49 protein-coding genes (1 of these 49 running past the window's edge) are annotated in these 57671 nt (G+C 37.3%); 32 read left to right on the forward strand and 17 right to left on the reverse strand.

Annotated features, from left to right (window positions below; all coding sequences use genetic code 11):
* Nucleotides 1–565 precede the first annotated feature (565 nt).
* The 6 genes from hemC to MT390_RS14060 all read left to right on the forward strand — a co-directional run bounded on the left by hemC (nt 566) and on the right by MT390_RS14060 (nt 7495).
* On the forward strand, nt 566–1495 hold the full coding sequence (gene hemC / locus MT390_RS14035; protein ID WP_499441767.1) for a hydroxymethylbilane synthase: 930 nt from the start codon (nt 566–568) through the stop codon (nt 1493–1495).
* Nucleotides 1492–2250: a uroporphyrinogen-III synthase gene (locus MT390_RS14040; RefSeq protein ID WP_499441768.1), complete on the forward strand. Its 759-nt coding sequence runs from the start codon at nt 1492–1494 to the stop codon at nt 2248–2250. Before hemC ends, MT390_RS14040 begins: the two co-directional genes overlap by 4 nt.
* 18 nt (nt 2251–2268) lie before the next feature.
* Entirely contained in the window at nt 2269–3396 is a 1128-nt protein-coding gene (locus MT390_RS14045) for a uroporphyrinogen-III C-methyltransferase (RefSeq protein WP_499441770.1), read from the forward strand.
* Between the two features lie 5 nt (nt 3397–3401).
* Nucleotides 3402–4616 carry a heme biosynthesis HemY N-terminal domain-containing protein gene (locus MT390_RS14050; RefSeq protein ID WP_499441771.1) on the forward strand — a complete coding sequence of 405 codons (1215 nt, stop codon included), beginning with the start codon at nt 3402–3404 and terminating at the stop codon, nt 4614–4616.
* Between the two features lie 131 nt (nt 4617–4747).
* A complete protein-coding gene (locus tag MT390_RS14055) occupies nt 4748–5260 on the forward strand; it encodes a phosphatase domain-containing putative toxin (RefSeq protein WP_499441773.1) in 513 nt (170 codons plus the stop codon).
* An 81-nt stretch (nt 5261–5341) separates the two neighbouring features.
* Nucleotides 5342–7495, forward strand: a complete 2154-nt coding sequence (locus MT390_RS14060; RefSeq protein ID WP_499441775.1) for a permease — start codon at nt 5342–5344, stop codon at nt 7493–7495.
* Between the two features lie 144 nt (nt 7496–7639).
* Here the strand turns inward: MT390_RS14060 and MT390_RS14065 are convergent, their stop codons facing one another.
* Nucleotides 7640–7996 (reverse strand): glutathione S-transferase N-terminal domain-containing protein, encoded by a 357-nt coding sequence (locus tag MT390_RS14065; RefSeq protein WP_166372827.1) that lies wholly within the window; start codon nt 7994–7996, stop codon nt 7640–7642.
* 102 nt (nt 7997–8098) lie between these two features.
* Here MT390_RS14065 and MT390_RS14070 point away from each other — a divergent pair, with 102 nt between their 5' ends.
* The 5 genes from MT390_RS14070 (at nt 8099) to MT390_RS14090 (ending at nt 13217) form a co-directional block, all read left to right on the forward strand.
* Nucleotides 8099–8269, forward strand: coding sequence for a DUF1289 domain-containing protein (locus MT390_RS14070; protein ID WP_166372828.1), 171 nt, complete (start codon nt 8099–8101; stop codon nt 8267–8269).
* A gap of 46 nt (nt 8270–8315) precedes the next feature.
* A complete protein-coding gene (locus MT390_RS14075; protein WP_499441777.1) occupies nt 8316–9101 on the forward strand; it encodes a Rossmann-fold NAD(P)-binding domain-containing protein in 786 nt (261 codons plus the stop codon).
* A gap of 257 nt (nt 9102–9358) precedes the next feature.
* Nucleotides 9359–11905, forward strand: coding sequence for a nitrite reductase large subunit NirB (nirB, locus tag MT390_RS14080; RefSeq protein WP_499441778.1), 2547 nt, complete (start codon nt 9359–9361; stop codon nt 11903–11905).
* Nucleotides 11905–12231, forward strand: a complete 327-nt coding sequence (gene nirD / locus MT390_RS14085; protein WP_166372831.1) for a nitrite reductase small subunit NirD — start codon at nt 11905–11907, stop codon at nt 12229–12231. Before nirB ends, nirD begins: the two co-directional genes overlap by 1 nt.
* 119 nt (nt 12232–12350) lie before the next feature.
* Nucleotides 12351–13217 carry a formate/nitrite transporter family protein gene (locus MT390_RS14090; RefSeq protein ID WP_499441780.1) on the forward strand — a complete coding sequence of 289 codons (867 nt, stop codon included), beginning with the start codon at nt 12351–12353 and terminating at the stop codon, nt 13215–13217.
* A gap of 621 nt (nt 13218–13838) precedes the next feature.
* Here the strand turns inward: MT390_RS14090 and MT390_RS14095 are convergent.
* From MT390_RS14095 to MT390_RS14125, 7 genes are all read right to left on the reverse strand, one after another.
* Nucleotides 13839–14828: a calcium/sodium antiporter gene (locus MT390_RS14095; RefSeq protein WP_499441782.1), complete on the reverse strand. Its 990-nt coding sequence runs from the start codon at nt 14826–14828 to the stop codon at nt 13839–13841.
* A gap of 258 nt (nt 14829–15086) precedes the next feature.
* A complete protein-coding gene (rpoZ, locus tag MT390_RS14100; protein WP_025563521.1) occupies nt 15087–15362 on the reverse strand; it encodes a DNA-directed RNA polymerase subunit omega in 276 nt (91 codons plus the stop codon).
* An 86-nt stretch (nt 15363–15448) separates the two neighbouring features.
* Nucleotides 15449–16075 (reverse strand): guanylate kinase, encoded by a 627-nt coding sequence (gene gmk / locus MT390_RS14105; RefSeq protein ID WP_499441783.1) that lies wholly within the window; start codon nt 16073–16075, stop codon nt 15449–15451.
* 208 nt (nt 16076–16283) lie between these two features.
* Nucleotides 16284–17267 carry a response regulator gene (locus MT390_RS14110; protein ID WP_499441785.1) on the reverse strand — a complete coding sequence of 328 codons (984 nt, stop codon included), beginning with the start codon at nt 17265–17267 and terminating at the stop codon, nt 16284–16286.
* A gap of 20 nt (nt 17268–17287) precedes the next feature.
* On the reverse strand, nt 17288–20611 hold the full coding sequence (locus MT390_RS14115) for an MHYT domain-containing protein (RefSeq protein WP_499441787.1): 3324 nt from the start codon (nt 20609–20611) through the stop codon (nt 17288–17290).
* 542 nt (nt 20612–21153) lie between these two features.
* Complete coding sequence (gene trhO, locus MT390_RS14120) at nt 21154–22134, reverse strand: oxygen-dependent tRNA uridine(34) hydroxylase TrhO (protein ID WP_499441789.1); 981 nt, start codon at nt 22132–22134, stop codon at nt 21154–21156.
* Nucleotides 22135–22288: 154 nt separating this feature from the next.
* Nucleotides 22289–22867 (reverse strand): TetR/AcrR family transcriptional regulator, encoded by a 579-nt coding sequence (locus tag MT390_RS14125; RefSeq protein WP_299666170.1) that lies wholly within the window; start codon nt 22865–22867, stop codon nt 22289–22291.
* 204 nt (nt 22868–23071) lie between these two features.
* Between MT390_RS14125 and MT390_RS14130 the strand changes: the two genes are divergently transcribed.
* Together MT390_RS14130 and MT390_RS14135 are read left to right on the forward strand one after the other, a co-directional pair.
* On the forward strand, nt 23072–24067 hold the full coding sequence (locus MT390_RS14130; protein ID WP_499441790.1) for a helix-turn-helix transcriptional regulator: 996 nt from the start codon (nt 23072–23074) through the stop codon (nt 24065–24067).
* 124 nt (nt 24068–24191) lie between these two features.
* Nucleotides 24192–24707: a lipocalin family protein gene (locus MT390_RS14135; RefSeq protein ID WP_499441792.1), complete on the forward strand. Its 516-nt coding sequence runs from the start codon at nt 24192–24194 to the stop codon at nt 24705–24707.
* A gap of 75 nt (nt 24708–24782) precedes the next feature.
* On the opposite strand, the gene MT390_RS14140 is transcribed toward MT390_RS14135, so the two are convergent.
* Together MT390_RS14140 and MT390_RS14145 are read right to left on the reverse strand one after the other, a co-directional pair.
* Nucleotides 24783–25454 (reverse strand): HAD family hydrolase, encoded by a 672-nt coding sequence (locus tag MT390_RS14140; protein ID WP_499441793.1) that lies wholly within the window; start codon nt 25452–25454, stop codon nt 24783–24785.
* A gap of 167 nt (nt 25455–25621) precedes the next feature.
* Nucleotides 25622–26509 carry an EamA family transporter gene (locus MT390_RS14145; protein WP_499441794.1) on the reverse strand — a complete coding sequence of 296 codons (888 nt, stop codon included), beginning with the start codon at nt 26507–26509 and terminating at the stop codon, nt 25622–25624.
* Between the two features lie 302 nt (nt 26510–26811).
* On the opposite strand from MT390_RS14145, the gene MT390_RS14150 reads away from it, so the two are divergent.
* The 9 genes from MT390_RS14150 (at nt 26812) to MT390_RS14190 (ending at nt 35836) form a co-directional block, all read left to right on the forward strand.
* Nucleotides 26812–27027, forward strand: coding sequence for a DUF3820 family protein (locus tag MT390_RS14150; RefSeq protein ID WP_166372843.1), 216 nt, complete (start codon nt 26812–26814; stop codon nt 27025–27027).
* A gap of 139 nt (nt 27028–27166) precedes the next feature.
* Nucleotides 27167–28162 (forward strand): DUF2860 domain-containing protein, encoded by a 996-nt coding sequence (locus tag MT390_RS14155; protein WP_499441796.1) that lies wholly within the window; start codon nt 27167–27169, stop codon nt 28160–28162.
* Nucleotides 28163–28411: 249 nt separating this feature from the next.
* A complete protein-coding gene (gene putP / locus MT390_RS14160) occupies nt 28412–29905 on the forward strand; it encodes a sodium/proline symporter PutP (protein WP_499441797.1) in 1494 nt (497 codons plus the stop codon).
* A 306-nt stretch (nt 29906–30211) separates the two neighbouring features.
* On the forward strand, nt 30212–30667 hold the full coding sequence (locus MT390_RS14165) for a YHS domain-containing (seleno)protein (RefSeq protein ID WP_166372846.1): 456 nt from the start codon (nt 30212–30214) through the stop codon (nt 30665–30667).
* 2 nt (nt 30668–30669) lie between these two features.
* Nucleotides 30670–31170 (forward strand): hypothetical protein, encoded by a 501-nt coding sequence (locus MT390_RS14170; protein ID WP_166372847.1) that lies wholly within the window; start codon nt 30670–30672, stop codon nt 31168–31170.
* Between the two features lie 9 nt (nt 31171–31179).
* Entirely contained in the window at nt 31180–32028 is an 849-nt protein-coding gene (locus MT390_RS14175; protein WP_166372848.1) for a hypothetical protein, read from the forward strand.
* Nucleotides 32028–32933, forward strand: coding sequence for a hypothetical protein (locus MT390_RS14180; protein ID WP_499441800.1), 906 nt, complete (start codon nt 32028–32030; stop codon nt 32931–32933). Before MT390_RS14175 ends, MT390_RS14180 begins: the two co-directional genes overlap by 1 nt.
* Entirely contained in the window at nt 32934–34115 is a 1182-nt protein-coding gene (locus tag MT390_RS14185; protein WP_499441802.1) for an MFS transporter, read from the forward strand.
* A gap of 110 nt (nt 34116–34225) precedes the next feature.
* Complete coding sequence (locus MT390_RS14190; protein WP_499441804.1) at nt 34226–35836, forward strand: methyl-accepting chemotaxis protein; 1611 nt, start codon at nt 34226–34228, stop codon at nt 35834–35836.
* Nucleotides 35837–36026: 190 nt separating this feature from the next.
* Here the strand turns inward: MT390_RS14190 and dapB are convergent, their stop codons facing one another.
* The 3 genes from dapB to MT390_RS14205 are packed head-to-tail and all read right to left on the reverse strand — an operon-like array spanning nt 36027 to nt 37318.
* Nucleotides 36027–36758, reverse strand: a complete 732-nt coding sequence (gene dapB / locus MT390_RS14195) for a 4-hydroxy-tetrahydrodipicolinate reductase (protein WP_499441805.1) — start codon at nt 36756–36758, stop codon at nt 36027–36029.
* 19 nt (nt 36759–36777) lie between these two features.
* Entirely contained in the window at nt 36778–37104 is a 327-nt protein-coding gene (locus MT390_RS14200) for a DUF2956 domain-containing protein (RefSeq protein WP_499441807.1), read from the reverse strand.
* Nucleotides 37097–37318: a DUF1289 domain-containing protein gene (locus MT390_RS14205; protein ID WP_166372853.1), complete on the reverse strand. Its 222-nt coding sequence runs from the start codon at nt 37316–37318 to the stop codon at nt 37097–37099. The genes MT390_RS14200 and MT390_RS14205 overlap by 8 nt, the downstream gene beginning before the upstream one ends.
* 201 nt (nt 37319–37519) lie before the next feature.
* Here MT390_RS14205 and MT390_RS14210 point away from each other — a divergent pair, with 201 nt between their 5' ends.
* The 3 genes from MT390_RS14210 to MT390_RS14220 all read left to right on the forward strand — a co-directional run bounded on the left by MT390_RS14210 (nt 37520) and on the right by MT390_RS14220 (nt 42295).
* A complete protein-coding gene (locus tag MT390_RS14210) occupies nt 37520–39862 on the forward strand; it encodes a fatty acid cis/trans isomerase (protein WP_499441809.1) in 2343 nt (780 codons plus the stop codon).
* A gap of 258 nt (nt 39863–40120) precedes the next feature.
* On the forward strand, nt 40121–40951 hold the full coding sequence (locus MT390_RS14215; RefSeq protein ID WP_499441811.1) for an HDOD domain-containing protein: 831 nt from the start codon (nt 40121–40123) through the stop codon (nt 40949–40951).
* Between the two features lie 480 nt (nt 40952–41431).
* Nucleotides 41432–42295, forward strand: a complete 864-nt coding sequence (locus MT390_RS14220; RefSeq protein ID WP_299666223.1) for a YicC/YloC family endoribonuclease — start codon at nt 41432–41434, stop codon at nt 42293–42295.
* Between the two features lie 468 nt (nt 42296–42763).
* Here the strand turns inward: MT390_RS14220 and gabT are convergent, their stop codons facing one another.
* Together gabT and MT390_RS14230 are read right to left on the reverse strand one after the other, a co-directional pair.
* Nucleotides 42764–44071 (reverse strand): 4-aminobutyrate--2-oxoglutarate transaminase, encoded by a 1308-nt coding sequence (gabT, locus tag MT390_RS14225; protein ID WP_499441813.1) that lies wholly within the window; start codon nt 44069–44071, stop codon nt 42764–42766.
* A gap of 90 nt (nt 44072–44161) precedes the next feature.
* On the reverse strand, nt 44162–45619 hold the full coding sequence (locus MT390_RS14230; RefSeq protein ID WP_499441814.1) for an NAD-dependent succinate-semialdehyde dehydrogenase: 1458 nt from the start codon (nt 45617–45619) through the stop codon (nt 44162–44164).
* A 136-nt stretch (nt 45620–45755) separates the two neighbouring features.
* On the opposite strand from MT390_RS14230, the gene MT390_RS14235 reads away from it, so the two are divergent.
* The 6 genes from MT390_RS14235 (at nt 45756) to MT390_RS14260 (ending at nt 52032) form a co-directional block, all read left to right on the forward strand.
* The gene (locus tag MT390_RS14235; RefSeq protein WP_166372867.1) at nt 45756–46673 is read left to right on the forward strand and encodes a LysR family transcriptional regulator; all 918 of its coding nucleotides are present in this window, start codon (nt 45756–45758) and stop codon (nt 46671–46673) included.
* Nucleotides 46674–47033: 360 nt separating this feature from the next.
* Nucleotides 47034–47333: a PTS sugar transporter subunit IIB gene (locus MT390_RS14240; protein ID WP_166372868.1), complete on the forward strand. Its 300-nt coding sequence runs from the start codon at nt 47034–47036 to the stop codon at nt 47331–47333.
* A 12-nt stretch (nt 47334–47345) separates the two neighbouring features.
* Entirely contained in the window at nt 47346–48653 is a 1308-nt protein-coding gene (locus MT390_RS14245; RefSeq protein ID WP_499441817.1) for a PTS sugar transporter subunit IIC, read from the forward strand.
* Nucleotides 48654–48764: 111 nt separating this feature from the next.
* The gene (locus tag MT390_RS14250; RefSeq protein ID WP_499441819.1) at nt 48765–49070 is read left to right on the forward strand and encodes a PTS lactose/cellobiose transporter subunit IIA; all 306 of its coding nucleotides are present in this window, start codon (nt 48765–48767) and stop codon (nt 49068–49070) included.
* Nucleotides 49071–49159: 89 nt separating this feature from the next.
* Complete coding sequence (locus MT390_RS14255) at nt 49160–50557, forward strand: glycoside hydrolase family 1 protein (RefSeq protein ID WP_499441821.1); 1398 nt, start codon at nt 49160–49162, stop codon at nt 50555–50557.
* Nucleotides 50558–50622: 65 nt separating this feature from the next.
* Entirely contained in the window at nt 50623–52032 is a 1410-nt protein-coding gene (locus tag MT390_RS14260; RefSeq protein ID WP_499441822.1) for a glycoside hydrolase family 1 protein, read from the forward strand.
* A 199-nt stretch (nt 52033–52231) separates the two neighbouring features.
* Here the strand turns inward: MT390_RS14260 and MT390_RS14265 are convergent, their stop codons facing one another.
* Nucleotides 52232–53242 (reverse strand): LacI family DNA-binding transcriptional regulator, encoded by a 1011-nt coding sequence (locus tag MT390_RS14265; protein ID WP_499441823.1) that lies wholly within the window; start codon nt 53240–53242, stop codon nt 52232–52234.
* A gap of 489 nt (nt 53243–53731) precedes the next feature.
* Nucleotides 53732–55456, reverse strand: a complete 1725-nt coding sequence (poxB, locus tag MT390_RS14270; protein ID WP_499441825.1) for a ubiquinone-dependent pyruvate dehydrogenase — start codon at nt 55454–55456, stop codon at nt 53732–53734.
* A 672-nt stretch (nt 55457–56128) separates the two neighbouring features.
* Here poxB and MT390_RS14275 point away from each other — a divergent pair.
* Nucleotides 56129–57671, forward strand: the 5' portion of a protein-coding gene (locus tag MT390_RS14275) for an MFS transporter (protein ID WP_499441826.1). The gene runs 602 nt beyond the window's last position; 1543 of the gene's 2145 nt are visible here — the first part of the coding sequence; its start codon is at nt 56129–56131; the stop codon falls past the right edge of the window.

Genomic DNA, 57671 nt, shown 5'->3' on the forward strand with positions numbered 1-57671 from the left:
GCTTTGGGTGGTGATGTCCAGCTTGAGCAGGGGATAAATAAAGTGCCACGCAGTGGCCATCCTTCAGTGCGATAGATAGGGGTGAATGATGCGACGGCATCGTTTTATGAGCGGGCTAAGCTCTGCGTGCCCTGGTGATATCGCGACAACGATGGGTCATGAGCAATGTCCACCCATCACCAAGCTTGCATCATATTCAGAACCATCCCTGTTGACTTATGTCAGCAGGGATTTTTTCGTTTAGGGCTTTTGGTGGCCAGTACTTTAAATTTTCAAACGTTTCGCGACGTTTTTCTATCGCCAACAGCTTAATCAGCGCTATTCCAATGATACGAATATTAACAATCTGTATACGCGTTCAGGAAAATCGCGATCAAATACCTATAAGTCTTAACATCAAAGAACATTGACCATTGGCTAAATGCCAGTATCAATTGCATTAATTAACTGAGCAAGGCTAGAGAATTTATGCTTTAACTCGAACTTTGACGCATTATCAAATATTTCTCTGGATCATTGTTTTGTTTTTGTTAGCATAAAAACTCCCTTTGTTAGAGAAAATATCATGTCCAAAAAAATTATCCGTATTGCAACTCGTCATAGTCCATTAGCAATGTGGCAGGCTAATTTTGTTAAAGCCGAATTATTGAAGCACCATCAAGATTTAACTGTTGAATTATTACCAATGAAAACAAAGGGCGATATCATTTTAGATACGCCATTAGCTAAAGTCGGTGGGAAAGGTTTATTTGTTAAAGAGTTAGAAGTCGCTATGCTTGAAAAGCGTGCTGATATTGCAGTGCATTCGATGAAAGATGTTCCTGTAGATTTTCCAGAAGGTTTGGGGTTAAGTACTATTTGTGAGCGTGAAGACCCACGTGATGCATTTGTTTCTAATAACTACAAACAATTATCTGATTTACCCGAAGGAGCTGTCGTTGGTACTTGTAGTCTAAGACGTCAATGTCAAATAAGTGAATTACGACCCGATATAAAAATTAAAGACTTACGAGGTAATGTCAACACTCGTTTGCGCAAGTTAGATGACGGTGAATATGATGCGATTATTCTTGCTGCCGCTGGTTTAATCCGTTTAGAGATGGTATCGCGCATTGCTAGTTATATAGAGCCAGAAGTTAGCTTGCCAGCTGTTGGCCAAGGTGCCGTTGGTATTGAATGTCGACTAGATGATGCAGACACCATTGCTTTACTTGCCCCATTAGAACACCGTGATACTCGTATTCGAGTGACTGCTGAGCGAGCAATGAATTTAGCACTTGAGGGTGGCTGCCAAGTCCCTATTGGTAGTTTTGCTTTGTTACAAGAAGATGACCAAGTGTTTTTACGTGGTTTAGTTGGGAGTGTTGATGGTAAGCATATTATTAGAAAAGAATTAATTGGTCATATTGATGATGCACATCAGTTAGGTGAGCAATTAGCACAGCAATTATTAGACGCCGGTGCAAAAGAAATTTTAAGTGAAGTTTATAAGTGAAACTTGCTCCACGACTATTAGTGACTCGTTTTGCGCCTCATGCACAGGAGTTGGTTGAACGTTTAAGTCATGTTGATTGCTTTGCGATTGCTCAACCTCTATTAATGACAACACTATTAAAGGAGAGTCAGGCTCTCGATATGTTTTTAAGTGGTTATTATGACTTGGTGATTGTCGTCAGTGGTAATGCTGTTAAATATGCACAACAACAAATTAATGGTGACTGGCCAAGAGCAACTTATTTGGCTGTAGGTAAATCGACACAAATACAATTAAGCGAAGTGACTAAGCAAGATGTTATGTGTCCTTTAACAAGATTTGATAGTGAAGGTTTATTAGAGCTTGCAGTACTACAATCAATTAAAAATAAGCATGTTTTAATCTTACGCGGTGAAGGCGGAAGAGACTTATTAGAAAATGCATTGATTGAACGTGGGGCAAAAGTAGATTTCTTACAAACATATAAACGTGTCAAGATTGTCTTGGATGGTCACGAATTAGCTAATAATTGGCAACAAGCCTCTATAAATGGTGTTATTATCAGTAGCGTAGAGATCTTAAATCAATTATTTGCTTTGGTACCAATGAATGATAAAAATTGGTTATGTGGTTTGGTTTTTTATGTTCCAAGCCAACGAGTCGCTGAGGAAGCTACATCGTTAGGTGTGAAAGATGTTGTTCTTTTACCAAGTCTACGTACCGAACAGCTAGTAGAATTTTTCAAAGCAGATGATGGCAACTGTATAGCCCATTAGTTTTTAAATAGGAAAGTTATGACTGATACTAATACTGAAAATCAAAATATCTCGGCGACTGTTGAGCCTGAAGTTGTCAATGATAAACCCAAAAAGTCTTCTCGACTTGTTGCGATCCTCGTTGTTATTTCTATTTTACTGTCTTTATTTATCATTGTATTCGGTTGGTATCTCTATAAGAACAACTCAGTGAATAACAATATATACAAAGAAAAAATTGAAGTGTTAGCTAGTGAATTAGCAGAGCAAGTGGAACAGCAAGAGAAGCAATTCCAACAAAGCAAATCATTAAATAACAGCTTTAAAACACAAGTTGAACAATTAAATATTCAGTTGTTAGATGCACAAAATAAAAGCAAATTGTTTAGTTCAGACATGCAAGCGTTGCAACGTAATATGGCGGAAACAAATATTCGTCATCCAAGTGATTGGATTTTGTCTGAAGTGGAATACTTAATCAATTTAGCTGGGCGAAAATTATGGCTAGAGCATGATTTGACTACTGCTACATCTTTATTGAGTGCTGCTGATCAACGTATTGTTGAAATGGGTGATCCAAGCCTGAATCCATTACGACGTGCGGTACTTGAAGATATTAATATGTTGGAAGCTTTACCTCAACGCGATCCTGATAGTGTTGTATTAGCTTTATCAAGTTTAGAGCGACGTATTGACCAACTTGTAATGGTTGGTTTGGATATGCCTGAAGTAAATAAAGCAACAGATGGTACTGTATCTTCAGATATCGCTGATTGGGAGCAAAATATTAACAAGTCTTGGGATGATTTTGTTGCTAGTTTTATCGTTATATCTCATCGAGATAAACCCGTTGAAGCTTTATTAGCGCCTGAGCAAGCTTGGTATTTACAAGAAAATTTAAGAAACCATCTTGCTAAAGCTGAGTTCGCAGTTTATAGAGAGCAGCAAGACATTTACGATTTGTCCATGACAAATGCAATGAAGCTAATCGAGCTTTATTACGATATGGAAGATAAAGGAACTGAACAATTCCACACTTCGATCAAAAGACTTAGTAAGCAAAAAGTTGCTATTACTTACCCAGATCAATTCAAAAGTGCGCCGTTGCTTTCTCGTATTCTTAAACAACGCATTAGCAAGTCATTTACTATTGAAAGTGCGGAGTAATTATTATGATACGAGTTTTAATTATTGTTCTTATCTTATTAGCCGCATTAATCTTTGCGCCTGAAATAAGTGCCTATAAAGGTTATATTTTAATTTCATTTGATAGCTATACCACCTATGAAACAACAATAATCAATGCAGCACTTATTGCGGTTATTTTTTACTTTTTATTACTTTTTGTAGAATGGGTATTACGTAAATTACTGTCTATGAGTAGTGTTACTCGTGGGTGGTTTGGGCAGCGTAAAACACGTAAAGCACAGAGAAATAGTTTATTAGGTATGCTTGCTTTGTTAGAAGGAAATACCAAACAAGCTCAAAAATTATTATCTAAATCTGCCTCTCGAAGTGAAGCTCCTGCATTGACTTATATTGCAGCAGCTCGAGCATCGCATAAAAATGGTGACTTTAACCAGCGTGATGATTATCTGCAATCAGCTAATACACACCCTGGTTGTAAACTAGCTGTTGGACTTGTTTGGGCTGAGTTACAACTTGATGCACAGCAATATGAAAATGCATCTGCAACATTAAACGAGTTAAATCAAAATTTTCCTAAAAATAAGCAAGTTTTACAACATTATATGACGCTATATCCAGCGCTTAATCAATGGCAAGAGTTGATCACATTAATTAATGCTCAACGAAAATTAACAGGCTTAAATGATCAACAGTTTGCTGAGTTAGAGCTTCATGCACATCAACAATTATTTAAACAATTAGCACAGGAAAGTGGTCAGCTGCTTAATGATTATTGGCATAAAGATGTTGCTCGTTGGATGCGTAAAGAATTGAGCTATCAGGAAGCGATGCTAGCCGCATTAGTTGAACATGATCGAGGAAAAGTCGCGCAAGAATTTTTGTTAGATAAATTACATCGTCAATTCTCATTGCCACTATTACCTTATTTACAAAAAATACAAGTAACCGATTATTATCCTATTATTATGTTTCTTGAGAAGCAGCTAAAGAAATCAGCACATGTCGATTATATCCATCAGGCTTTAGCGCACTTAAAACTGAAAGAAGGTCAGAATGAAGCTGCTATTGAACATTTGACTGAAAGTCTTAAAACGCTACCCAATATTGCTGATTATAAATTACTGGCTTCGCTATTAGAGCAAGAAGGTAAGCAGGAGCAAGCTAACCTTTGTTATCGAGAAGGGCTAACCTTTGCTGCTAAACCAACCTCTACAAATTTAATACATATCGATACCTGATAGGTCATAATTTCGTCATTATTAGCGAGTATATTTTAAAAGTAAGTTTCGGCTTACTTTTTTATTTTTGCTTTTTATAGTAATTATTTTAATAAGCTTAATCACTATATTTGATATTAGTAGGTAGTTTAATGAGTTTACACCCTATCTTTCCTCTTAGTGTTGAACACAGTAATGCTAAGTTGTTATTAACTCCATGCCCCGGCACTAAAGAACTTCCATTGAAATCCGCTTTACAGGCTTTAAAAGAATATGGTGCTAATGCGGTGATCACCTTGATGACTGAGAAAGAGTTACAAGCACTGGTATTAAATGATGTTGGCATAGCAGTTAAATCCTTAGGCATGTCATGGTTTTATTTGCCGATCTGTGATGATCAAATCCCAGATAAAGATTTTAGTACCTTGTGGGAAACTGCTGGTCCAGCTATCCATCGCCTATTAGAAAATGAAAAGAGTATTGCGATCCATTGCAAAGGAGGCTCGGGGCGGACGGGTATGATCGCCGCTCAAATATTACTAGAGCGAGGAGAGGTACTTCATAAAGTGGTGAAGAAAATTCAAATATTAAGACCGAATGCTTTGAATCTAGCGGAGCAGCGTGAATATATTGAATCAATCGAAATTAGATTAGCAAAACAATAAAAATTGTTTTTATTACGCTATTTTTATAGCGAGTTATTTCTGGCTGTTATATTATAACATCTTTTGCTAGCTGGTTTTTTTATGTTACTCACTCTAAGCATTTTGGCCTTATTTTTAGGTCCTGTCACTTATCGTCTATTACAACGTCAACCTGGTTGGTTAGATTTATTAGATGCTTTCATTTTTGTGAGTATTTCTGGGTTAGTACTCTTCCACATTTTGCCTGAGCTGCTTTTTGAAGGAGGCTTATTAGTTTTAGTACTGACCAGTCTCGGTTTGTTAATGCCTTCGTTAATCGAGAAGTACTTTCATAAAGCCGCCAATAAAGCACACAACACAACCTTACTGCTTGGTGTCTTAGGATTAGTATTGCATGCCAGTATTGATGGTGCCGTATTATTAGTAGATCAAGCCGATCACACTGGCTGGTTATTAGCATTGGGAGTATTACTGCATCGTTTTCCTGTAGGGTTAACTATCTGGTGGTTATTACGCCCTCAATATGGTGTTATTTTACCCTTTGTAGTGTTGATTAGTATGGCGACTGCGACTCTAGTTGGAGCGTCCTATGCTGAATTCTCAATGGCACAGTTAGACGGACAATATTTAGCTTGGTTCCAAGCCTTTGTTATGGGCTCTATTATGCATGTTGTAGTACATAGACCTTATTTACATCACCATAAAAAGCATCAAACAGGCGACCTGAAAGAACATAAGTATGCCGCTGGTATTGGTAGTTTTATTGGCTTAATTGTCCTAGGGTTTGTATTGCTACCGCATTGGTTGGGCTATATTCAGCACAATCATGATCATGGAGTAGAAACAAACTCTATGACTGAGTTGCATATGGAACATGCAGGACATGCACATGATGAATTAGACGATGAACATGCAGGTCATGCACATGATGAATTAGACGATGAACATGCAGGACATGCACATGATGAATTAGTGGATGAGCATGCAGGTCATGCACATGGCGAATTAGACGATGAACATGCAGGTCATGCACATGGCGAATTAGACGATGAACATGCAGGTCATGCACATGGCGAATTAGACGATGAAGATGCAGGTCATGCACATGAGGAATTAGACGATGAACATGCAGGGCATGCACATGGCGAATTAGTGGATGAACATGCAAGGCATGAACGTGATGCTGAAAATGAGGTTAGCCACCAACAACATAATACAGCGTTAACATTAGTAAATTTCACTAAGTTAGCTTTATATAGCGCGCCTATGCTGCTACTCGCTTATCTTTTAAGTGGCTTAATGCATTACTTTAAACCGACCTTAAACGTATTACCAACACTGCATAATAAAGCCTACTTTAAAGATGCGATCAAAGGTGTTGTTTATGGTTTACCACTACCTATTTGCTCTCCGGCGGCAAGTAAAATGCATCAGCAATTATTAGGTTTGGGTGCGAATCAAACCTTTGCGACTGCTTTCTTAATTGCAACGCCAATTATTGGCTTTGATGCGATTTTAATTTCTATTCCATTATTAGGCGAACAGCTAGTTTTATTACGCATTGTTTTTGCAGTGGTATTTGCTACTGTCATTGCATGGTTATTAGGGCGTCATTTTAAAAATCCAATTTCAGCTGTTGTCGCACAAAAGTGTGAAGGCGGAAAACCTACTTCTCGCTTTATCACTGCGATTAAGCAGGGTTATCAACATCAATTAGATCATACTGCACCTTGGGTTATATTCGGCTGGGCTTTAGCTGCAACCTTATCTGCAACACCTGCATGGGCATTCTTTGAACAAGCATTATGGTTGCAAGTATTAGTAATGGTAGTCATAGCATTTCCTTTTGCATTATGTGCAACTGGAATGACACCCGTTATTGCGGTGATGTTAATTGCAGGTTTATCTCCTGGTGCAGCGATTGCTTGTTTATTGATTGGGCCGAGCATTAGTTTAGATTTGTTGAAGCAGTTGCGATTACAGCAGGGGTATTTTGCCGCTTTTGCTTTTGCAATGGTGATGTTAGTAGGGGCTTTCTTAATAGGATTATCGTTAAACCAATATATAGATGCCTTTCCTCTGCCATGGTTAGCTGAGTTAGATTCAGATTTTTCTTGGTGGCATATACTAAGCTTAACAGTTATTTTGGTGTTGTACTTTGCTTCATTATTACGCAGAGGTGCGCGCGCTTTTATTGCGGAGTTATTGCCTAAGAGTTTATTAGAACACCGCCATGATCACGGGCATCATCATTAATATACCCATTATCAATCAGATGTAAAAATTATTAAGCCATTATCTGAATAAGCTCAAAGTATAAAAATGAAGATATGACGGGTTAAATCGATGCTTTAAATAAATATTAACAACCTCTTTTAACGCATTAAAAGAGGTTGGTTACTAGGCGAACCTGTTATCTAAATAAGCAATGATATCTGAAGATTCATACATCCAAGTGACTTTGTTGCCTTCTTCAATACGTAAACAAGGTACTTTAACCTTACCACCTTGCTCTGCGAGTTGTTGTTGATTATCTGTTTGCTTTGCATCGACAAGTTGAATATTGAGCGCATTACGGCGCATTGCTCGACGTACTTTGACGCAAAAAGGACAAGCTTGAAATTGATATAATTGTAAGCTTTGTGTTTCTTGGTCAACGGTTTGTTGTTGCTCCAGTGTACGCTTTCGTTTTTTCGGTGCAAAAATGAAATTCAACGTTAAAATTAAACGACCTAATAGCCAGCGAATTATTTTCATTTAGTTCTCTTTGTTATTAAACTGATAAGACAAAATTGTAACTGATCCGTACGCTACAGAAAAGAAATGTTAAAGCGACATATGATCAATTAAGGAAAAAAGATGCAAACTCCCGCTTCTCCCTGTGTTAGTAACTGCTGTTTAAATGAGAAAGATATTTGTACAGGATGCTTTCGTAGTTTATCTGAAATTAAAGAATGGTCTCAAGCTTCAGCTGTGCGTAAAGAAAGTATTATTATTAGTACTAAGCAACGTCGTGCACAACCACTTTAATGCAACCTTTGTTTTTATGTTTACAGCTTATTAATAAGGAAAAAATGTGAATAATACAACAAGTACTATCAGTATTTTAGGTAGCGGCTGGCTAGGTTTACCATTGGCTAAAAGCTTGCAACAAGATGGCCAACAGATTCGCTTATCCACGCGATCATTAGAGAAAGCCAAACAGTTAAGCGAGCAAAACTTAAAATCATATGTTGTTGATATTGAAAAAGAGTTAACTAACGTACCTGATTTTTTGCAAGCTGACACATTGATTATTAATATTACTAGTAAACAACTCAGTGGCTACCAGGCTTTATTGACTGAAATAGAAAATAGCCCTATTCAACATGTGTTATTTATTAGCTCCACCTCTGTTTATGGTAATGATCAAGGCTTATGTAAAGAGAGTGATCCGTTAACCCAAGAAACAAACTTACGGTGTATTGAGAAGTTATTCACTGACAGTCCTAATTTTGAGTGTTCGGTGATCCGTTTTGCTGGCTTAATTGGCCCAAAGCGTCACCCAGGACGTTTCTTTACAAACGGTAAAAGCATTAAAGATGGCCATGCTAAGGTCAACCTTATTCATCAGCTAGATTGTATTAAACTGATTAAAACGGTAATAAAGCAAGGTGCTTGGGGTGAGATTTTTAATGGTTGTGCAGATAACCATCCCAGTAAAAGTGCCTATTATTCTACAATGGCAAAATCATTGGGTTACCCTGAACCAAGTTGTCAATTTTCTGATAATGCTGTGAGTAAAGTTGTATGTAACGAAAAAGTTAAAGCGCAGTTAAACTATCAATTTATCTTTCCAGATATTTATAAAGTCACCTGCTAGCTTCCTATTGTTAATAACCTTAGCCATGGCATGATCATGGCTAATTGTTTAATTCCCTCCTCATTCACTATAAAAATACGACAAAAGCCACAATAACCTTAAAATAATAATGGTTTTTGTTGATTTTTGTAAAAAAATTACTTTTAAATTTTCATTTTTAACACTTATGCAACTTCTCTTGATATCTATCAAGTTCCATTTATGAAGTTAGGTTATCTTTCACTGGAATTTAGTTTTAGCTGGTGGATGAGGAAATTATGAGTAAACAAAAATTAGTAATTATTGGTAACGGAATGGTTGGCCACCGTTTTATTGAAGACTTTGTTGAAAAGGCTGATCTTGAAAAATTTTCCATTACAGCTTTTTGTGAAGAACCACGCGTTGCCTATGATCGCGTGCATTTATCTTCTTACTTTTCTCATCATACAGCCGAAGAACTTTCTTTAGTGAAAGAAGGTTTCTACGAAAAACATAATATTGAAGTTTTAATTGGTGAACGCGCTTTAACCATTGATCGTCAGAAAAAAATAGTCCTTTCTCAAACGGGACGTGAAGTTGCTTACGATAAATTAGTCATGGCGACTGGCTCTTACCCTTGGGTACCTAAGATTAAAGGTAATGAAAGTAAAGATTGTTTTGTTTATCGTACGATTGAAGATCTAAATGCCATTGAAGCAACTGCAAAACGCAGTAAAAGCGGTGTCGTTGTAGGTGGTGGTTTATTAGGTTTAGAAGCAGCAGGTGCATTAAAAGCACTTGGCGTAGAAACACATGTTATCGAATTTGCGCCTGTACTGATGGCTGAGCAACTCGATCAACAAGGCGGACAGATGTTACGCCAGAAAATCGAAAGTATTGGCGTTAATGTCCATACGGGCAAAAACACGCAGGAGATTATTGCATCGGGTGAAACGGCGCGTAACACGCTAAAATTTGCCGATGGCACTTCATTAGAAGTTGATTTTATAGTTTTCTCAACGGGTATTCGTCCACAGGATAGGCTTTCTAGACAATGTGGTTTTGAAATTGGACCGCGTGGTGGGATTGCTATCAATAACCAGTGTATGACTTCTGATCCGGATGTTTATGCTATTGGTGAATGTGCTTCTTGGAATGACAAATTCTTTGGGTTAGTAGCGCCAGGTTACAACATGGCAAAAGTGGCTGTTGATAATATTCTTGGCCGCGAAAATGAATTCGAAGGCGCTGATATGAGCGCTAAACTAAAATTACTAGGTGTAGATGTAGGTAGTATTGGTGACGCAAATGGACGTACTCCGAACTGTAAAAGCTATGTTTACGTTGATGAAAACGCATCAGTTTATAAACGTATTATTGTTTCTGAAGATGGTAAATCATTATTAGGTGCAGTACTGGTTGGCGATACAGAAAGCTATAGTGATTTACTGCAATACAAACTTAATGGAATTGAGCTACCGAAACACCCTGACACGTTGATTTTACCTGCTCATGCAGGTGGTGAAAAAGTATCACTGGGTGTTGATTCATTACCTGATACAGCACAAATTTGTTCATGTTTTGATGTTAAGAAAAGTGATATTGCTGATGCAGTTGCAGCGGGTCACCACACGCTTGATGCAATAAAAATGGAAACCAGTGCAGGTACAGGTTGTGGTGGCTGTATTCCTTTAGTTACTCAACTATTAAACTCTGAATTGTCGAAACTCGGTGTGGAAGTTAATGATTATGTTTGTGAACATTTTGCTTATTCTCGTCAAGAGTTATTCCACCTGATCCGCGTTGAAGGCATTAAAACATTCTCTGAGTTATTATCAAAATACGGTAGCGGTTACGGCTGTGAAATCTGTAAACCAACGGTAGGATCTATTCTTGCGTCTTGTTGGAGTGAGTACATTCTTTCTAGCGATAATAATGGTCTGCATGATACCCATGATATTTTCCTCGGTAATATGCAAAAAGATGGTACGTATTCTGTTATCCCACGTATGCCCGGTGGTGAAGTAACGCCTAAAGCTTTGTCTGCTTTGGCAAGTGTGGCGGATCAGTATGAGCTTTATACTAAAGTAACAGGCGCACAACGTATTGCTTTATTCGGTGCGCATAAAGGTGATTTACCTGATATTTGGTCGCAATTAATTGCAGCTGGTTTTGAAACGGGGCAAGCCTATGCCAAAGCACTACGCATGGTTAAAAGCTGTGTGGGTAATACTTGGTGTCGTTTTGGTGTGCAGGACAGCATCGGTCTCGGTGTTGAACTGGAAAACCGTTATAAAGGCTTACGTATGCCGCATAAAATGAAATTTGGTGTATCAGGTTGTACACGAGAGTGTTCAGAAGCACAGGGGAAAGATGTTGGTTTTATCGCAACCGATAGTGGTTGGAATATGTACGTGTGTGGTAATGGTGGTATGAAGCCGCGCCACGGAGATCTATTCGCCACTGACCTTGATAAAGAAACAATGCTTAAATACCTAGACCGTTTTGTCATGTTCTATGTACGTACTGCAGATAAAGCGACACGTACTTCAGTTTGGTTAGAGAACCTAGATGGCGGTATAGATTATCTGAAAAAAGTGATTATCGATAATAAACTAGGTATTAATGATCAACTTGAAATGGATATGGCTGCAGCAATTGGTCGCTATAAGTGTGAGTGGACAGAAACACTCTCTGATAATAATCAATTAAAACGTTTTGCGCATTTTATTAACAGTGATTTACACGATGAAAATGTTGTATTTACGCCGATACGCGATCAAAAACGTCCTGCATTCATTGAAGAAAAAGCCCCAACATACAAAATCAATTTGGAGGAAGTGTAATGAGTAAATGGATCCCAGTTTGTGCGTTTAACGACATCTATATAGGAACCGGTGTTTGTGCATTAATTGAAGGTAAGCAAATTGCCATATTTCGTCCAAGCGAAAAAGAACAGGTCTTTGCCATTGATAATATGGACCCATTTTCTCGCTCAAATGTATTATCTCGCGGTATTGTTTGCGAGCACAAAGAGCAGTTGTGGGTTGCTTCTCCACTTAAAAAGCAACGTTTTAATCTAGCTGATGGATCATGTTTAGAAAATGAAGATGTCTCCGTCGCAACTTATAAAACGCGTGTTAAAGAAGGCAACATAGAAGTTCAGCTTTAAAGATTAAATAGCTTAAATGCTTCTTACTTATGGACGTGATGATCGTTATTCATAAGGTAAGTAGGAAGCCTTTCACTATTCAATTTTAACTTTAAACTTTAACCTATAGGGACAATATTATGTCTTACATTAAACCTACTGACTTCGTACAAACGATGATCGATGCTGGCGAAGCTAAAACAAAAACAAGCACTGGTGATCTTCTTTTACGTGGCACCATGGCAGGCATTATTTTGTCACTTGCCGTTGTTGTTGCTATCACAGCTATTGTACAAACAGGCGTTGGCCTTGTTGGTGCACTTGTCTTTCCTGTTGGCTTTTGTATTTTAAGCCTGATGGGTTTTGATTTAGTAACTGGTGCTTTTGGTTTAGCGCCGTTGGCTAAATTTGATAATCGCCCAGGTGTTTCATGGGCGAGTATTTTTCGTTGTTGGGGAGTGATTGGATTAGGTAATTTAATTGGTTCATTAATCGTGGCTTACTTGGTTGCGATTTCATTAACCATGAATTTTTCAATTGACCCTAATGCTGTGGCACAGAAATTTATCGCAGTCTCAACAGCACGTACCGTTGGTTTTGAAAACTTAGGCATGGATGGCTGGATAACTTGTTTTGTACGCGCTATTTTTTGTAACCTGATGGTCTGTTTAGGCGTTATTGGTGGTATGACATCACGCACTGTTGCAGGTAAAGTGGTCGCAATGTGGTTACCTATCTTTATCTTTTTCGCGTTAGTATTTGAACATACAGTGGTAAACATGTTCCTTTTCCCTCTCGGTATGATTTTAGGTGCTGATTTTGGTATTGCAACATGGTTAAACTTTAACTTGATCCCTACCATTTTGGGTAACATTGTAGGTGGAGTAGTCTTTGCAACTATCCCACTTTATTTAACACATAGAAAAAATACAGCACCAGTAAATGTTGCATCTGAAGTGAAGGCAAAAAATGAAGCTTTTTCAGAAGAAGTATTAAACGCAAAATAAAACTTAATTTTTATTTCGGAATAAAGAGCCTAGTATTAACACGCTGGGCTTTTTTATACCTGCTACCTAAATGATAGCAGCCCTTATAAACACCAGATCAATATTGCTGATTAAAATTAATGAAAACTTCTTTGTTCTCAATCCCAATAGCTAACTATTACTCAATCAAACGCCTTGCCCTCATTGATTTTTTCTTCGCAATTTTTGGCCATTTAATTAAGTGGAATGGTATGAATAATAAAAATGCACCACAATCGGGTTGAGTCATTATTAGCTATACACCGCAATTATTGATTGAGGGATTCAAAATGGGCTTAGCAAGTTTTACACGGCTAGACCCTGTAAATAATGTTGGCTGCTATTTTGGGAAGATCATTCTGATTTATACATCTCGACGCCAGAACACTTGGACTTATTGGCTTATTAATAGAAGGGTGGGTACTTTTTGCAGCTTGGCGCTGCTTAGTCGTTATGTACTTCAATGTTGAATCGGCTAAGTACTTTATTAACCATGGACAATTTTATTGTAATTTTTGGCTTTTACTTTTTAAAGCAAAAAAGGCGCTAAAATATATCTTTAGCGCTTTTAAATTTTAATTTTTTGTTTGAATTAAATTAACACTAAACAACCGTTTCAATTAGCTCTGTGTATAACCAAAACATATAGCCGATATAACCGGCTAATAATAAACCACCTTCAACGCGCGCTAAAACGCCAGTAGTTCCTCTACGCCAAGCAATAGAGAATATCAGTAAGGCGATCGTTAAACCTAACATCACTGGATAGTCTCGGGTTAATACTGCGCTATCAAATGTGCCAGGACGAATAAGCCCAGGTAATGCCATTACACCGAGTATATTGAAGATATTAGACCCAATAATATTACCCAGTGCGAGATCATATTCTTTTTTACGCGCAGCTGTGATGGTTGCAGCCAATTCAGGCAAACTGGTTCCAATGGCAACGATCGTTAAGCCAATAATTAAATCACTGACTTGGTAATACTCTGCAATCTCAACTGCTCCCCAAACTAAAATGCGTGAAGATGCAATCAAAATAAGGATGCCTATCAGCAACCATTTAATGGCTTCTCCTTTACTAACTTGTTCAGGTAATTCCTCTAATATTTCCTGTGAGAGGGCATCATCAGGTTGATTTTTAGCTTCCCAAATAGTGAAAGCTAACATCAATAACATTAGTGTTAGCAATAATAAACCATTCGCAAAACTGAGTTCCATATCCCAGAGAATAAAATAGCTTAAGCCAATAATAGCGAGCAAGATTGGCATTTCACGTTGCAGCAGTTTTGAGTGAATTTGCAATGGATAAAGCATTGCAGTGATCCCTAACATTAAACCAATATTAGTGATATTAGAACCGATAGCATTACCAATTGATAAACCGGTATTGCCATCAGCGGCTGCCATTGCAGAGACTAGCATCTCAGGGGCAGAGGTGCCTAAGCCAACAATAACAACACCGACTATGAGAGGAGAGATAGAAAAGCTGCGTGCAGTATTAGACGCGCCTAAGACAAACTTATCAGCACTCCATATAAGCAACACAAAACCAATAATAATAGCGAGAGTGGGGAGTAATAAAGTAAACAAAATTTTTTCCTGATTATACTAATTACATCAATCAGAATAATTAAGTGAATTATTTCGCGGGTTAAAATCAGGTATTTTTTATTGTAAGTTCGTTAAAGGAAATAACATTTACATCAATCTATGCTCAACCTAATTCATTTTCCAGCAGCAAATTTAAGCCACCTATTTAATACAATCGATAGTAATTTTTTTAGCCATAAAAAAACGCTGAACATTTACATGATCAGCGCTTCTTCATTTTATAAGGTCAGTTAGTATTTAACCACGACCTTCAGCAATTGCAGCAACAGCAGCTAATTCAGCAGCTTGTTTTTCATGTCTTTCTTGACGATCTTGAATATCCATTAACTCATTAGTAATTAAGTTTTCTTCAATTTCACGTAAAGCAATCACGGTTGGTTTGTCATTCTCTGGATCAACTAAAGGTGTTTTACCTCCAGTAGCAAGCTGACGAGCTCGGCGAGAAGCCATTAAGATTAGATCAAAACGGTTGCCTACTACATTTACTGCATCTTCAACGGTTACTCGTGCCATTGTTGAACTCCAAAAGTTAATTACATAAAAAAGGGCGGTTATTATATGTGCAAAATAGGAATTGATCCAGCACCTTAGTATAGAGTTTATACTTCTAATAACTCTTTGATGGTTTTACTGTGTTTTATCGCTTGTTTTTCTTGCTCATTACGCAGTGCGCGTACAATAGCAGAAAACTCACGTATAGCTGTATCAAAATCGTCATTGACGATTAAATAATCATATTCATTATAGTGTGACATTTCTGATTGTGCTTTTTCCATACGTTGTGCAATCACTTCTGCACTATCTTGGCCACGCTTGTTCAAACGCGCTTCTAACTCAGCGCGGCTTGGAGGTAAGATGAAAATACCTTTAGCGTTTGGCATTACTTGATGTACCTGACGAGCACCTTGCCAATCAATATCTAGCATGATGTCGATGCCTTGTTGCAAGGACTCTTCAATGGTGATGCGAGAGGTTCCGTAATAATTACCAAACACTTCAGCCCATTCAAAAAATGCATTTTCAGAAATTAACTGTTTAAACTCTGCTTTACTAACAAAATGGTAATGCTCGCCATCTACTTCACCTGGACGCGGCAAACGTGTGGTATGTGAAATTGATACTTGAGCAGGGTGATCGCTGTTTTCTGCTAATAAAGCCTTAATAAGGCTAGATTTCCCTGCGCCACTTGGGGCAGATACAATAAAAAGAGTGCCAACTTGGGACATAAATAAATTTCCTGAAGCTATATTTTTATAAATGGATGCTAGATTGGTGTATTTTTGATCACCTGAAATTTTGTAAGCGCAGATTATCGCCTATTTTGTTCATGAAGTCTGTTTATTGATTGATTATTTTTTAAATAATAACCTCCTTTAACAAGCTTTATCAGTTAGCACTGAAAGGCGCTATCGCTTATCAAAAGACTTTCATAATCTAATCTTTCCAGCGATTTTTTATCTCTACAATTTTGTCTAGCTTACTTACAAATAAGTCAACTAGCTCTGGGTCAAAGTGTTTATTTTTTTGCGAAGTAATAAACTCAACGGCTTTTTCAACCGTCCAAGCCTCTTTATAAGGGCGTACACTGGTTAATGCATCAAAAACATCTGCTAGGGCGACGATACGTCCCTCAATAGGAATATTTTCTCCCTTTAATTGCTTAGGGTAGCCTGTTCCATCCCATTTCTCATGATGTGTCATAGAGACAATTTTAGCTAACTCAATCAAATCAGAGTCAGACTCTCCGAGTATTTCAGCCCCTATTTCCGGATGCTTTTGCATGATACTGAATTCTTCACTAGTTAACTTGCCCGGCTTAAGCATGATGCTGTCAGGAATACCTATTTTCCCAATATCATGCATCGGTGCAGCATGAAATAAAGCATCCGCTTCTTTCATTGAATGACCATAAGCTAAAGAAATTATTTTTGAGTAATGGCTCATCCGCATTACATGCATACCCGTTTCATTATCTTTGTATTCTGCTGCTCGACCTAGACGTTGTATTATTTGTAATCGAGTACGCTTTAATTCATTAACATCAACTAATGATAAGTGTGTTTTTACGCGAGCTTTCACTACAGCAGGTGTGACTGGTTTTGAAATATAGTCTACGGCGCCCATATTCAAACCTTTAGCTTCATCCACTGCATCATTTAAAGCAGTGACAAATATAATAGGAATAGACTTATATAAAGTAGTTTGTTTTAAGTGTTCACATACCTGATAGCCTGTCATTTCTGGCATCATTACATCAAGTAATATTAAATCAGGTTGTTCTTTTTCAATTAAGCGTAAGGCTTCCGCACCACTTTTTGCAAAAGTCAGTTTATAGGTATCCTTAAGAATATTGTTCAACACTTTTAAGTTAATAGGCTCGTCATCGATAATAAGCACATTTTGTTTACTATTTGGCATTCAATTCACCTGTTAATCATTTAACCATTGGAGCGTAACGTGTCGATAAATGTCTTGATACGGCTTGAAGCTAATTCAAAATCAAAGTCATTACATGCAGTAATGATAGGTGTAACTTGGTTATCGTAACCCGCAGCATTGGCTTGAAGTGTATCTAATAAGTCATCATCGAATTCATTATTGGTAACATATTTCTGTAAAGCTAACAAAGTGTTAAGCAACTGTTCTTTAGAGGTCGCATTAAGTTTACTTTGTATTTTTTTATGTGTTTTACTACTCATCTTTTGTGCGCATTTACTAATAGCATCAACTTCATTTTGAATCGTTTCAATCAATAATAAAGCATCGCTTTGTTTGTGTTTACGGGTTATTTGCTCTAATTCAGTAAACGTGAGCATCAGTTGATTCAGTGCTAAATTACCCGCAACCCCTTTATATTTATGTGCGATATTTTCGAGCGTGGCCCAATCATTACTTTGTACTAATGACACGAGTGAACAGAGTTCCAGATCTGATTTGTTTAAAAAGTTTATAACTTCATTGAATAAAGTCGTTTTCGATCCCCACAAATCAATACCCTTCTCAAGGTCAATCGTTGCTTTTTGTGTTGAAACTGGATCTTTAGGTAGAGTGTCTACTTGATCAATAATAATAGTATTTGCAATTTCACCGATTAACTGTTGAATATCGATGGGTTTATTAGCGAAACCATCCATACCTGCAAGTTGTGCAGATTTTTTATCTTGAGGTAGCACGCTCGCTGTTAAGGCAATGATCGGTAATCGTGGCAGCCCATTTTCTGTTTCATAGATTCGTCTTTTTTTGGTTGCTGTTAAACCGTCCATAACTGGCATTTGTATATCCATTAATACGACATCAAATCCTTCACTTTCCATTTTCAATAACGCTTGCTCACCATTTCTTGCAACGGAAATTACATGCCCGTGTCGTTTTAAGATCAAGCTTAATAAATCAATATTTTGCTCGATATCATCGACAATCAACACACTCAATTGCGGTAGCACAACTTGATCTTGTTTTTTGTCTAGACTTGCAGATGCTGTCGCAATTTTTACAGGAAGAGTAAATGTAAAAGTAGAGCCTTTATCAAATTCGCTGCTTGCCGAAATTGTGCCTCCCATCAGTTCAACTAGTTGTTTACTGATAGTAGTACCTAACCCTGTGCCTCCAAAACGACGACTCATGGATTCATCTGCTTGTGAAAATGCATCAAAAATAGCTGCTAGTTGTTGCTGAGTCATACCGATGCCAGTGTCTGAAATAGCAAAGGTTAAAAAACCATCCGCTTCACTTTTTATAGTAATATCAACGTGTCCCTTTTCGGTGAATTTGATTGCATTTCCAACTAGGTTAGTAAGTACTTGCCTTAATCGATCAGGTACACCATGGTAGAAGCGTTGAATATTTTTCTCTATATTAAGATTAATATCTAAATTTTTATGTTGTGCTTGCAACCATAATGTTGACACCACTGAATCTACTTCTTCGACTAGCGAAAAATCCCGATATTCAAGCTGAAATTTACCTTTATCCAATTTTGCGCTATCCAAAATATCATTTAAAATATGTAATAAGGACTTGGCTGATTGGTTAATGGTACTTAGTTGTTTTCTTTGATGAGTACTTAATTCTTCATCCAATAAAATATCACTAAAACCAATAATCGCATTCATTGGAGTCCGAATTTCATGGCTCATATTTGCGAGAAAAGCTGCTCTAGTTGCTGCTGCTTGCTCAGCTTTTTCTTTTTCTGCAATTAAGGCGGATTCCATTTTTTTACGGTCGGTAATGTCCATGATAAAACCATCAAGGAAATAATCATCTGAATCTTCATCCTTTGATGAACGCCCGTAGCCCAGTACCCATTTTATTTTGTTGTTACGGTCAATGACTCTAAATTCAAGCTGAAAGCCGTTTGCGTGACGAAAATTAGTCTGTGCGATAGTTGGCATATCTTCAGGATGTACAAAGTCTGCAATACTACGTTTAGGGTGAGGTAGTAAGAAGTCTTCAGCTGGGTAACCCAACATTTTTTCAACTTCGTCATTAATGAAAATATTTGGCCAACCCGGTCTATCGATACAACGATAAGCAATACCGGGAATATTAGTGACCAAGGAACGGATCTTAGATTCTTTTTTACGCAGAGTGTTTTCCATCGCTTTACGCTCACGTAAGTCAGAAATAAAGGCTACGAACATATGTTGGTTATTAAGTTCTACATGCCCAATTCCCAAGCGTACTGGAATTTTTTCACCGTTTTTACAAAGCGCTTCTACTTCTCGGCCTTTGCCGATTATTTTTGCTTCTCTAGTTTGTAGATAATTATTCACATATTGATCATGATTATGCTGGAAAGGCACTAACATTTTGACATTATTGCCAATTAACTCTTCTGGTTGCCATCCTAATAATGTTGACACTGCATTGTTGACGCTAATAATAATACGCTCTGCATCAATCGTAATAATGCCATCAATAGCGGTGTCCATAGTGGCAAGCAGTCGTCTTTCATTATTAGTTGCAGTGGCTGAAATATCTTTATATCGAATAATTAAGTTAATACCTAACACTAGAAAGATGATGACCACAGTAATGGTTGTGACACCCAGTGCTAACAACGTGGATACATTGCTGGTTTGTTGTGATAGTTCGATGCCAGGTGGTAATACAAAGCGCGCTGCAAGCATTCCTGTGTAATGCATACCAGCAATGGCCGCTCCCATAACACAACTTGAAATGGCTAGTTTTGTATTTTTACTGAATGGTATGGATGCCTTTTTATCTAAACCAAAGCTTATCCACAGTGCTAATATTGCCAAGCTAACGGCGATAATAATAGAAACGATAAACAAAGGTAGGTCATAACGAAGCAAAGGCGCCATCTCCATTGCCGACATACCCACATAATGCATAGTCCCTATGCCAGATCCAACCAGAACACCGCTATAAACTAACTGTTTTCTTTGTATTTTCTTGTTGGTGAGTAAATTAAGGGCTACCCAAGAAGCAGCTACTGCAGGTAAAATAGAGAGCGTCGTTAATTCAAACTGATAGGAAATACTGGTGCACAGCTCTAGAGCGAGCATACCAATGAAGTGCATTGACCATACACCTCCACCTAAAGCAATACTGCCAATTAATAGTAATAAATTTTTACGGGCAGGCGTTGCATGCTTTGCTTGAGAAGCAACTTGAAACCCCATAAAAGAAGCAAGAATAGCAATCAATATTGATAAAATAACTAATACTGGGTTGTGCGTAGAAACAATGAATAAATTATAATCACTATATTCAAAAAAAGTTGAAATTTGTTGTTGCATATCTATTAAACACTGCTTTTGAAGAGGGTAAATATCGTACTTTTAAAGTACAGGTTGATTTATCTGTATCGGCAAGTGTTAATTAAAGTTTAATTATTTTGCTGATAGTTAATGATTTGTACATTAACAGTAATGATGATGTATCTTTTTGATTTAATATTGTTTGTTAGTTGCTCAATAAGATACTCGTTTAACCTTAGCACCTTTCAATAATTTAGTAGGACCTTTGTGTTTTTTTTGTTCTATAACTAATTATAAGGTCTGCCTAACTCTTTTATTGCTTGTTTATTGCACCCAGTGGACAGGATTTATTGAAAAAAAATAAGTAGTATCAAGTAAAAGAGTACGAGTAGTATTAACTCAAAGATCAACTTTGTTTACTGGAGTAGGCTCTTTTCTTATGGATATTCAATTAAAACGTAGTTTTTAAGCGAAACCTGTTAAAAAGAAAGCGATTGAGTGATTACGGGAAGGGCTCATTAAATTTGAATAAGTTGATATCAACAGCGATCATCCGCTGTTGATATTTTTGATCGTATAATTTATACGCTGGTGCGTTGCTGCATTTTTACTGCTTGTTTTTTTGCTCTATTTTCTTCTAATTGTGTTAAAGCATCGGAGCCGATATGCGCTTGACCACGTTCCTGTGAAAGGCGGATTTGCTTTTCTCGCTCTAAAAAACGTAATTTTTGTTGCTCAGACAAACTGTCATGACATTGATGACAACTTACGCCTTGCATATACTTTTCAGATTTTTTGTCTTCTTCAGTGATTGGTAAACGACAACCATGGCATTGGTCATATTGACCTTTTTCAAGCTGGTGGTTAACTGATACGCGATTATCAAAGACAAAGCACTCACCTTCCCACATGGTTTCGGATTCTGGCACTTCTTCAAGATATTTAAGTACACCACCTTCAAGGTGATAAACTTCACCAAAACCTTGCTCTTTTAAGTAAGCAGTTGATTTTTCACAACGAATTCCACCAGTACAAAACATAGCTATTTTTTTATGTTTTTTAGGGTCTAAATTTTCTTTAACGTATTGTGGAAATTCACGGAAATTAGTTGTTTTTGGATCGACAGCATTTTTAAAAGTACCAATGCTAATTTCATAATCATTTCGAGTATCGACCAATAATACCTCTGGATCACTGATCAGGGCATTCCAATCTTTAGGTTTAACGTAAGTCCCGACGACACGATTCGGATCAATACCTTCAACACCCAAAGTTACAATTTCTTTTTTTAGTTTTACTTTTGTGCGGTAAAATGGGTTTTCTGTATCAAATGAAAATTTTGCGGTTAAATCGGTTAAAGAAGGGTTTGATTTTAACCAATTAAGTACATTATCAATACCCTCTTGATCACCAGCAATAGTGCCGTTGATACCTTCGCTTGCTAATAACAAAGTACCTTTTACTTGATTGGCATTCATGATGTTAAGTAAAGGTGTTTGGATCTCTTGATAGTTTACTAGATCAACAAATCGGTATAGCGCACAAACCACTGTATTTTGCATATTTTTATTCCTCTGTTTGCTAACTGAAACGTAAATTCAGCGCATTAATTGTGCGGGGCATTATACGAATAGAAATCATTTAAGCAATTTTTATATTCCTTAATAGTTAGCAATTACTATGCTCTGTAAGCTTGTTGTTTGTAGCCTACATGTATTAACGCTTGAAACGTAAGATATTTTCAATATAAAAGGTAGCCTGTTGAGCGCTAAATTTTTGTTGGAAAATTTGTTCATTTGCGATTACACCTTCTTTTAATAAGGTCAACAAATCAACAATCAAACAGTTTTTTTGAGCATCTTTTTCGAAATCATTAACCTGTATTTTAAAAATATTCTGAAAAGTTTGTTTATGGTGCAAGCACGATGCAACTATCTCGGGATTTAGCATAAAAAATTCTTTATGTGCTTGGGTGAAGTAACAACCATTGAAAGTCGGTAATTGAATCACTTTCCCATTAAGCCAAGCGTCTAATTGCTCAAAAATAACCAAGATACTATCTTTGCCCGGTACCGCTAAGGCAATACTTTTTTGTAAGTGCTCTATGATCTGTTGATGATGCCATTCTAACGTAGCAAGGATCAGCGCATCCTTATTTTTAAAATGATTATAGAGCGTCTTTTTTGCAACCTGTGATTGTTTAATAATTTCATTGATACCAACGGCATGGAATCCCTTTTGATAAAAAAGTGTAAAGGCAGCTTCGATTATTTGTTGTTGTTTCATATTGCTCATTTTTCTACACACCCTTACAAAAAATACAAATTATCATACATGAAGACCAATCGGTCTCATTAGTTTTGTAAAAACTTTGAATTAAATACTCTTTTTGAGGTATTTTTTAGAGCATAAATTTTATATGTGCATATACTATTTTGATTACTTTAGGTTTAGTTATTAAAAGTAAATACATCATTTTATCAATATGAGGTGTTATATATGCCCACAACCTTACATTTAATTAGAGCAAGTCACTTAAATGCAGTGATTGAAAACCTGCATGCATTATCGCTTCCCGTTGAATCTTTATTGGAAAAAGCAGGGTTATATTTTGCTACTCCAATACAACCGAACCAACTTATTATAGAAAAGAAAATTTGGCTCTTTTTAAAGCTTGCTGCTGATTATAGCAACATGCCGCATTTAGCTACTTGGTTAACAGAGCAAAGCGATTTATCACACTATGGCGAATTTACTAAACATTTGGTGAGTGCTGATAATCTTCATCAAGCTTTACTGCTATTAACTCGTTATACGAGCTTTCACAATAGCAATAACATTTTTTTATTAAAGGAAGACAAGCAAAATATTTGGATCTGCCAGCCGCATTCACGACATGTCAAACAAGGAAGCTGGCAAGTTGAACAGCATGTAATAACGTTTATCTGCATGTTAATTGAGCATTATTTAGGACATGGCTGGCAACCTAAACAGATTAAATTAAAAGATGCACAGGGAGTTGGTATTGAACACTCTCGATTTTTTAAAGATACAGATATTAAATTAGGACACAGCTATTCGGCGATCGCGATAGAAAGACGTTTATTAAGTAAACACAGCCCAATTATTGATTTACCACAGTTAGCTGGGATTGACCCTATACCTAATGATTTTTTACAAGGCTTCAAGCTATTATTAAAGCAGGGATATTTTGGTCAGGATTGGTTAGCGGAGAATATTGCCGCTTCATTAGAGATAAGTGTTCGTACTTTAAAAAGAAAACTGCAAGCGCAGGGCACGTCTTTGCGCCAAGTCTTCGATGAGGTCCGTTTTCAGCAGGCTTGTGAACTTATTGAGCAAGATGTGCATGAATATGAAATATTAGCGGAAAAACTGATGTATACGCATCCTAATAACTTTGTACGTGCTTTTAAGCGTTGGAGTGGCATTACGCCGCGAGAATTTATTCGCCTTCGTAATCGTGAATTGTCATAGTTACGGGGGGATATTCATCTACTATAACAATCAATGATCTTTGTTTACTTTAATGGCGTATAATTCCAGACTGTTTTATGTGGCTCATCCTTAGCCATAAAATGAGAGTAAATGAGGGATCAAAATGAAAATTTTATTAATACTGACAGCTATTTTGTTACAAACAGCATGTACTGGTGTACCGGAAGGTATGCAGGCAGTTAAACACTTTGAAAGTGATCGTTATTTAGGTACTTGGTATGAAATAGCGCGTTTAGACCATTCTTTTGAGCGAGGTCTGGAGCAAGTTTCTGCCACTTACTCAATGCGTGAAGATGGTGGTATTAAAGTCATTAATAGAGGTTATTCCAAAGAAGATAATGAATGGCAAGAAGCGGTTGGAAAAGCTTATTTTGTTGATGATAAAAACACAGGTCATTTAAAAGTTTCTTTTTTTGGTCCATTTTATGGGTCTTATATTATTTTTAAGATGGATCAAGTGGACTATCAATATGCTTTTATCAGTAGTTATAACCATGATTACTTATGGTTGTTGTCACGAACTCCACAGGTCAGTGATGCCGTGAAGCAGGATTTTATTAATACGGCTGCTAAATATGGTTTTGCCACTCAAGATCTTATCTTTGTAGATCAAAAATAGCTGTTGATTAAAAGGTAGTTGTAGATAAAAAGGCAACGGCACATCAATCAAGTTTGATGTGCGTTAACAAAAAAGTTAAGTATTTACTTGTTCTTTTTGTTGTTTAAGGTGCGTTAATACATGATCTAGTGAAGGCTCTATATGGTGGCCTAATGCAATCACTTGTTGATCTGGAATAACTAGATCAGGCACTTGAAAGACTTGCATTTGTGCGGCCATTGCAGAGATAACACCATTACTTGAATCTTCAAAGGCTAAACATTGCTCAGGGGCAACATTTAAGCGTTGTGCAGCGAGTAAGAATATCTCGGGGTCAGGTTTACCTCGAGTAACTTCGCAACCACTACTAATATGTTGAAAATAATGATCAAGTCCCGCCAACTTTAATTTTGTTGTCGCCAATTTATTATGTGTTGATGTGGCGACGGCAACCGGAATATGTTGTGATTTAAACCATTCAAGTAAATTGATCACTCCAGATTTAACCGGAATCGCTTGATTCTCAACAATTGGCCAATAACCATCCATCCAAGCCTTACGTAATGGAGCATACTCAATATACTGTGCATAATGCGACATGATCGCTTCTTCAATACCTTGAGCATTACGGCCAATAATTTTTAAGTAAGCGCTTTTTACAAAAGGCAGTGATAATTGTTGGCAGGCCTTTTCGAAGGCTTGCATGCAAACTCGTTCAGTATCCAGTAATAGACCATCCATATCGAAAATAGCAGCTTGGTAGGGCATAAAGTATCTCTGTGATATTAATAAGGTGATAAAGCGGATCTAGTTTACCTGTTTTTTATAGTAAATCCGTTAATTCTTTAATGCTCGAGGCTTTGTTAAAATCTTATCAACAGGTCGTTTATTTTAGTCAGTGAAATGCTTCAATATAATGTTTCAGCTGAAGTGACTTAAATATATCGCGATTTCAGTTTAGTGAGCATTTTAGTATTCACAAAACCAATCAAAATTCCGCTGATCACACATAAACAAGCAATCAACTTAATCAGACCTACCGTCTCTTGGTAAAACAATACACCTCCTAATAATCCAAACACCGGCACTAATAAAGTGAGAGGAGCAACCGTTGTTAATGGATAAGTCACTAATAAACGATTCCAAATCCAATACCCTAATAAAGTAACCGGATACGCTTGAAATAATACAGAGAAAATGACCCGCTCATTGAGTTGTTCTGGAAATTGTAAATAAACATCGCTACCTGATTGTAAATAGACGATAAGAAACAAAGGAATAGGTGCAAAAGCCATCGCCCATAAACTAAAGGCAAAGATTTGTTTAGTTGCTGCTTTCTTGACTGTGATACTCGCTAAACTCCACGATATAGCTGCGAATAATATTAACATTAACCCTAGCTGAGTTACTGAACCGTCAGTGACGGTTAAGCTTAATAATAACCCTGCTAAAGCAATACCACTACCAATGACTTTATTAATTGGCAGTTGTTCTTTTAATAAAAAATAACCTAAGAATAAACCGAATACTACATTCATTTGTAGCAATACTGATGCCATGCCTGCACTTAAGCCCGCTTCGATTGACCATGTCGCCATACCCCAAATACCAATTGCGAATAACCATCCATAGATGATCAGATACCACCATGAAACATTTGGTTTTTTAACAAAAAATATAGCCGGTAATGTTGCGAGTGTGAACCTTAATGCTGTTAACAATAAAGGATCAATTTCGCTGACACCCAATTTGATGACAGAGAAGTTTAATCCCCAGACAATCATTACTAAGATACCTAGTATCAAATCATTCTTTTTCATCATCGACCCTTTATTTTAAATGTGGTGTGCTTGCGCTTGTGAGTATTATCAAACAAACTAAAAAAGATAACAGATACAAAATTTAACTTTATGGGCGGTACAGTTTTATGCGTTATATACGTTTAGACTAAGAAAGCTAGCGGTTGAAAAACAATTAGATGTACGCATTGGTGAAAGCTTTAGTACGTTGGGTTTATATAAGCATTGCTTTCGCCTAAATATTGGCTTTAAGATCAGTGCTTCAGAGATTGAATTAAAATTAAAACAACTCATTACCTTAGTCAACACCTGCTCAAAGGAATAATATGTTAGATAACCCTAGTGCATTAAGCGATGCAATTAATCAAACCATGCCATTTGGTAAATACGCAGGCCGTAAGTTAATTCATTTACCTGAGCCTTATTTAGTGTGGTTTCACGGTAAAGGTTTTCCAGAGGGTAAATTAGGTGAGCAGTTGGCATTAATGTACGAAGTAAAATTAAATGGGTTAGAGAAAATGCTCGCGCCATTAATCAAATAACTTGGTCATGATCTTGTTTGGCTTCTTTAAAGTAGAGGAAAATAGCGAATATTAAAAAATATTACGCATTCGTTTTGTTGCTACAGGTAAACATATTAATAAAGCAGTACAGTAAGTAAAAACTTTAATAGGGATATAGATGATGTTAAAAGCAATAGGCGGTTTAACCGCGGGTATTTTGATAAGTTGTTCTGTCGTCGCTCAACCACTCACTAAAGAAGCGGGCTGGGGGTTTACATTAAGTGTTAATGCTGGCTACAGCGGAGGAAAATCACAATTCGATACTGACCATGATAATGAAATCACTAACGATTTGAATAATAGTGGCCAATCTAATTCATCAGTACTTGTATATCCATTAGGGCGGGTCCAATACACCTTAGAAAACCTTAACACCCAATTCTATCTAGGTAATAGCCGCGAACAAGTTAGTACTGCAAAATTTCAATACGAACTTGGCATGATCCATCAGTTTGAGGATCAAAGTAAATTAACGGTTGCCGTTTTTCCTAAATTATCTTTATTCAATGAAACTTGGGAAGACCCTTTTGTTACTAATGCAAAAAGGCAAACCACTGATCAAAAAGTCGGTGGGGCTCGAATTGCTGTTGATAATATTTTTGGTACTGGATTAACTTTCAAATACGCGATAGCTAGCAGTAGTATCGACGACGAATTAAGTGGCCAGAGCCAATTAAGTGATACCTCTAAAATAGCCTTGTTAAAACGTGATAGCTTATATCAACGAGTTGAGGTTGGAAGCTCATTTCCTATTTCTCAAGGTGTATTGCTGAAGCCCGCTTTTCAATATACCAATCGCAATGCTGATGGTGATGCAAATAGTTATGATCAATATACGGGTCAATTGTCGCTTTTATTATTCAAGCAAAGACATACTTTAATCACCACTATTAATGCCGGTGTGCGTCTTTATAAACAAGAAAATCCTATTTTTAATGATAAACAAGATTTAACACATGCAGGTATTTTCAGTATTTATTCCTATCAGCGTCCATTTGATTGGCAGCATTGGAGCTGGACCATGATGTTTGGATATAACCAAGAAAATTCAGATATAGCTTTCTATGATAGTAAAGGCGTTATTATTTCAACTGGAATGGTTTATCGCTATTAATGTGCTTGTTTTTCAAGCATTTTGTTAATTTGATAAAGAAACTTTTTAATAAATTATTTTATATGATGTGTGATAGATCACAAAAAAACTTTACAACGAGCTGATTTACACTTAAATCTGATTTTAAATCCGCTGAAATAAATTATTCACAGGATAATTTGTTAAGGTATTGTTATAAACAACATTTAAGGAATGATTGTTGTTTGGAAATATAAATTATCACAGGAAGTGTTAAGGAGTTTAAATCTTATGATAGAACAAAATTTTGCAGTGATTGGAACCTTCATCCTTTATTTAGCGATGATGATGGGGATTGGTTATTGGGCTTTTCGAAAAACAGTGAATTCTTCGGATTATTTTTTAGGTGGACGTCAACTCGGACCTTGGCCAACGGCAATATCCGCTGGTGCATCTGACATGAGTGGTTGGTTGTTATTAGGTTTACCTGGGTATGCATTAGTTGCTGGTTATGGCTCTCTTTGGTTAGCTGGCGGTTTATTAGTGGGTAGTTGGTTAAATTGGATTATTTGCTCAAAGCGTTTACGTACCTATACCATTATTACTAACGATTCATTAACCTTACCAGAGTATTTTGCGCGTCGATTTGAAGATAAAAGTAAATTATTACAAACGATGTCTGCGTTCTTTATTCTGTTATTTTTCCTTTTTTACACCAGCGCAGGTTTAGTAGCTGGCGGTAAATTATTCCAAACTGTTTTTGACCTCAACTATCAACTCGCTGTAATTATCGGTACGGTATGTGTTGTTTCTTATACCTTGTTTGGTGGTTTCTTAGCGGTATCTTGGACTGATTTAGTGCAAGGTTTATTGATGGCTGCAGCATTACTACTGGTGCCTATTCTTGCACTTGATGGCTCTGTGAGTGATTTAGCGGCAACATTAACAGCTAAAAATCCTGAATTGTTAGATGCCTTTACTAACAATGATGGTACGCCTATGAGTGCAATCGCTATCATTTCCTTGTTAGCATGGGGCTTAGGTTACTTTGGACAACCGCATATTTTAGCGCGTTTCCAAGCTGCGAGTAGTAATAAATCGTTAACTACCGCTCGTCGTATTGCAGTGATCTGGACTGCACTTTCAATTGCTGGTGCTATTGCTGTTGGTCTGATTGGTATCACCTATGTGGATGCTAATTTAGGCGGTGTATTGGAAGATAGCGAAACTATCTTTATGATTCTAGTGAATGGTATGTTCCACCCAGTGATCGCAGGTATTTTATTAGCAGCAATCCTAGCCGCTATCATGAGTACAGCGGATTCACAGTTACTTGTTTCTTCTTCTGCATTAGCCGAGGATTTCTATAAGCAACATATTAACCCTGAAGCTAGCTCTGAAAAAATAGTATTAGTTGGACGCCTAGGTGTAGTTGGTTTATCACTTGTTGCATTAGCTTTAGCTTTTAATCCTGAAAGTTCAGTACTTGGTTTAGTGTCATATGCATGGGCTGGTTTTGGTGCCGCATTTGGTCCAGTAATTGTGTTAAGTTTATTCTGGTCTCGCATGAATCGTTTGGGTGCGCTAGCAGGTATTGTTGTAGGTGGCGTAACAATTGTTGTCTGGAAACAATTAAGTGGCGGTTGGTTTGACGTTTACGAGATTGTCCCTGGTATTATTTTCGCTACTATTTCAATCGTAGTAGTTAGTTTAATGACAGCAGCGCCAAGCACAACAATGTTAGCTAAACATCAAGAAATGAAAGATAAATTATCAGTGTTATAAATGTAAGGTTAGTTTACACATAACATAACGCTTATGATTCAAAAGCCCACTTAAGCAATTAAGTGGGCTTTTTTTTGTCTGTTACTTTTAGAAAAGTTATTGATTGCAGTTTGGATATTAACATATTGATTAGTTTATTGATTAATACCTAGAGTTAACCAAATGAGTGTTTGAAAAAGCCATCAATTTTTGCCTTTTCATGTATGCCATTCATATAATTTGTATTTTTTTAATAAAAGAAGCAATAAAATTAGGGTCTTTCAGGTCTTGTAGATTATATTATTTTTAAAATGGGTGGAACTGAACATGAAAAAAATACTCTCAATCCTACAAGTCGTTGCATTAATGAGCTTTGCACTTTTTCAAAGTGCGAATGCCGCTGATGCAATTCATACAAGCTTCTTTAGTAATAAAGCGGTCTCAGGATACGATGTTGTTGCTTATTTTACTGAGCAAAAACCAGTACAAGGTAATAGTAAGTACCAGCTTGAATACAAAGGTGCCGATTGGTATTTTTCAAGCCAAGAAAATTTAGCTTTGTTCAAAGGTGATCCGGAAAAGTATGCACCACAATATGGTGGTTACTGTGCATGGGCGATAGCAGGCAATGAAACTGCACCTGGTAATCCGCCATTTTGGACAGTTTATAATGATAAACTTTACTTAAACTATGATCAGTCTGTGCAAGATACTTGGACTGCTGATAAAGACAAATTTATTAAACAAGCCGATCTTAACTGGGCTAAATTGGACAAGGAATAACCATGAGAATATTACCTATTTTTAGCTGGATAGTGGTGCTGTGGACGGCAAAAGTTTTTTTACTATCGCTACCTTATAAGTTTACATTGCATCCTGATACGCAGCATATATTTGGTATGATTGGCGAATGGATGAAAGGTATTTTAGGTGATTCAATGGGATCGTGGTTTGCTAATTACGGGTCTTATGCTGTAGGTGGTGTTGAACTAGTCACTTCACTTATTTTATTGTCACCAGCCGCGTTTTGGTTACTTAAAAAAATGAACCTATTACAATCTGCTCCAAGCCGAAGTGTAATGCATGCCATTGGTGGTTTAATGGCTTCAGGTGTGATGGTTGGCGCTGCTTTCTTTCATCTTGCGACACCGTTAGGTATTGAAGTTATTCATGAAGGGAAAAGTGATGGTGGAAGTTTATTTTATGCTGCTGTCTCCATTGCTATATTAGGTTTTGTTCTGTTTATTGTTAACTACCGAGCTTACAAAAGTACAGTAACTCAATAAGGACCGACATTGTTAATACGTATACTGCTGGTACTTTCTTATATTGTATGGTGTTGTCGATTTTTGATCGCGCCATGGAAGTATTTTCAACTTAATGCAAATTATTTTAATGAGCATCGTCATCTCTTTTCTAAGTTAGATATGGATTTGCTGATACCTGAAAAATGGCGTCTCACGCAGTTTGTTGACCAAGGTGCAGGGCAAGGGCATAAACAGCCTGAACATTTTCCTGTATTCCTTAAGCCTGAGTGGGGGCAGAACTCTCAGGGAGTTTGTCGTATTGATAGCCTACAGGCTTTGCAGGAACATCGTAAACAGCGAACTGCTAATGGTCCACGTTATTTAATCCAAGCGGCTGCAAAAGCTAAGCGTGAGTTTGAAATATTTTATATACCTGGTGCTAAAAGCAATCAATCAACTGCGATTATCTCGGTAACGGAAACTTGCAATAATAGCGATGACGAGATGCCAGTAAATGGTATTTATAACCAAAATACTTATTATCAGTCTTGTATGTCGTTATTAAGTACAGAGCAAATACAAAAAATAGAAGCGATGTTTGCATCAATAGGGCCCTTTAGAATTGCCCGCTATTGTGCTCGAGCAGATTCGCTTGAAGCGTTACTTGAAGAGCAGTTTTCTATTGTTGAAATTAATGTCTATGTGCCAATGCCACTTATCTTGTTGACTCCAGACATGAGTTTTAAAGCACAGTTAAAATTTGTATTTTCAAGCATGAAACAATTGGCTTTAGTGACCAAAGATATTCCGGCTTCTCAAGCGGTTAAATCTGTTTTCTTTCAAAAATTACAATGTGCTCGGTTATTAAAATCCATCACAAAAAAAGAGCTTTCTTAATGAAATTTAAAAAAATGATATATGCATGGATCAGCAAAAAATTCATGGGCGGTTGCAGTAATTATAATAGCTTAGAAGTGCGAAGAAGCTGTCGCAGTAAAGAGCAAGCACGCGATAAATTTAAACAAGGTAATATTCCACATGCACAAGGGTTAATCTTTTTCAATCCTTTCAGCGCGGTACGTTTTGCTAAGCAACATGGGTTCCCTCTCGTTATCAAACCAAATGTGAGTGGTTTTTCGCGTGGTAGTCATTTCCCTATTCGCAACTATAAAGAGTTATGGAAAGCTATTTTTTTTGCTAAATGCTGGTGGCCATTTACTGTTGTAGAGCAGTTTCTTGAAGGTAATAATTATCGAGTTGTTGTCGCCAATGGTGAAATAGTATCGGTACTACAGCGTTATGCGCCAAGCGTAAAAGGTGATGGTATTTTAACTATTCGTGAATTAATGCAAAAAGAAAATGCAATTCGTGAAGAAATGAAATTATACCCTGTTATCTATCCATTAAAAGAAAGCGCACAAACTCGATCATTTCTAGCTAAACAAGGTTTAGACTTTGATTTTGTACCTGCTGCTGAGCAACGTATTACTTTATTTTATCGTATTTCCCTGGCTCCTGGTGGTGTGGTGGAAGTGATTAATAAACAGTTACTACCTGAAGCTAATAATCAGTTATTTAAACAAGTACTGACGTTATTTGATGCGAATATTTTAGGTATCGATGTAATTTTAGAAAAGAGCATTGAATACGATTATCGCGAACAGAAGTGTATTTTCCTTGAAGTCAATTCGCGCCCTTATTTAAAAATGCATGCTTATCCTCGTTATGGCGAGGCTGAAGATTTAAGTGAACAATTCTCTCAATTAGATGCGCTAGATATTAAACAGTCTGATACCTTTTAAATGTCGCCTTTAGCACGCACATTTTATCTTTTTACTGGGTTTCACTCTTTTCTATTAGGGTTATTGCCCTTGTTTATCCCTGTTATTTTATGGGATAAAGGGTTAAACATTAGTGATATTGCCTATTTTGTAGTGCTGACTTCGGTGGGCTTTTTATGCGCATTATACTACTGGGATAGGTTACGTGCGCAGCACCAGTGGCGTAAGTTAATAAGCTGCTCGTTTATTTTTCAGGGGTGTTTTGTTGCGCTACTGGTATGGGATCAACAACATATACTGGTGACGTTGGGAGCATTTATTAATGGAATGGCGGGTTGCTTTTATTGGTCCACTCAGCGTCTTTTATTTCAAGCGATCACTGAAGATAAAAACACAGGTAATACGTTTGGTAACTTTCAAATACTTGTCGTTTTTGCACTAAAAATTGGCGTGTTAGTAGGAAGTTATTTGCTCGGCATAGCCTATTTTGCTGGTTTGCTGACTCTGTCTTTTGTCTTGTCATTAATAGGCTTTTATTGGGTTAATAAAAGTTTACAAAGTAACCGCCAGTTATATGCCTTAAAGCAAGTTCCTGCATTTACGTTAAAACAAATAATCCAATTTAAAGACAAGAATAAATCGACACTTATTTTTGTCGTTGATGGTTTATTTCTGTTTTTAGAAAGTTATTTTTGGGTATTAACGATTTATTTGCTGACGCAAGCTAATGTAATGAGATTAGGTTTAATTATTGTGGCGCTGAGTTTGTTATTAGCACTCATTTTTTTCTTTATAAAAAAACATATTGATCGTGTAAATACTCAGATAATCTATAGTTTTGCCGTTATTGGTTATGCCTGTTCTTGGTTTATTAGAGCAGAGCTAAGCCAAGATATAAATAATGTTATGTTATACACAGGCTTATTATTAGTGGCTTTTTTGAGTAATTTTTTCCGACTTGCCTTTAATAAACGCTTCTATGATATTGCTCGTCAACATCAACCCACTCGTTACATTATTTGTAAAAGTTATTACTCGCAATTTATGTTGGTTTTATTTTTCAGCTTAATTGCGTTATTTGTTCCTCTTGAAAATACTGCTGTAAATCAATTACAAATACTTTATTACTTGTCTATTCCTCTGGTCTTTATCTATTTCGTATATGGCCGCCATAAAGCAATATCAGGCCTTAAGGTTCAATAAAATAAAAATCTGAATAGCTATTGTTCATGCAATGATTAATTTTCAGCATTTTGATTTAAATAGACTATCCTGATAGTTGGAAATTATTTTTATCTATTTAAGGAATGAACATGCCTATTAAATATCGACTGATATTAAGCCACTCAATGATTCTCATTTTTATGTTAGGCATGTTGATATTTTCTGGTTTACGCTTTGACCACACGGCTTCTCAAGTGCGTAATATTGTTGAAGGTGATGTGTTACGTGCTGAGTTAGCTGGAGAAGTTAATATACAGGCAGAGAGCGTTGCTGGCAGCTTGTTACTATTGTTTATATTAGAAGAGCAGGTACAGCGAACAGAAGTATATAAAGAGATTGATAGGAAAAATAAAAAAATAGATGAAGTAATACTAAAAATTGAAGCATTATTAATTTCAGAAGCTGATAAAACCTCACTCAGCACCATTATGGGCTTGAGAAAAAAATACCATGATCAGTTTTTTGCCACGGTAGATGAAATTGAATTTGGCGATCCAGAACAAGCTCGTTCTATGATGGCAGGGTCAACACGTGATGCGCTTAATGCCTTATTGTCAGCAATGTCATCGTTTAAACAAAAACAACAACAATCGATGAATGACCGCCAAGAGAGCATTTTAACAATGACTGAGAATGCGCTATTTATTATGTTGCTATTAGGCGGTGCAGCATTATTTGTAGGTGTGTTGATGACTTACAAAATAATCAGAAGCGTTACCTTACCTTTAAATCAATCGGTAACTGCTATTGCCAGTATTGCTGCTGGAGACCTTTCAAAGTTGATTCCACGAGGAGATAACAATGAATTTGGTCGTTTATTATCAAGTATGTCGCATATGCAAAATCAGCTCAAAGCAATGATCTCTAATGTTGATAGTGATGCAAAATCGGTGCATGAAAATGCTAACGATATTTTGTTACAAGCTGCCGATATGAAAAGTGCACTGACGGAACAATATCAGCGTTCAGGCCACATCAACGACAGTATTGTTTCTTTGTCCGTAGGTATTAAACAAACCTCTGAAGATGTGAAACACATCGAATCACAAGCCGTTAAAACACAGCAACTCTCTGAACAAGGTGTCAAATCTATCACTGAGGCGAGTCATTCTATTAAAGATATTGCCGTTTCTATTTCTCAGTCTACCGCTTCAGTTGCTCGTCTTAGCGAGAGTTCACTACAAGTTTCTAATGCGATTAACCATATTCGAGAAATTGCCGACCAAACTAATCTACTTGCGTTAAATGCTTCTATTGAAGCCGCACGAGCGGGAGAGTTTGGTCGAGGTTTCTCGGTTGTGGCTGACGAAGTACGTGTGCTCGCTAGCCGTACTGCCGAAGTGACGATGAATATTGATGAAGTGATCAGCACCATGAAGAAACAAACCAACCAAGTGGAAACTGAAATCACTGAAAGTGAAACGCGGATTGAAAAAGGTGTGTTATTAATTGAAAGTATTATCGTACCTTTAGAAAATATGCAGCAAGAAGCAGAACAGTCGAAGCAAAGTTTGCGCTCATTAACAGACCTTACTATCCATCAGTCACAGGAAAGTGATTTGGTTGCTAACAATGCGACTGAGATAATGAATATTGCACGTCAGAACGAACTTGCGAGTGATCGCCTAATGATCAAGAGTGATGAGTTACTAGCAACTGCAAAACGTGTTGATCAAACGCTATCAGTATTTCAACATTAGAAACTTTTATATTGGTTTAAAGCGGATCTAGGAATCAAATACGCGTTACTTTGAAACATAAAAAATGCCCTTTAAACATCTAGCTTAAAGGGCATTTTGCTATTAGTTACTTTACTAATATTACTTATTTTACTGGCTTCTGCTATTTCACATTCGAATAGCATAAGTTAGACGCTATCGTGTAGTGACTTTAGTCCATTAAATATTCTAAGCCATAAACCAACTCTGAACGTTTAACAACTTCTTTACAGGCTAAACAAATACCTGGCATAAAAGATTCGCGATGCTGAGAGTTATGTTCAATTTTTAGGGTCTCGCTTAATCCGCCAAAAAACACAGTTTGTTGTGCAACCACACCAGGTAAGCGAATTGAATGTAATTTAACACCATTTAATTCAGCTCCACGTGCACCTTCAAGTAACTCTTTATCACTACAAGGTGTCGCTGCTTTGGTGCGCGCCGCTGCAATTAACTCAGCAGTACGAATACCTGTGCCCGATGGGCTTTCTTCTTTTTGTGGACTATGCGCTTCAATAACTTCTACATCAGGTAAATACTTAGCGGCTTGTACGGCAAACTTCATCATTAAGACCGCGCCTAGTGAAAAATTAGGTGCAATCAATCCACCTAATTGCTTTTCTTTTGCAAGTGCTTGTAATTCTTCTACTTGATGCTCAAGGAAGCCACTGGTACCAATAACCGGACAAGCACCCGCATTAAGAATCGTTTTAGTATTATTAAACCCTGCGGAAGCTGCTGTTAAATCAACAACAACCTGTGCGCCTGTTTGTTTAATCAATGCTGCTAAGTCATCACCAAAGTCACACGAAGCGACTAATTCTAATTCGCTGTCATTATTAACGGCTTTAACTGCTTCGCCACCCATACGACCTTTTGCGCCGTTTACAATTACTTTAACCATGATTCTTCCTTTACTACATTTATAGTTTTAAAAAATGATAACCAACAAACCCAACCCAACTTAGTGCTAATAAAGCCCAAGGTAACCAAGAGGTCGTTGACCTATTATCATTGCTACCGATATCAGACTCTGTCTCATTGCTGGGGACTTTTTTCTTTTTAGCTTTATCCACTTCACGTTGCTTACTTTTGGCAAGCTTTTTATATTCAGCGATGCCTTTTTGGATCCCTAACGCAATTAATTTAGTTTGCTCTTTAGTTTGTCCTGGCTTCTGAACTTTCTTTGCCATCGCCAGCGCTTCATCTTGGGTTTCTGGTGAGACCTGATGTTTATGCTTTTTAACCATTATTTTCTTCTTTGATTTTTGTAGAGCGTTTGATTGCTTTATTTTTAATATTCTCTAAAAAATTTTCAGGATCGTCATAGTCGTATTTGACTAAATGCTCGACTAATAATTTTGTGATTGCTTGTGTTTCACGTATTTCATCGCGGCTTCTACCACATCCGTAGCATTGGTCTTCGTCAGTAGTGCAGTCGCTGGTGCATGGGCTAAATTTCATTCTTTGTATCCTGTCTCTAGCTATTGGTAGATGGTTTAACCTAGATATTCGCGGAAATCGCTGTGTTATACTACTCTGCTTATCCGAAACTGAGGTTATTTAGCATTGATAATCTACCGATCTGTCTAGCCGATCGGATAATTGCTAACATCGGTTTTGATCAATTAATGACACATACTAACAATTTTAGAGAACGTATTCATGACTTTTAAAGTATTAATTATCCTACTGACTAGCGTTCTTGTGAGTGCTTGTTCCGATGCAACGGATCAGCTCGAAAAAGATTACGGTAGCGATAAAACAAGACCAAGGCAATTACCCGTTGAGGATGCTTTAGCCCAGCAATATCGTGAACAAGTCATGCCTATTCTTGAAAGTCGATGTGTTGTTTGTCATGGTTGTTATGATGCACCTTGCCAATTAAAGTTGTCATCACCCGAAGGTATCGATCGCGGAGCCAGTAAGCATAAGGTATACAATGGCGAGCGCCTATTGGGAGCACAACCTTCGCGTTTATTTGTAGACGCTCATGAGACAGATGAATGGAGAAAACAAGGTTTTAGTTCCGTATTAAACGAACGAGATCAAACACTACTTGCAAACTTGGAAGGTAGTGTTATGTACAAGTTGTTATTGCAAAAAGAGCAGCATCCACAGCCTCAAGGTATTTTACCCGCAGAATTTAATTACGCATTAAATCGTCAAGACCAGTGTCCTGATATCAATCAAGTAGAGGACTATAAAGAAGACTTTCCCTTAGCAGGTATGCCCTATGGTTTACCTAATTTGAGCCATGATGAATTTAAAACACTCGAACAATGGATTGGACGAGGAGCGCCCATGTCAGCCCCATTACCGCTATCCGCACAGCATCTTGCATTAGTTGCGCATTGGGAGAGAAAGTTAAATGGTAACTCGTTGAAAGAACAGTTAGTCGCGCGTTATATTTATGAGCATCTCTTTTTAGCGCATGTTTATTTTGATGCACAACCGATTAGTGTACAAAGCCCGCCACGTTTCTTTAAATTGATCCGTTCATATACGCCTTCTGGTGAACCAGTAAAAATCATTCCCACACGACGTCCCTATGACGACCCAAAAGTTGAACGTGTTTATTATCGCCTGATATTGGATAGAGCAACCACATTAGCTAAAACTAATTTACCCTACGCTTTTAATCAGAAACTAGAAAAAAAATGGGATAAATTATTCTATAACGCGAAATTTACAGTGAAAACGTTACCTGATTATCAAGACTTTAATCCATTTTTAGTGTTTAAAGATATCCCTGTTAGCACGCGTTATGAATTTATGCTTAAAGAAGCTCATTTCACGATTAGCGGATTTATAAAAGGGCCTGTTTGTCGTGGTCAAGTTGCAGTAAATGTGATTAATGATAAATTCTGGGTGTTCTTTGTTAACCCAGACATAAATGCAAACGCGCGAATAGATAATTTTGTTTACCAACAAGCTGAAAATTTAAGGTTACCTGCAGAATCAAGTAGTACCAACTTATCACTGACAGAGTGGTTATCTTATGCAGAAGGAAATACTGCGTACTTTAAAGCCAAGAGTAACTATATTAACCAAAATATGGATCATGAAAAAGGCCTGACTTTAGATGACATTTGGTCAGGCGATGAGAACGCGGCATTGACTATTTTTAGGCATATCGACAGTGCTACGGTGTTAAAAGGTGCGGTTGGCAAACAACCTAAAACAGCTTGGATAATTGATTACCCTATTTTAGAGCGTATTCACTATTTATTAGTGGCTGGTTTTGACGTTTATGGCAATGTTGGCCATCAATTGACCACGCGTTTGTATATGGACTTTTTACGTATCGAATCAGAAACAAACTTTATCTCTTTCATCCCCACTGAATTTAGAAAGTCGACCTTAGCAAGCTGGTATTTAGGTTCGACCAAGGAGTTGAGTGATTATTTAGAAGATAAAAGCTTATTTAATAATCGTCCTTCAGGTATCGATTTTGAAACACAATTTCCAAAGGAAGAGTTGTTAACTCGTCTTAAGCAATATGTGTATGAAGCTCCGATGCTACAGAAAAAAAATCAACAATATAGAATTCCAGAAGACGATATTGAATTAAAACGATTGAGCATGTTAGACAATGAAGTGGTATTAGCACTGCCTCAAGTTTCCTTTGTTCTCATTGAAGATCAAGATCAGGGCGATAGGGTGTATACATTATTACGTCATAATGAACATAAAAATGTTTCTAGCTTATTGAATGAGAAAGCAAATCGCTTACCTTTGCAAGATACCGCGGAGCTAATAAAAGGCTTTTTGGGGACTTATCCAGGTTTAATATTTAAAGTATCTGCACGTGATAAAAGCCATTTTGTTAGCGCATTTATTCAAGCTAATACTATTCAGAAATTTCAAGGCTTAATGACTCGTTATGGCGTGCGCCGAAGTAATCCCGCATTCTGGTCTGTGAGTGACAGATTACACCAATTATATTTACAGCAAGATCCAGTTGAATATGGCCTTTTTGATTATAATCGACTGATTAATAAATAATTTTTAATTGTCGCCTTTTTTATGTGCTGAATAACTTTATTTATTAACAAAGGATAACGTTATTAAATAAAGTTATTCATATTACGAGTGACGTGTTTGAAGTGTGTGCAGTGACTATTGTTGAAATTAGGTATGTGAAATTAAATGCCACAAAAATATTACTTTTGAGGTAATTTAAGAAATAAGCTGTTAGGATTTGATTTTATAACAATCCAAACTATGTTTGGTAGTCTAACAATCAATATATAAGGGTGGTTTATGCTCGAAATTAAACAACTTTTTAATGAAGCAAAAAAATTACCTGTTTTACCTGTTTTATTACTTGAGTTAATGGAAAGTTTTTCAGATCAAGAAGCAAGAGTGGAAGACATTGCTAAAAAAGTGGCAATGGATCAATCAATTAGTGCAAAAGTCATTCGAATGGCTAACTCTGTCGCTTATCGTCGTGGTAAAGAAGTAGAATCAATTGAGCAAGCAGTTATTCGTTTAGGACTTAACCAAGTTAGAAGCATTGTTGTTGCTGCAACTTTGTCTAATACTTTTCCTGATATTCCTGGGTTTGATAAAAATAAATTTTGGACCGATACCTTTACCACTGCCAGTATTGCAAAAGCCTTGGCTAAACATACTAAAGTGAATGTTGAAACCGCCTTTACCTGTGCAATGATGCACAATATCGGTGAACTCTTACTACAAATTTTAAAACCTGATGAATGTGCCTTGGTGGCATTAGCGGTTGAGTCTGGTGACCCTCGTTTGTCAGTACAGCGTGAAATATTTGGTTTTGATTACACCCAAGTGGGGGCTGAGTTAGCAAAACATTGGGACTTCTCAACAGTATTTTGTGATGCTATTGAACAGCAATTAGACCCGTTATCTTTCGAGCATCCGTCCGAAGGCGCTATTCTGATCCGTTTATCGGTATTCGCGGGTTTTGCATGGGGTGCAAACTTATCGCCAGAAATGATTGTTGGGCGCTTCCCTGAACCTTTAGTCGCTGCGGTACAGCTGAATAAAGATGGTTTAGTTGAAGAGTTTCAAGGCATGATTGAAGATGGACAAGAGTTAGGTCGTTTAATCGCTAATTAATCGATTAGATCAGCAAAGGGCCCCTCAATTAACAAGGGCCTTTGAGTAAGCAGCCCTTATCAAAGTTCTACGAATAAGAGCCTATTAACAAATAAGTATCTTGCCTATTCCCCTGTAAAAAAGTTAATAGCTTGATATAGCGTTTAGCTACCTCTTTAGCCTTAATAAGAACAGCATGTTCGTAATACGAATAATAGGTTTGAAAACTACCCTTGTAAGAATGTTTTAATGTTATCTAAATGACCTGCTCCATGCGTAATCTTATTGGCCTACCTTATTAATTAAAATAGCTCTGTGTTCACCAACCGGTTTGTAACTGACTAACTGTTAAATTAAATGTATTTTTTCGGAGCCTAAAAACCTGCTATTAAGTGACAAATTATTTTTTGTTGCATTAAAAAAGACTCCAAATTGACTCACACCGTAGCATGTTTAGTATGGAGTCAGTTATACTCTGGACTCTAATTTAAAGGGGAAAATATGATTTACAGCATGACGGCGTTTGCACGCAAACAATTAAAAGGTGATTGGGGTACAGCAGTATGGGAAATCCGCTCTGTGAACCAGCGTTATCTTGAGACATATTTTCGTTTACCAGAACAATTTCGTGGTTTAGAAACTAAATTAAAAGAAGCATTCCGTAAACGTTTAGAGCGTGGAAAAATTGAATGTAGTCTGCGTTTTGAAGCAAATTCGACATGTAGTACCTCATTATGTATGAACCAAGAGCTAGCAACACAATTGATGCAGAATGCACAATGGGTAGTAGAGCAAATGGGTTCTGGACAAGTGAACCCTGTGGATATTTTAAAGTGGCCGGGTGTAATGCAAGCACCAGAACAAGACGTTGATGCTCTTAGTGCAGAATTAATGGCAGGTTTTCAAATAACATTAAATGAGTTTGTTGATTCACGTGCTGCCGAGGGCGCAAATCTTGCTGTATTTATTGAGCAACGTTTAGGTAGTATTGCCGAACAAGCAGCTAAAGTGCGTGAGTTCATGCCTGCCGTACATGCTTGGCAAAAAGCACGCATTATTAAAAAATTCGAAGATGCCAAAGTTGACCTAGACAGTACACGTGTAGAGCAAGAGTTAGTATTACTTGCACAAAAATCAGATGTAGCAGAAGAGTTAGATCGCTTAGATTCGCATATTGCAGAGGCGCGTAACGTGCTTAAAAAAGGTGGTGCAATCGGCCGTCGTTTAGATTTTATGATGCAAGAGTTTAACCGTGAAGCTAACACTTTAGGTTCAAAAGCGATTAATACTGATATCACTGCTGCAGCCGTTGAGTGTAAGGTGTTAATTGAGCAAATGCGTGAGCAGGTGCAAAATATTGAATGATGTTTTAGTTCGTTTCTAGTCGTTCATTAAATCTTATTAAGCCCCGTATATCGGGGCTTTCTTGTTTTTATTGGTTCTGGAACTATCGTGGTAGTTCATGGTAGAGGGATGACACAAATGATGGCACGATTTCGTTCCATCATCATGGATGCAAACTTATGAGCTATAAATAAGCTGAAGCCTTTATGAGAAAGGGCGATAGAGCATTCATCTCGATTAGTTGAAGGCTTATTTTTTAATAAACGAAGTCAAATTTCATTACCTGCATTATCTGAGGATGTTTATTCAAGCTTTCAGGTAAGTTTGAGCAATCAAATCATGCAGTATTCTGAAATTGATTACTGAGAACATAGTATAAAGCTTAAGGTGAAGAGAGGCAGAGTAAGGTATATAATAGTAGTTATTTAAAAGCCCTATTAACTCATTAATAGGGCTTTTAAAGCGATGTTATTCACACAAGTTAGTTTATTAACTGACTTTTAAGTTTTCCACTGACCCTACTACTAGGCTTTCAAACAGCGCTGTAAAGTTATCTAAACCTTCATTGGCGATGTCGTCTGAAATAGTTAATGCAGGTAAGAAACGGATAACGTTGCCGTAAAAACCACAGGCAAGAAGTACTAAACCGTGTTGAGCGGCATTAGCAATAATATCTTGTGTTAGCTGTGTATTTGCTTGCTCAGGATCGCCATTTTTAACAAATTCAATCGCAATCATTGCTCCTTGATTTCTCACTTCTAAGATAGTGTCAGGATACTGTTGCTGTAATTGGCTGAGGCGTTTATTAAATAATTCACCAATCTCTACAGAGCGTTGTACTAGATTTTCTTCTTCAATCACTTCTAACACTGCTAATGCTGCTGCACAAGCGACAGGAGAACCACCATAAGTACCACCTAAACCACCTGGTAAAGGCGCATCCATTATTTCACTTTTACCAACAACCGCTGAAATAGGAAAGCCACCTGCAATACCTTTTGCCATAGTCATTAAATCAGCTTCCACACCAGAGTGTTCAAAAGCAAACATTTTTCCGGTACGGCCAAAACCTGATTGAATTTCATCGGCAATTAATACGATGCCATGTTGGTCGCAGATTTCACGTAGTGCTTGTAAAAACTCAGTTGGGGCAGCGTAAAATCCACCTTCGCCTTGTACTGGCTCAATAATAATAGCAGCCACATCTGTTGGGCAGATATCAACTTTAAATAAGTTTTGTAATGCTTTTAATGAATCTTTTACAGATACATCATGGCGCTCCATTGGGAACGGGGCATGAAAGATATCAGCAGGGAAAGGGCCAAATAAATTTTTATAAGGCGTTACTTTACCCGTTAAAGCCATGGTTAAATTAGTACGACCGTGGAAACCGCCATTAAAAGCAATAACACCTCGGCGTCCGGTATGGGCACGTGCGATTTTTACACAGTTTTCAACTGCTTCTGCACCTGTGGTGACAAAAATAGCTTTTTTAGGTGAGTTACCTGGCGCAGCTGCTGTTAATTTTTCAGCTAATGTTACAGCTACTTCATAAGGGTTGACCATGACACAAGTATGGCTAAATTTATCTATTTGTGCTTTGGCTGCAGCAACAACTTTAGGATGGCTATGACCAGTATTACAAACGGCGATCCCAGTACCAAAATCAATATAACGTTTACCTTCAACATCCCAGATCTCTGCATTTTTTGCATGCTCAACATAGACAGGATAAATATTGCCTTGGCCACGAGCGAAGACTTGTGCTTTTCTGCTTTGTAAACTTTGATTTGTCATAATAATTCCTAATATTTGCTATCAGCTTAATGGTTATAACCAAGCCACTTGAAGTGGTTTGGTGTATATAAATGAGAGTTAATAAATACTTTATTTATTTAAACCACCCATGCATAAATATTTTATTTCTAAGTAGTCATCTAATCCGTATTTAGAACCTTCACGACCACTGCCTGATTGTTTGATACCACCAAAAGGTGCAGCTGCATTTGATATCATCGCTTCGTTAATACCAACCATGCCATACTCTAAGCCTTCGGCTACGCGCCAAACTCGACCTATATCGCGAGAATAAAAGTAAGCTGCTAAACCCACTTCACAATCATTTGCCATTTCAAGTACTTGATCTTCATCGTCAAAGGCAATAATTGGAGAAACAGGGCCAAATATTTCATCTCGTGCAATGGGCATATCATTACTTACATTAGTTAATACCGTCGGCTGATAGAAAGTATTGCCAGCACTGTCACGCTGGCCACCTAATAATACTTTTGCACCTAATGCGACAGAGTCAGTTACTAATTTATCAACACCATCAACAGCATTTGATGAAATCATTGGACCAATTTGAACACCATCAGTCATGCCATCGCCAATTGTTAGGCTAGCCACTGCTGTTTTGAACTTTTCAGTAAACTCTTCAAGCACACCGTTTTGTACAAAAACACGATTTGTACAAACACAAGTTTGACCCGCATTGCGATATTTAGATGCCATTGCACCTTCTACGGCGGCATCGATATCAGCATCGTCAAATACGATGAAAGGGGCGTTACCACCTAATTCCATAGAAACTTTTTTAACGGTTGAAGCACACTGTTCAATTAATAGTTTTCCAATTGCTGTGGAACCGGTAAAAGTAAATTTTGCAATATCTGGGTGTTGAGTTAAGACTTTACCCATACCTGCAGCGTCCTCCCCAACAACTACATTGAATACGCCAGCGGGAATACCTGCTCTTTCAGCAAGCTCTGCCATCGCTAATGCTGACAGCGGTGTTAATGTTGCAGGGCGAACCACAAACGTACAACCTGCCGCCAATGCTGCCGCTGCTTTTCTTGCGATCATTGCATTAGGGAAGTTCCAAGGTGTAATAGAAGCAACAACGCCAACGGGCTGTTTTACGACAACAATGCGTTTATCGCCTGAAGGAGCAGGGATAGTGTCGCCATAAACGCGCTTACCTTCTTCTGCAAACCATTCAACAAATGCCGCGCCGTAACCAATTTCGCCCTTTGCTTCTGCAAATGGTTTGCCTTGTTCTAAAGTTAAAATTCGTGCTAAATCATCTTGATGTTGAATCATTAAATTGAACCAATTACGCATCAAAGTACCGCGTTCATTAGCTGACTTTGCAGACCATTTTTTTAGTGCATTCTTTGCCGCTTTAACGGCCAACTCTGTTTCAGCGATACCTGCATTACAAACTTGAGTTAATACTTCACCAGTGGCTGGGTTCGAAACATTAAAAAATGATTCACTGCTATGCCAACTACCATCGATATATGAAAAGGTTTTGAGTAATTGATTGTCTTTTATCTGCTGCATGATTATCTCCAATTTGATGACACATTTTGAAAGCGTTTTATAAGTTTGAGCACATCTTTATTGAGGCTATTGAATAACAATTTTATTTGATGTTAAATACAAAACATTAAACAATAAGTTTGGGGCTGGTAAAACTTTGAATAAGACTTCTATAATTCCTAAAACCATCGCAGAGTATGATTTACGCTTATTACGGATTTTTGTTGCTGTGGTTGAAAATGGGGGATTTGCAGCAGCTGAGTCCGCACTCGGTATCACTCGATCAACTATTAGTGTGCATATGTCTTCTTTAGAAGAACGAATGAAACTCAAGCTTTGTTTACGTGGTCGAGGTGGGTTTTCACTGACAGAGGATGGTTTGGTTGTGTACCGGGCTGTTATAAATTTATTTGAATCGTTAAATGATTTCTCTTTGTTAGTGGGTACCTTGAGCCGTGAATTAAGCGGTGAGCTAGTGATTTTATGTGCAGATCAGTTAAACCAATCTAGGCAGGATAAACTGGCTGAAGTGGTGCAACTTATTCATAAAAACTCTCCTAATTTACATCTTGTTTTAGACAGTGAACCGATCGCTAATATTGAAAAATCATTACTAAAAGATAAAGCACACATCGGTTTATATCCTAATTATCAACAAATCGAAGGTCTTCATTACCAATACCTTACTAGTGAAGCTGTTTATCTTTGTTGTAGTAAAAAACATCCATTTTTTACTAAAGTTGATACTTTAATTAGTGCTGAAGAGTTAGCTACAGTACCCGCTATTCATCCTGGAATGGACGTACATCCCTCTGGTATCGAGCAGTTGAAAAAACTAAACCTTGCCGCTAAGTCTTATCAATTTGATACTAGGAAAGCGATGATTTTATCCGGTTGTTATATTGGCTTTATGCCCCAAAGCTATATTCAAAGTGAGTTAAATCAAGGAGAAATAAGAATTATTCAGCCTAGTGAGCTTACTTATCAATTTGACCTATCATTGGTTGCGAAAAAGTCACCAAGAGAAGCTAATAAAGTTAAATTATTAACAGAAATATTTAATCGCATTTTTTAATCATTTTTAAATCGAAGGAGGAGTATTATTTATATCGGTCTATCTTTTGGGAGAATAACTGGTTAATCCCTCATAAACTAGTATCTACAATGGCACTAAAAAAAGTCAAAAGACCGATAACTACAAATCGAAATTGCTTGTAGAGGGAAACAAGCACATATCTCGTCCACTATTCTGTGATAGATCTTCTAAAAATCTACAAATCACTAAAAAATACATAATTACTTAAAATAAAACGAACCTAGTCACAAAAATGTAACCGGTTACTGTAATCGGTTTCTGTAACCGGTTACATTTGGTTGTGAGCATAAATATGATAACTAATTCTTAATATAAACATTCAAATATAAGGTAAATATTATGACTAAAATTCTACTTTGCTGTTCTGCTGGTATGTCTACTAGCATGGTTGTTAAAAAAATGCGTGTCGCTGCTGATAGCAAAAATATTGACGTTGAAATTAATGCAGTAGGTTCTGAAGAGTTTGATGCAAATGTTTCGGAATATGACTGTTTTTTATTAGGCCCTCAAATTAAATATAAACTAGAAGCTTTTAAAGCGAGAGTCGATGGAAAGCCTATCGCGGTAATAAATCAAATGGATTATGGCATGATGAAGGGCGAAAAAATATTAACAGACGCCCTCGCAATGATTAAATAAGAGGGCTATCAGATGTTTAACAAATTTTTTGAGTTTTTAGAAAATACACTCACACCAATCGCTGGGAAAGTGGCATCACAAAGACATATTTGTGCAATCCGTGATGGATTTATAGGGGCGATGCCATTTATGATCGTAGGGTCATTTTTATTGGTGTTTGCATTTCCACCTTTTTCCCCGGAAACAACATTGGGGTTTGGCCAATGGTGGTTAGGTTTATCACAGCAATACTTCAATGAGATAATGACACCTTTCCAAATGACCATGGGTATCATGTCATGCTATATCTGTACTTGTATTGCTTACAATCTAGCGACACATTATAAATTAGATGGCTTGTCTGTAGGGATGCTGTCCTTGATGACTTTCTTATTAATTTCTGCTCCCATGGCGGATGGAAAATTACCTGCATCATTTTTAGGTGGAACAGGCATATTTAGTGCGATTCTTATCTCAATAGTAGTGACTGAGTTGGTGTATTTTCTAAACCGTAAAAATATTGGTTTTAGAATGCCAGAACAAGTGCCTGATAAAATTCGAGAGTCGTTTAATTTACTGATTCCTGCACTAATCATAATTTTAACCCTCTACCCATTAAACTTATTAGTACAAAATCAGTTTGATATGATCATTCCGGGGGCAATCATGGCTTTATTCCAGCCATTGGTGTCTGCTTCAGATACGCTTCCTGCTATCTTATTGGCAGTGTTAGTGGCACACGTACTTTGGTTTGCCGGTATACATGGTGCTGCGATAGTTGGTGGTATTATGGCACCATTCTATCTTTCTAACTTAGGGGTCAATCAAGAAGCCTTAGCTGCAGGGCTTGAATTACCACATATCTTTATCGAATCTTTCTGGTCTTTCTTCATTATTATTGGTGGCTCAGGGGCAACTTTTGGCTTAGTATTATTATACCTCAGAAGTAAATCTGCTCACCTTAAAGCAATCGGTAAACTAAGTTTTGTTCCTTCATTCTTCAACATTAATGAGCCAGTTATTTTTGGTACACCATTTGTGATGAATCCGATCATGTTTATCCCATTTGTTGGCGTGCCAATGGTCAATGCGATCATTGCTTACTATGCATCAAGTTGGAATATTGTTGGTAAAACTATCTCATTAGTTCCTTGGACAGCACCTGCTCCTATCGGGGCCGCATGGGGGGCTGGATGGCAAGTTAATAATGCAATATTAGTGTTTGTTTTAATCGCTATCAACATGGTGCTTTATTACCCATTCTTCAAAATTTACGAGAAGCAACTTATCTCTGAAGAGACTGCTGAAGTTGAAGCTAAAGAAAAAGCTATAGCAGGTTAACACTGATAGTTAGCCAATAATTTTTAACTAACAATTAATCATTACCCTGAAACACAAGAAGCTACTAGAAGCTACTAAAGGTAGCTTCTTAGTAGAAAGTGGAGTTTTAACATGGATTTAGAAATGACTGTGATGGAGTTAATCATCAATGCAGGCGAATCAAAAAGTTTAGCGATGCAAGCTTTGATATCAGCTAAAAAAGGTGAATGGAATGTTGTTGACAACTTTCTTGCTCAATCGACGGAAGCATCAAAGCGTGCGCATAAAGTGCAAACTGAGCTTATCGGGTTGGATGAAGGTGAGGGTAAAGTGCCGGTAAATTTAATCATGGTGCATGCACAAGACCATATTATGACGGCCATGTTGGCACGTGAATTAATCGAAGAATTAATTGATATCCATAGAAAGCTTAAATAGTGATTAACAAGCGAGTAAGAATCTAATAATAAGCGAATAGCTAGCTAAGCCATTCATATTTTAAGTTGTAGAAATGATGAGGAGTTTGTATGACAAACCTTAAAAATTTCCCAAGTGATTTTTTCTGGGGAGGATCGACTTCTGCGTATCAGGTTGAAGGTGCCTGGGATGAAGATGGAAAAGGTCCCTCTGTTATTGATATGAGTAATGTCGTTGAAGGCACAACTGATTTTAAAGTCGCAAGTGATCACTATCATCGTTATAAAGAAGATGTTGCATTATTTGCAGCGCTAGGTTTAAAAGCTTATCGCTTCTCTATCGCTTGGACTAGAATTTTTCCAACAGGGGAAGGTCAGGTTAACGCAAAAGGTCTTGAATTCTATAATAACTTGATCGATGAATTAATCGCTAAAGGTATTGAACCGATCGCGACTATGTACCATTTTGACTTGCCTTATGCATTACAAGAAAAAGGGGGGTGGTCAAATAGAGCGTCGGTGGATGCTTTTGCATTTTATAGCAAAACCTTGTTTGAAGCTTTTGGTGACCGCGTTAAATATTGGTTAACTATTAACGAACAAAACATGATGATCCTACATGGCGATGCATTAGGCACTAAGCATGTTGATGCAACTAACCCAATGAAAGATTTATACCAACAAAATCACCATATGCTGGTGGCACAAGCAAAGGCGATGTCACTCTGTCATCAACTGTTACCTAACGCAAAAATTGGTCCTGCACCCAATATCTCGGCCATTTATCCTGCATCATGTAAACCCGAAGATGTATTAGCTGCGAATACTTTTTCCGCTGTGCGGAACTGGTTATATCTTGATATGGCGGTTTATGGTCGTTATAACGCTACGGCTTGGCGTTTCCTTGAAGAACGAAGTGCTGCACCAACTATCAGCGAAGGTGATATGGAAATATTAGCTTCAGCTAAACCTGATTTTATTGCTTTTAATTATTACAACTCACAAACCGTGGCTGAAAGCTCTGGTGATGCAAGTGATATCAACTCTACCGGCGATCAACAAATAACTATTGGAGAGGTTGGTGCTTATAAAGGGGTTGAAAACCCTCATTTAGTCAAAAACGAATTCGGATGGGAGATTGATCCCGTCGGTTTCCGCACCACCATGCGTGAAATTTATGAGCGTTATGCGTTGCCGTTAATTATCACTGAAAATGGACTTGGTGCTTTTGACCAAGTAGATGAAAACGGTGAAATTAATGATGATTATCGAATTCAATACCTGAAACAACATATCGAGCAAGTTCAACTTGCTATTACTGATGGTGTTGAGGTGTTTGGTTATAGCCCTTGGTCAGCAATCGACCTGATTAGTACTCATCAAGGGTGCTCGAAACGCTATGGCTTTATTCATGTAGATCGCGATGAGTTTGATCTTAAAGTATTAAAACGCACTAAGAAAAAAAGCTTCTATTGGTATCAAACCCTTATTTCCAATAACAGTTTATAGAAAGGCAGGCTCGATTATGTTGAGTCTGTGACTTATCACAAAATTATAATTAATAGGAATCTACAATGAAGTTTGCTCATGATTTTTTATTTGGTGCCGCGACCGCTTCTTATCAAATAGAAGGCGCTTGGGATCAAGATGGTAAGGGCCCAACAAACTGGGATGAATTTACTAAAATACCCGGAAAAACCTTTGAAGGTACTAATGGGGATGTGGCGATTGATCATTATAATCGCTACCAAGAAGATATAGCGTTAATGGCTGAAATGGGGTTGGAATCTTATCGATTTTCTATTTCATGGGCGCGTATATTTCCACAAGGCACTGGTGAGGTAAATCAAAAGGGTATCGACTTTTATAACAACATTATTGATGAATGTTTAAAATATGGGATCGTACCTTTTGTAACGCTTTATCATTGGGATTTGCCATTACCGTTAGAGAAAAAAGGGGCATGGTTAAACAGAGAGACTGGTGAAGCTTATTTGGAGTTTGCAAAACTTTGTTTTGAAGCATTTGGCGATCGCGTTAAAAACTTTATTACTTTTAACGAAACGTTTGTATTTTGTAACTTAGGTTACTTATCGGGTGCACACCCACCGGGTATTCAAAATGATCCTAAAAAATACTTCCAAGCAATACATAATGTTTTTTATACCCATGCTCAAACGGTTATTGCATATAAAAAGCTGAATCAGTTTGGTGAAATTGGATTAAGTCATGTATTTAGCCCTGCTTTTAGCGTAGATGACTCAGAAGAAAATCTGTTTGCTACGGAGCATGCTAACCAATTTAACCTAAACTGGTTCTATGATCCTATCCTATTAGGGCATTATCCTGAGTATGTTGTTAAACAGTTAACCGCAGAAGGTCACTTACCTGACTGGACTACAGAAGAGTTAGCCATTATTAAAAAAGCAGCGCCTTTAAACGACTTTATGGGATTAAATTATTACCAACCGATGCGTATTGAAAAGATTCAAGGTCAGTTCGAAGGGCATGTTATTACACGTGAAAACTCTACCGGTGCACCTGGAAATCCAAGTTACGATGGGGTTTATCGTACGGTGAAGATGGCTGATAAAAAATATACTAAGTGGGACTGGGAGATTTCATCGCAAGGATTTATTGATGGCCTAGATATGATCAAAGAAAACTATGGGCAAATTAAATTATACATTACTGAAAATGGTCTCGGTGATGAAGATCCAATCATAGAAGATGTGGTATGTGATATACCACGAATTAATTATATCAAAGAGCATTTAAGTGCAGTAAAAGAAGCGATCAGTCGTGGGGCTCACATTAAGGGTTATTATGCTTGGTCTGCCATTGATTTGTTGAGTTGGTTGAATGGCTATAAAAAGCAATATGGTTTCATTTATGTAGACCATAAAAACGGTTTAAAACGAGAAAAGAAAGCCTCCTTCCATTGGTATAATAGTGTGATTAAAAATCGCGGAGAAGACCTTTAACACTCTGAGCTAGAGCTTAGCTTTAAAGCATATTTTAATAAAGCTAACTATAGTAGAGTTTAAATAATGCCATATCAGCTTTAACATGACTGATATGGCATTATTTTTTGTTCATTATTGTGTCGAAGAAGTGTTTTTACATTATTAATATTAATGAAGGGACTTTTTGATATTGCGGTAATGATGATCTTGCGTTTGCTTAGTTCTTCGCTGTATAAACTGACGATACAGATTCACGTTCAATAAGTTGACCTTTATATTGATAAGAGTGTGTCGGTTTTGTTTCGTCACACAGGGTTATTGCTAATTCTATAGCTTGCTTGGTCATGGCTGTAATTGGTAGCCCAACGGTGGTTAATCTTGGTGTGAAAAACTCAGAAACAGGGTCGTTATCTATGCCGGTAATAGAGACTTGTTCGGGGACGTTGATACCCGCTTCGGTTAATGCTTTTAAAGCGCCTAATGCCATACAGTCATTAAAAGCAACAATAGCTGTGAAAGTAATGCCTTCATTTAATAACTCTTTACAGGCTTGATAGCCGCTTTTCATATCGTAAACTCCGTGCTTAACAAGGTCATTTTTAAAATCGATACTAGCTGCCTGTAGGCTATTTTTATATCCGTTAAGACGAGCTTTCCCGGTTGGATTATCCATATGACCAGTAATACAGGCAATTTCTTGGTGTCCCTTTTCGAACAAGTGATCCATTAGAATGGTTACCGCGGCTTCTTGTTCAAAAGAAACTGAATGAAAGCATTGCTCTGGCATATTACGATTTAATACAACAATGGGAATAGTTAGTTGCTCATGCAAGCGTTGTATGTGTTCGTCAGTCAAAGTACGACTATAAAGAACAACCGCATCACACTGCGCTTCCAGTTGTAAAATCACTTCATATTCGTAATCTGGATCGTTATGCCCATCGGTAACGATTAATTGTTTTTTTGCAAATTCTGCACTGGCAGCTGCTTGTTTAAGTAGCAAACCAAAATGGATGCCATCAAAATCTGAAACTACTAAACCAATCGTATGTGTTTTGTTGGTCGCTAATGCTTGGGCCAACCTATTCGGTCTATACCCAAGCTCTTTCATGGCCGAAAAAACATTCTCACGAGTTGACTGCTTCACCTGACCTATCCCATTAATTACACGGGATACGGTTGCTTTAGAGACTCCAGCTAGCTTGCATACGTCAAGGATCGTGCTCATTAATATTCCTAAAATAGACTCGTATAAACGACAGATATTATATCCTAATGAGTAATCATAACGCATAATTATCACCAATGTAACCGGTTACTTTTTTTTGATAATTATTAGAAAAGTAGACTCAAGCATCATTTCACATTACCTTATCTCGTGATAATCGAGTGCAATACTGTTAAATATTCAAATGTTATAGTTTTTACATCGTTTAGTGTTCGGTTTAGTATTACTAGTTTTGTGTGGTTCAAGATATTAATTATTGACGCTATGACAGCTTATTAGGACGTGATTCAGTTCGGAAATACGTTGAATAATCAGGTTGTATCGATTTACTTATTCTAAATTTAGATTGAGGATGATAGTCATGCTTATTTTTCTAGCGCATACAATATTCCACTTTTTAGTTTTCTGTCTGTATTTAAAATAAAAGCCCCAACTTAATGGGATCACTCCACACTGCATATAGGGGCTTTATCTTTTCTGATCAGGAATTTAACGTGACCAATTGGTTTTGCTGAGTTCGACTATTTCATTACCTTTACCATTAATTAACGCTTTCATCATATAAACGCTAAAACCTTTTGCCTGTTCAAATTTAATTTGTGGTGGCATGGCAAGTTCTTGTTTTGCAGTATCAACTTCAAGCACTACAGGCCCAGAGTGTTCCATCATTTCAGCCATTGCTTGGGGTAGCTTTTCTGGATTACTAACATGGATCCCTTTTAGGCCACAGGCTTGTGCTATTTTTGCAAAACTTGGATTATCTAAATCGGTATCATCTGACAAGTAACCGCTAGCTTTCATCTCCATCGCAACAAAACCTAATGAGCGATTATTATAAACAACGATTTTAATTGGTAGGTTGAGTTGTTTTAGCGATAACAGATCACCCATTAACATCGAGAAACCACCATCGCCACACATTGCAATTACTTGACGGTTACGGTCTAAGGATTGTGCTCCCATTGCTTGTGATAAGGCATTTGCCATTGAACCATGATTAAATGATCCAATTAAACGGCGTTGACCATTCATCGATAAATAACGAGCAGCCCAAACGGTTGGTGTTCCCACATCACAGGTGAAGATAGTATTGTCAGCAGCTTGTTCATCGAGTAGTCGCGTAAGGTATTGAGGGTGAATCAAGTTATGTGAGGTTTTGCCATTAGCCAATAAATCGAGGTCCTTTCGGGACTCTTTATAATTTTTAACACATTTTTTTAAATGGGTGCTATTGCGGCCATCTTTAATATGCTCAAGTAATGAGGTCACAGTATTTTTAGTATCTCCTAGTACGCCAAAATCAATTTGAGCATGTCGTCCCAGTGATGCGGGTTGGTTATCTATTTGTAGAATAGTGGCATTTTCTGGATAGAAAGCTCGATAAGGAAAGCTGGTACCGATCATTAATAACGTATCTGCTTCTTGCATTGCGTGATAACCCGATGCAAAACCGATAAATCCAGTCATTCCAACATCATAGGGGTTATCATATTCAAGAAACTCTTTACCGCGCATAGCATGTACTATTGGGGCTTGTAGTTTCTCTGCTAAAGCAATAATTTCGTCATGCGAGCCTTTACACCCTGCACCACACAATAAAGTTAACTTTTTACTTTTATTAAGGTGTGTTGCTAATGTTTTTATATCATCTGTATCAGGGGTGTAAGTTGCTAGTTTGGGTACGTTCCATTTTGCTTTAGTTAATTCTGGCATTGCTTTGAGCGCAATATCTCCGGGTAGAACAAGCACGCTTACATCATTATGCAAGATGGCTTGGCGCATAGCTGTTTCGAGTAAATACGGCATTTGTTCTGGATTAGAGACTAACTCACAAAAAACACTGCATTCTTTAAATAATTCCTGGGGATGTGTTTCTTGAAAGTAGTTACTGCCTATTTCAGAAGAGGGGATATGGGCAGCTATAGCCAATACAGGGACTTTATTTCGATGGCAGTCAAACAAACCATTGATTAAATGTAGGTTGCCGGGACCGCAAGAACCTGCGCAGACGGCCAACTCTCCTGATACGTGTGCTTCTGCACCTGCGGCAAAAGCAGCGGCTTCTTCATGGCGTGTTCCTAACCATTCGATAGAGCCCATTTTTCGTAAACTATCACTTATTCCGTTGAGTGAATCGCCAGTTACACCCCAAATTCGCTTTACACCAGCTTGTTCAAGGGTTTGAGTAATAAAACTTGCGATACTTTGACTCATATTTAGATACTCCTTAGTATTAAATTTGATGATGTTGAAGTTACGTTAATGATATTTTTGTGTGTATAAAAAATGATCATTCAATAATCATCCTCTTGAGAGTCTTAGTTCACAATGATGAAGGGAAAGTTTCTTGTAATATTTTGTTATAAAAAATAAATTTATATAAGTAAAAGGAATATAAAAAAGAAATATGAATAAAGTAATCTGCTGAAAATAGAGCACTTCTGCATTAGACCTTTGCAAAGGTAATAAGTAATTTTGTGCGACTTCTATTTCAAATTGATTCATGTTCCCAAGCCAGCGTTCGAGCATAGCTCGAGTAGAGAGCCTATATTTTGGGAAATAAAATTTTTTAAGTAAATATATCATTGAAACTATTAGCTATTTTTGATTGGCCCTGTGTGTATTTTAATTTTTATATGATGAATTTGAGGTTAAAAGGTTTGAGCGTTTTGCAAAACTAAGCCGATCTATTATTGAAAGATTTAATATAATACTTGAAGCGTTACATTGGGCTTTTTTGTTAATGCTTTTTGCTTTATATTTAACATTCTTGCCGATTGTTTAAGCAATTGGTCATCGATACCCTTTCTCCTGAAATGCACTGTATGTGAGTGACTATTTAGGAGCACTCAATGCGCTGCTAAATAAGAGAATTCCTCTGTGATAATGACAATTAAACCTTTTTTTCTATTGCTAATAAGCTGTTTTTTATTAATGACAGGTTATGGGTTAAGCAATATTTTGTTACCTGTTCGAATGCAAAGTGATGGCGTTAGCCTGAGTAATATTGGTCTTGTTTTATCAATGCTGTCGGTGGGATTTTTACTGGGTGCGGTTTATAGTCGTAAGTTATTACAACGTGTTGGCCATATTAGAATATTTGCGATGTGCGGTAGTTTAACCTCGGTTGCTATTTTAGTGTCTGGTTTGTTTCCTGATCCAATTGTTCTAGGTGCGATGAGGATCTTAACGGGATTCTGTATCGCTTGTACCAATGCGACGTTGGATAGCTGGCTAAGTTTTAGTGCAACTGAAAAAAATCGCGGCAGAATACTCTCTATTAATCAGATGGTGGTAATGAGTGCGCTATTCTCTGGGCAGTTTTTATTAAGCATTGCACCTATCGATCAAATGACGTTATTTGTTGTGTCAGGGGTTTTATTTAGCTTAGCGATAACGCCAATTGTGATTAGTAAACAGCAGGGGCCTAAGATTGAAGATAGTGAATCGATGTCTTTGCTTACTATTGCAAAACTTTCACCACTAGGGGTCGTGAGTTGTTTTTATTGTGGTGTTCTGTACGCTGGTTTATTAAATATGTTGCCTATCTTTGCCAGCGATAATGGAATTAAAGATCTTAATCTATCCATTTTTATGGGAGCAGCAATACTAGGAGCCATTCTATTACAGTTCCCTATTGCTTACCTTTCTGATCATTTTGACCGACGTAAAATTATGCTCGGTATGGTCACAACTATTATTTTAGCAGCGCTATGTATCCCTTTATTGCTCTCATTAAATATGTTCAATTTAAGCTTATTTTCAATTGCGTTGATCACTGGTGTTGCTGCTTGTTTGTATCCTATGAGTATGTCTGAAACCTTTGATAAAGTATTAAAAGAGCAAATTTTAGCGGCAATGTCTTCGTTATTAGTGATTTATGCATTTGGCAGTATTCTGGGGCCTTATTTAGCGTCGGCCGCAATGGGCGCATTTGGTAGTAATGCATTATTTACTTTTATTATTGCGGTTGCGGTTACGTTATTAGTTTTTATATTAGTCCGCATGCAACAACGTTCTGCTTTACCGCAAGAAGACCAAGATCATTTTGTTATGCAGACGCCAGCAGGTGCGGTATCAGCACTGGATCCACGCATCGATTATGCTGAACCAGCCTATAAGCCAAGTGCTGAAGCCGAAGTCGCCGTTAGTTTAGCGACTAAAAATCCCGGCGCTGCCGTTAATATGGCTAAAGCGCTGGCTTTAAGAGACCCACATAATGCGTCCAATTTAGCAGCGGCCTTAAGTACTATTGAAGAAATCAATATTGGTAAGTTATATGCTGCGATCAGTACCGCTGCGCCTGAAATGGCTATTCATATTGCCGAAGCATTAACCACTGCATCGCCAGAACAAGCGGAAGAATTGGTTGACTGGATAAGTGCAAATCATCCAGATCAATTCACTAATATTATTGTCGCTATCGCTA

It is taken from the genome of Vibrio sp. 2-Bac 85, assembly GCF_037546705.1.
Lineage (GTDB): Bacteria > Pseudomonadota > Gammaproteobacteria > Enterobacterales > Psychromonadaceae > Psychromonas.

Bases quoted from the DNA above. Each gene is read 5' to 3' on its own strand.
- MT390_RS14125 (WP_299666170.1), bottom strand. From the start codon at position 22,867: ATGAGCAATATGAAACAACAACAAATAATCGAAGCTGCCTTTACACTT.
- MT390_RS14230 (WP_499441814.1), bottom strand. From the start codon at position 45,619: ATGCAGCAGATAAAAGACAATCAATTACTCAAAACCTTTTCATATATC.
- MT390_RS14135 (WP_499441792.1), top strand. From the start codon at position 24,192: ATGAAAATTTTATTAATACTGACAGCTATTTTGTTACAAACAGCATGT.
- MT390_RS14045 (WP_499441770.1), top strand. From the start codon at position 2,269: ATGACTGATACTAATACTGAAAATCAAAATATCTCGGCGACTGTTGAG.
- MT390_RS14110 (WP_499441785.1), bottom strand. From the start codon at position 17,267: ATGCCAAATAGTAAACAAAATGTGCTTATTATCGATGACGAGCCTATT.
- MT390_RS14250 (WP_499441819.1), top strand. From the start codon at position 48,765: ATGGATTTAGAAATGACTGTGATGGAGTTAATCATCAATGCAGGCGAA.
- MT390_RS14240 (WP_166372868.1), top strand. From the start codon at position 47,034: ATGACTAAAATTCTACTTTGCTGTTCTGCTGGTATGTCTACTAGCATG.
- MT390_RS14165 (WP_166372846.1), top strand. From the start codon at position 30,212: ATGAAAAAAATACTCTCAATCCTACAAGTCGTTGCATTAATGAGCTTT.
- gmk (WP_499441783.1), bottom strand. From the start codon at position 16,075: ATGTCCCAAGTTGGCACTCTTTTTATTGTATCTGCCCCAAGTGGCGCA.
- MT390_RS14180 (WP_499441800.1), top strand. From the start codon at position 32,028: ATGAAATTTAAAAAAATGATATATGCATGGATCAGCAAAAAATTCATG.
- nirD (WP_166372831.1), top strand. From the start codon at position 11,905: ATGAGTAAATGGATCCCAGTTTGTGCGTTTAACGACATCTATATAGGA.
- MT390_RS14065 (WP_166372827.1), bottom strand. From the start codon at position 7,996: ATGAAAATAATTCGCTGGCTATTAGGTCGTTTAATTTTAACGTTGAAT.
- nirB (WP_499441778.1), top strand. From the start codon at position 9,359: ATGAGTAAACAAAAATTAGTAATTATTGGTAACGGAATGGTTGGCCAC.
- MT390_RS14210 (WP_499441809.1), top strand. From the start codon at position 37,520: ATGACTTTTAAAGTATTAATTATCCTACTGACTAGCGTTCTTGTGAGT.
- dapB (WP_499441805.1), bottom strand. From the start codon at position 36,758: ATGGTTAAAGTAATTGTAAACGGCGCAAAAGGTCGTATGGGTGGCGAA.
- MT390_RS14115 (WP_499441787.1), bottom strand. From the start codon at position 20,611: ATGCAACAACAAATTTCAACTTTTTTTGAATATAGTGATTATAATTTA.
- MT390_RS14260 (WP_499441822.1), top strand. From the start codon at position 50,623: ATGAAGTTTGCTCATGATTTTTTATTTGGTGCCGCGACCGCTTCTTAT.
- rpoZ (WP_025563521.1), bottom strand. From the start codon at position 15,362: ATGGCACGAGTAACCGTTGAAGATGCAGTAAATGTAGTAGGCAACCGT.
- MT390_RS14090 (WP_499441780.1), top strand. From the start codon at position 12,351: ATGTCTTACATTAAACCTACTGACTTCGTACAAACGATGATCGATGCT.
- hemC (WP_499441767.1), top strand. From the start codon at position 566: ATGTCCAAAAAAATTATCCGTATTGCAACTCGTCATAGTCCATTAGCA.
- MT390_RS14055 (WP_499441773.1), top strand. From the start codon at position 4,748: ATGAGTTTACACCCTATCTTTCCTCTTAGTGTTGAACACAGTAATGCT.
- MT390_RS14130 (WP_499441790.1), top strand. From the start codon at position 23,072: ATGCCCACAACCTTACATTTAATTAGAGCAAGTCACTTAAATGCAGTG.
- MT390_RS14245 (WP_499441817.1), top strand. From the start codon at position 47,346: ATGTTTAACAAATTTTTTGAGTTTTTAGAAAATACACTCACACCAATC.
- MT390_RS14185 (WP_499441802.1), top strand. From the start codon at position 32,934: ATGTCGCCTTTAGCACGCACATTTTATCTTTTTACTGGGTTTCACTCT.
- MT390_RS14215 (WP_499441811.1), top strand. From the start codon at position 40,121: ATGCTCGAAATTAAACAACTTTTTAATGAAGCAAAAAAATTACCTGTT.
- MT390_RS14150 (WP_166372843.1), top strand. From the start codon at position 26,812: ATGTTAGATAACCCTAGTGCATTAAGCGATGCAATTAATCAAACCATG.
- trhO (WP_499441789.1), bottom strand. From the start codon at position 22,134: ATGCAAAATACAGTGGTTTGTGCGCTATACCGATTTGTTGATCTAGTA.
- MT390_RS14050 (WP_499441771.1), top strand. From the start codon at position 3,402: ATGATACGAGTTTTAATTATTGTTCTTATCTTATTAGCCGCATTAATC.
- MT390_RS14170 (WP_166372847.1), top strand. From the start codon at position 30,670: ATGAGAATATTACCTATTTTTAGCTGGATAGTGGTGCTGTGGACGGCA.
- MT390_RS14060 (WP_499441775.1), top strand. From the start codon at position 5,342: ATGTTACTCACTCTAAGCATTTTGGCCTTATTTTTAGGTCCTGTCACT.
- MT390_RS14155 (WP_499441796.1), top strand. From the start codon at position 27,167: ATGATGTTAAAAGCAATAGGCGGTTTAACCGCGGGTATTTTGATAAGT.
- MT390_RS14255 (WP_499441821.1), top strand. From the start codon at position 49,160: ATGACAAACCTTAAAAATTTCCCAAGTGATTTTTTCTGGGGAGGATCG.
- gabT (WP_499441813.1), bottom strand. From the start codon at position 44,071: ATGACAAATCAAAGTTTACAAAGCAGAAAAGCACAAGTCTTCGCTCGT.
- MT390_RS14140 (WP_499441793.1), bottom strand. From the start codon at position 25,454: ATGCCCTACCAAGCTGCTATTTTCGATATGGATGGTCTATTACTGGAT.
- MT390_RS14070 (WP_166372828.1), top strand. From the start codon at position 8,099: ATGCAAACTCCCGCTTCTCCCTGTGTTAGTAACTGCTGTTTAAATGAG.
- MT390_RS14200 (WP_499441807.1), bottom strand. From the start codon at position 37,104: ATGGTTAAAAAGCATAAACATCAGGTCTCACCAGAAACCCAAGATGAA.
- putP (WP_499441797.1), top strand. From the start codon at position 28,412: ATGATAGAACAAAATTTTGCAGTGATTGGAACCTTCATCCTTTATTTA.
- MT390_RS14220 (WP_299666223.1), top strand. From the start codon at position 41,432: ATGATTTACAGCATGACGGCGTTTGCACGCAAACAATTAAAAGGTGAT.
- MT390_RS14205 (WP_166372853.1), bottom strand. From the start codon at position 37,318: ATGAAATTTAGCCCATGCACCAGCGACTGCACTACTGACGAAGACCAA.
- MT390_RS14190 (WP_499441804.1), top strand. From the start codon at position 34,226: ATGCCTATTAAATATCGACTGATATTAAGCCACTCAATGATTCTCATT.
- MT390_RS14265 (WP_499441823.1), bottom strand. From the start codon at position 53,242: ATGAGCACGATCCTTGACGTATGCAAGCTAGCTGGAGTCTCTAAAGCA.
- MT390_RS14145 (WP_499441794.1), bottom strand. From the start codon at position 26,509: ATGATGAAAAAGAATGATTTGATACTAGGTATCTTAGTAATGATTGTC.
- poxB (WP_499441825.1), bottom strand. From the start codon at position 55,456: ATGAGTCAAAGTATCGCAAGTTTTATTACTCAAACCCTTGAACAAGCT.